Genomic DNA, 57,671 nt, shown 5'->3' with positions numbered 1-57,671 from the left:
CCTACTGCTGTTGCTGCTGGTCGTCGGCGGCGCTCGCGGAGGGGGTGACCGTGACGGTCACCGTGGGGGTCGGGGTCGGCTTCGGCTTGGCCGGCAGGACCGTGTCGCGCGGGTCCTTCTTCGGGGCCGTCACGACGACGCCGACGATGTCGAGCTTGGTGAAGCCGACGAACGGCGTGACGTACACGGTGCGGGTCAGGCCGCCGCCGGAGGGGTCGACGCGGGTGACCGTGCCGACCGGCACGCCGGGCACGAAGGGCTTGTCGCCCTGCGAGCCGAAGGTGACCAGCCGGTCGCCCTTCTTCACCTCGGCCTTGCCGTTGAGGAGTTCGACGCGCAGCGGGCGGTCGCCCTGGCCGGAGGCGAAGCCGAGTTCGTCGCTGCCCTCCATGCGGGTGCCGACGGTGAAGTCGGGGTCGTTGGCGAGCAGCACGGTGGAGGAGTCGGGGCCGACGGTGGTGACACGGCCGACCAGTCCGTCGCCGTTGAGCACCGTCATGTCCCGCTTGATGCCGTCGTGGGCGCCGACGTCGATGGTGATGGTCCAGGAGAAGCCCTGGGCCGCTCCTATGGCGATGACCTGCGCGCCCTTGATGCCGTACTGGCCCTCGGCGGAGATCTTCAGCATCTTGTCGAGCTGCTTGAGCCGGCTGCGGTTGCGGTCGTCGCTGCCGAGCTTCGCCTTGAGGACCGCGTTGTCCTTCTCCAGCTGCGCGAGCCGGTCGTGCCGGTCACCGGAGTCACGGACGGCCGAGACCGCGTTGCCGACCGGGTCGACGACCGTCGACACGCCGTTCTCGATGGGGCCGAAGACCGTGGCCGCGGCCTGGCGGGCGCCGTCGACCGGGGAGTTCTGCCCGCCGCGGATGTCCACCGTGATCAACGCGAACGCGATGGCTACCAGCAGCACCAACAGCAGCCGGCTCTCTCGTGTGTCCCTCACGTGCGGCGGCCGTGCCCTTCCCTGTAGGAATCCGGGTCGCCCCTGCCCGGACGGGCCGAGGGACGCGGTATGCGGGTTTTCATGGCTCTCATCCAAGCCTTGCGGCTGGTGCGGGCATATGTGACTCTCGCGAGCTTTGAGGGCTCTTGGGGGAGCTTATGCCTCTATATCAACGATCCGCCGCACGAGAGGAGATCATCTCGTACGGCGGAATCGAAGCGTTACGTCATCTGCGCGGAGCCGCGTCCAGAACCTGCTGGAGCGCCTCGAACTCCTCGACGCACTTGCCGGATCCGAGCGCCACGCTGTCCAGCGGGTCCTCGGCGATGTGGATGGGCATACCGGTCTCCCGGCGCAGCCGCTCGTCGAGGCCGCGCAGCAGCGCGCCGCCGCCGGTCAGCACGATCCCCCGGTCCATGATGTCGCCGGAGAGCTCGGGCGGGCACTTGTCGAGGGTGGTCTTCACGGCGTCCACGATGGCGTTGACGGGCTCCTCGATCGCCTTCCGCACTTCCGCCGCGGAGATGACGACCGTCTTGGGCAGCCCGGACACCAGGTCGCGGCCACGGATTTCGGTGTGCTCGTCGGAGTCGAGGTCGTACGCCGAACCGATCGTGATCTTGATCTGTTCCGCCGTCCGCTCACCGAGAAGGAGGCTGTACTCCTTCTTGATGTGCTGGATGATCGCGTTGTCCAGTTCGTCGCCCGCGACGCGGATGGACTGGGCGGTGACGATGCCGCCGAGCGAGATGACCGCGACCTCCGTGGTGCCGCCGCCGATGTCCACCACCATGTTGCCCGTGGCCTCGTGGACCGGCAGGCCGGAGCCGATGGCCGCGGCCATGGGCTCCTCGATGATGTGCACCTGGCGCGCGCCCGCCTGGGTCGACGCCTCGATGACCGCGCGGCGCTCGACGCCCGTGATGCCCGAGGGCACGCAGACGACGACCCGCGGCCGGGCGAGATACCGCCGCTTGTGGATCTTCAGGATGAAGTAGCGGAGCATTCGCTCGGTGATCTCGAAGTCGGCGATCACGCCGTCCTTCAGCGGCCGCACGGCAACGATGTTGCCGGGCGTGCGCCCGATCATCTTCTTCGCTTCGGCACCGACCGCGAGGATCCCACCGGTGTTGGTGTTGATCGCGACGACGGACGGCTCGTTGAGTACGATCCCGCGGCCCCTGACGTACACCAGCGTGTTGGCGGTCCCGAGGTCGACAGCCATGTCACGGCCGATGAACGACATTGAGTTCCCCATCAGGATTCTTCTGGCCTTCCCACAAGCTTTTGAGGGCTGTTCAGGTAGGCGAGGTGGGTGCGGTGACGTGAAGGCTTCCATCGTAGACGCGCCTTCACGAACACGGCGCGAGGGTCTTCGCCATTGTCAGCAGATGGCGTTCCGCCTCGCTTGTGGAGACGGTCCATCGGGGGCACTCGTTCCCTCGATCAGCCATGCGCATGCGAGATGGGCACGCCCGGAAGACACGCTTCCGGGCTTTCCCGTTCCGGCTTGCGGATCCGCTACCGCAGAGAGTACGAGGCTATGCCCGACCAGGGAAGAAGATCTTCACCTCGCGCTCGGCGGATTCTTCGGAGTCCGACGCGTGGATCAGGTTCTCGCGGACGATCACGCCGTAGTCGCCGCGGATCGAGCCGGGCGCGGCGGCGATCGGGTCGGTCGGGCCGGCCAGGGCGCGCACGCCCTCGATGACCCGCTCGCCCTCGACGATCAGGGCCACGACCGGGCCGGAGGCCATGAACTCCACCAGCGGCTCGTAGAAGGGCTTGCCCTTGTGCTCGCCGTAGTGCTGCTCCAGCGTCTCCTGGTCCAGGGTGCGCAGTTCCAGCGCGGTGATCTGCCAGCCGGCCTTGCGCTCGATGCGGCTGATGATCTCGCCGGTCAGGCCACGCCGGACGGCGTCGGGCTTGAGCAGGACGAGGGTGCGCTGGGTCACGAGAGGACTCCTCACTCGCTGGGGGTGTGCGGTGGGACGAGGTTACAGGGCGTGTCCGGTGCCCGTTCACCCAGCGTCAGTACGTTCGGGTGCGGCGCCGCCGACGCGTCCGCGCCGTCACTCAGCGTTCGCGTGTGCGCCGCCCGTCGTTCCGTCAGGCCGGGTCCGCGGCCGCGGCCTCCGCCTGGGCCGCGAATCTCGCCTTCGCCTCGTCGATCTTGCGGCCGTAGTGCACCGACGCCCACCACAGCGCCGCGAAGAGCGCGCCCATGAAGAACATCGTCGGCACGAACACGCCGGAGGCGATCAGCGCGAGCTGGAGGACCCAGCCGGCGGCCACTCCCCCGGGCCGGGTGACCATCCCGCACAGCGCCACGCACAGGAACATCGCGATCCCGCTGACGGTCCACACGGTGGTCATGGACAGATCGGGGTCCTTCATCGCCACCAGACCGGCGAAGCCGACGAGGAAGAACTCGCCGATCAGGGTCGAGGAGCACAGCGTACGCACGGCGGTTCAGCCCTTCCCGAGCAGCAGGCGGGCCTCGCCCACCGTGATGACGGAGCCGGTGACGAGCACCCCGGCCCCCGCGAACTCGCCCTCCTCCTCGGCGAGCGTGATCGCCGCCTCCAGGGCGTCCGGCAGCCGCGGCTCCACCTGGACCCGCTCCTCGCCGAACACCTCGACGGCGATCGCGGCGAGCTCGTCGGTGTCCATCGCGCGGTGGCTGGAGTTCTGCGTGACGACGACCTCCGCGAAGATCGGCTCGAACGCCTCCAGCAGCCCGCGCACGTTCTTGTCGCCGCTCGCGCCGACCACGCCGATCAGCCGGCTGAAGTCGAACGCCTCCCCGATCGCGTCGGCCGTCACCTGCGCGCCGGCCGGGTTGTGGGCCGCGTCCAGGACGATCGTCGGCGAGCGCCGTACGACCTCCAGGCGGCCCGGCGAGGACACGGTGGCGAACGCCTTGCGGACCGTGTCGAAGTCCAGCGGCTCGGGGCGCTGGGCGCCGACGCCGAAGAACGCCTCCACGGCCGCGAGCGCCACGGCGGCGTTGTGCGCCTGGTGGGCGCCGTGCAGCGGGAGGTAGACCTCCGGGTACTCGCCGCCGAGGCCGCGCAGGGTGAGCACCTGCCCGCCGACGGCGACCTGCCGGTCCACCACGCCGAACTCCAGGCCCTCGCGGGCCACGGTGGCGTTCACCTCGACGGCCTTCTTCAGCAGCACCTGCGCCGCGTCCACCGGCTGCTGGGCGAGGATCACGGTCGCGTCCTGCTTGACGATGCCGGCCTTCTCGCCGGCGATCTCCGCCGTGGTCTCCCCGAGCCGGTCGGTGTGGTCCAGGGAGATCGGCGTGACGACGGCGACGTCCCCGTCGATGACGTTGGTGGCGTCCCAGCTGCCGCCCATGCCGACCTCGACCACGGCGACGTCGACCGGCGCGTCCGCGAAGGCGGCGTACGCCATGCCGGTGAGCACCTCGAAGAACGACAGGCGGTACTCCTGCTGCGCGTCGACCATCTCGACGTACGGCTTGACGTCCTGGTAGGTCTCGATGAAGCGCTCCGCGGAGACCGGGCTGCCGTCCAGGCTGATCCGCTCGGTGATCGACTGCACGTGCGGGCTGGTGTAGCGGCCGGTGCGCAGTTCGAAGGCGCCGAGCAGGGCCTCGATCATGCGGGCGGTGGACGTCTTGCCGTTGGTGCCGGTGATGTGGATGGACGGGTACGACCGCTGCGGCTCGCCGAGCACGTCCATCAGCGCGGCGATCCGGCTGACGGAGGGCTCCAGCTTGGTCTCGCCCCAGCGTCCGGCGAGCTCCGCCTCGACCTCGCGCAGGGCCTTGTCGACCTCGGGGTCCTCGGGGCGCGCGGGCACGTCGGCGTCCGGCGGTGCGCCCTGGGTGCGCAGGGTGCGGCTGCCGGCCTCGATCACGGCGAGGTCGGGGTCGCGGTCGGTTTCCTCGGCGATGATCTCGTCGAACGGGTCGCTGTCACTCACGGGGCCATTCTAGGGCGGCGGCGGGGTGAGCCTGCGGCCGGCTGTGGGGGGTGGTGCGGGGGCGTCGTGGTTGGTCGCGCCGTTCCCCGCGCGCCTGAGAGGGCGGATGTGCTCGTGCGGCTGCGGGTGCGTCGTGGTTGGTCGCGCCGTTCCCCGCGCCCCTGAGAAACGCCGAAGGCCCCGGTGCTCGTCGTGCGCCGGGGCCTTCGTCAGGTGCGAGCCGTTACGCCTGCGGCAGGCGGTCCAGCTGGGCGGTGATGCGGGCGATGTCCTCGTCCGCCTTGGCCAGGCGGGTGCGGATCTTGTCCACCACGTTGTCCGGGGCCTTGGCGAGGAACGCCTCGTTGCCGAGCTTCGCGTTCGCCTGGGCCTTCTCCTTCTCCGCGGCGGCGAGGTCCTTCGCGAGGCGCTTGCGCTCCGCCGCCACGTCGATGGTGCCGGACAGGTCGAGGGCGACCGTGGCGCCCGCGACCGGCAGGGTCGCCGTCGCCGCGAAGCTGTCGCCCTCCGGCTGGAGGCGCAGCAGCTGGCGGATGGCGGCCTCGTGCGGGGCGAGCGCCGTGCCGTCGAGGGTCAGGCGCGCCGGGACCCGCTGGCCGGGCTGGAGGCCCTGGTCGGCGCGGAAGCGGCGGACCTCGGTGATGACGGACTGGAGGGTCTCGATCTCCTTCTCCGCCGCGATGTCGCGGAAGCCGCTGTCGGCCGGCCAGTCGGCGACGACGACCGACTCGCCGCCGGTCAGCGTCGTCCACAGGGTGTCCGTGACGAACGGGACCACCGGGTGGAGCAGCCGCAGGGTGACGTCGAGGACCTCGCCGAGGACGCGCTGGGAGACCTCGGCGCCCCGGCCGCCCGCCTGGAAGGTGGTCTTGGACAGCTCGACGTACCAGTCGAAGACCTCGTCCCACGCGAAGTGGTAGAGCGCGTCGGAGAGCTTCGCGAACTGGAAGTCGTCGTAGAACGCGTCGACTTCGGCGACCGTCTCGTTCAGCCGGGACAGGATCCAGCGGTCCGTCGCCGACATCTCGGAGGCGTCCGGCAGCGGACCCTGGACCGTCGCGCCGTTCATCAGCGCGAAGCGGGTCGCGTTCCAGATCTTGTTGGCGAAGTTGCGGGACGCCTGGACCCAGTCCTCGCCGATCGGCACGTCGGTGCCCGGGTTGGCGCCGCGGGCCAGGGTGAAGCGGACGGCGTCGGAGCCGTACTTGTCCATCCAGTCCAGCGGGTCGACGACGTTGCCGAAGGACTTCGACATCTTCTTGCCACGCTCGTCACGGACCAGGCCGGTCAGCGCGATGGTGCGGAAGGGGACCTCGCCGTCCATGGCGTAGAGGCCGAACATCATCATCCGGGCGACCCAGAAGAAGATGATGTCGTGGCCGGTGAGCAGGACGTCCGTCGGATAGAACTTCTTGAGGTCGGCGGTCTGTTCGGGCCAGCCCAGGGTGGAGAAGGGCCACAGGCCGGAGGAGAACCAGGTGTCGAGGACGTCGGTGTCCTGCGTCCAGCCCTCGCCGCTCGGCGGCTGCTCGTCGGGGCCGACGCAGACGACCTCGCCCTCGGGGCCGTACCAGACCGGGATGCGGTGACCCCACCACAGCTGGCGCGAGATGCACCAGTCGTGCATGTTGTCGACCCAGTCGAAGTACCGCTTCGACATGTCCTCGGGGTGGATCTTGACCCGGCCGTCGCGGACCGCGTCGCCGGCCGCCTGGGCGAGCGGGCCGACCTTGACCCACCACTGCATCGACAGGCGCGGCTCGATGGTGGTCTTGCAGCGCGAGCAGTGGCCGACGCTGTGGGCGTAGGGCCGCTTCTCGGCGACGATCCGGCCCTGGGAGCGCAGGGCCGCGACGATGGCGGAGCGCGCCTCGAAGCGGTCCAGGCCCTGGAAGGGGCCGTGCGTGGTGATGACGGCCCGCTCGTCCATGACCGTGATCGACTCCAGGCCGTGGCGCTGGCCGATCGCGAAGTCGTTGGGGTCGTGGGCGGGGGTGACCTTGACGGCACCCGTGCCGAACTCCGGGTCGACGTGCGTGTCCGCGACGACCGGGATGGAACGGTCGGTCAGCGGCAGCTTGATGAGCTTGCCGATGAGGTGGCGGTAGCGCTCGTCGTCGGGGTGGACGGCGACGGCCGTGTCGCCGAGCATCGTCTCCGCGCGCGTGGTCGCGACGACCAGGGTCTCGTCACCCTCGCCGTACTTGATGGAGACCAGCTCGCCGTCGTCCTCCTGGTACTCCACCTCGATGTCCGAGATGGCCGTCAGACAGCGGGGGCACCAGTTGATGATGCGCTCGGCGCGGTAGATCAGCTCGTCGTCGTAGAGCCTCTTGAAGATGGTCTGGACGGCCTTGGACAGGCCCTCGTCCATGGTGAAGCGCTCGCGGTCCCAGTCGACGCCGTCGCCGAGCCGGCGCATCTGGCCGAGGATCTTGCCGCCGTACTCCTCCTTCCACCGCCAGACCCGCTCGACGAACTCCTCGCGGCCCAGGTCGTGGCGGGACTTGCCCTCCTCGGCGAGCTGCTGCTCGACCTTGTTCTGGGTGGCGATGCCGGCGTGGTCCATGCCGGGCAGCCACAGCGACTCGTAGCCCTGCATGCGCTTGCGGCGGGTGAGGGCGTCCATGAGCGTGTGCTGGAAGGCGTGGCCCAGGTGGAGCGAACCGGTGACGTTCGGCGGGGGGATGACGATGGTGTACGCGGGCTTGTCGCTCTTGGCGTCCGCCGCGAAGTAACCACGCTCTACCCAGCGCTCGTACAGCGGCCCCTCTACATCGGCCGGCGCGTACTGGGTCGGCAGTTCGGTGTCGGGCGCTGATGGCTGCTGATGAGCGTTCTCGGTCACGGGGTCAGTTTAGAGGTGTCACCGGCCCGTCCCGAAACGCGTTTGTTGTGTAACGGTGCGCCCCCCGCTGCCATGAGCTCCCTGTGCCTGCGTCAGGATGTCAGGAACACATAAGCATCTGGAGGGGAACCCAGACCATGAGCTACAACCAGCCGGGCCCGTACGGCGGGCAGCCCCAGCAGCCGGGACCCTACGGCCAGCCCGGTCCGTACGGTCAGCCGCCGCAGGCGCCCCAGCCCGGCTACGGCTACCCCCAGACGCCTCCGGCCCCGCCGCAGCAGCCCGGCTACGGCTACCCGCAGGGCGCGCCCCAGCAGCCCGGCCCCTACGGCCAGCAGCCGCCGACGCCGCCGTACGGCCAGCCCGGTCCGTACGGCCAGCAGCCCTACGGCGTCCCGCAGCCGCCCGTGCCGGGCGGCGGCAAGAAGCGCACGGGCCTGATCATCGGCGCGGTGGCGGTCGTGGCCGCGGTCGCGGTCGGCGTGTACTTCGTCGTCGGCACCGGCAGCTCCAGCGGCGGGGGCGTCGCGGACGACGGGGCGCACAAGCTGACGACGCCGGCGACGGTGATCGACGGGACGTACAAGAAGTCCGACAGCGCCTCCGACTCCGAGGGCATGTCCGAGCAGGACCTCAAGGACACCGAGTCCTGGGGTGTGAAGGACCCGAAGGACGTCAGCGCGGGCTACACCTCGGGCACCGGTCTCACGCAGAAGAGCCTCGGCTTCTCGGGCGTGTACGGCACGATCGCCGACCCGGAGAAGGTCGTCGACGCGATGTTCGCGCAGATGAAGAAGGAGTCGCAGAAGGACACCAGTTCGGGTGCGGCGCTGGTCGGCAGCCCGCAGAAGGTGAACCCGGCCGGCTTCTCCGGCGGTGTCATGAAGTGCCAGTACATCCAGAGCACCGAGTCCGGCCAGAAGTCGAAGATGCCGTTCTGCATCTGGGGCGACCACAGCACCCTGGCGTACGTCCTGTCGTACGACCTCGCGGGTCTGGCGGCGGGCAAGACCACGTCGATCGACGACGCGGCGACGCTGACCGCGAAGCTCCGCAACGACGTGCGCGTGAAGGCCTGACCCCGGAACGCGGAAGTGCCCGGCGCCATCCTCGGCGTCGGGCACTTCTCTGCGTGCGGGTGGGAGCTGCGCGGGCCGCTGCCGAGGGCTACGCGGTCTTCTGCTCGCCCGGACCGCGGCCGCGGGCGTCGCGCGGGATCAGCGTGGGGTTCACGTTCGAGCGGACGACGTCCGCGGTGATGACGACGCGGGCCACGTCCTTGCGGGACGGGACCTCGTACATCACCGACATCAGGACCTCCTCCATGATGGCGCGCAGACCGCGCGCGCCGGTCTGCCGGAGGATGGCCTGGTCCGCGATCGCCTCCAGCGCCTCGCGCTCGAAGTCCAGCTCCACACCGTCGAGTTCGAACAGCCGCTGGTACTGCTTGACCAGCGCGTTGCGGGGCTCGACGAGGATCTGGAGCAGGGCCTCGCGGTCGAGGTTGTGGACGCTCGTGATGACGGGCAGCCGGCCGATGAACTCGGGGATCATGCCGAACTTGACCAGGTCCTCGGGCATGACGTCCTCGAACTGGTCCTTCGCCTCGAGTTCGCGCTTGGAGCGGATCGTCGCGCCGAAGCCGATGCCCTTGGCGCCGGCCCGCGACTCGATGATCTTCTCCAGGCCGGAGAACGCGCCGCCCACGATGAACAGGACGTTCGTCGTGTCGATCTGGATGAACTCCTGGTGCGGGTGCTTGCGGCCGCCCTGCGGCGGCACCGAGGCGGTGGTGCCCTCGAGGATCTTCAGCAGGGCCTGTTGCACGCCCTCGCCGCTCACATCGCGGGTGATCGACGGGTTTTCACTCTTCCGCGCGACCTTGTCGATCTCGTCGATGTAGATGATCCCGGTCTCGGCCTTCTTGACGTCGTAGTCGGCCGCCTGGATCAGCTTCAGCAGGATGTTCTCGACGTCCTCGCCGACGTAGCCCGCCTCGGTGAGCGCGGTGGCGTCCGCGATCGCGAAGGGCACGTTCAGCATGCGTGCCAGGGTCTGCGCGAGCAGCGTCTTGCCCGAGCCCGTCGGGCCGAGCAGCAGGATGTTGGACTTGGCCAACTCGATGGCGTCCTCGCGGCTTTGACCGCCGCCGTTCTCGCCGGCCTGGACCCGCTTGTAGTGGTTGTACACCGCGACGGAGAGGGCCTTCTTCGCCGCCTCCTGGCCGACCACGTAGCCTTCGAGGAACTCGTAGATCTCGCGGGGCTTGGGGAGTTCCTCCCAGCGCACCTCGCTCGTCTCCGCGAGTTCTTCCTCGATGATCTCGTTGCAGAGGTCGATGCACTCGTCGCAGATGTACACACCGGGCCCTGCGATGAGCTTCTTGACCTGCTTCTGGCTCTTGCCGCAGAACGAGCACTTGAGCAGATCGCCGCCGTCACCGATGCGTGCCACGGTGTGCTTCCCCTTCGCCTGGGAGACGACTGGACGAGATGAGTCCAGCGGCTCCTGGTGCTGCCTTATGTCCGACGGTACCTTGCCGGGACCCCCGTTCGGGCCCCCCTTGGCACGGTTCACTTTGTCGTGCACCGCTCCAAGGGGCGGCAGACGTCCTTCGCGCCCGGGTCAGCGGACGGCGGCGTTGTTCATCTTGCGCGTGGAGATGATCTGGTCCACCAGGCCGTAGGCCAGCGCGTCCTCGGCCGTGAGGATCTTGTCGCGCTCGATGTCCTCGCGGATCTTCTCGATCGGCGTGGTGGAGTGCTTGGCCAGCATCTCCTCCAGCTGCGAACGCATCCGCAGGATCTCGTTGGCGGCGATCTCCAGGTCGGAGACCTGACCGCGGCCGGTCTCGCTGTAGGGCTGGTGGATCAGCACCCGCGCGTTGGGCAGCGCCATGCGCTTGCCCGGCGTGCCGGCGGCCAGCAGGATCGCGGCGGCGGAGGCCGCCTGGCCCATGCAGACCGTCTGGATGTCGGGCTTGACGAACTGCATCGTGTCGTAGATGGCGGTCAGCGCGGTGAAGGAGCCACCGGGGCTGTTGATGTAGACCGAGATGTCCCGGTCGGGGTCCATCGACTCCAGGCACAGCAGCTGCGCCATGACGTCGTTGGCGGAGGCGTCGTCGATCTGGACGCCGAGGAAGATCACGCGCTCCTCGAAGAGCTTCGCGTACGGGTCGTACTCGCGGATGCCCTGGGAGGTGCGCTCCACGAAGCGCGGGATGACGTAGCGGGACTCGGCGCGGGGGCCGGTGTACTCGGCCTCCGTGCGGGCGTAGAGGCCGCTGCCGGGGAAGTCGTTCACGGTGTCTCCTGGAAAAGAGGCTCGGGGCGGTGGCTGGGGGCGGGCTGGGGCGCTACGGCCTCGACGGCGCCCGGCGCGGGCCTCGCCGGGCCCGGGAGCAGCCGGGCGCGCGAGGAGGCCGCAGCGGGTGCCGGCCGGGCCGTACGAGCGCGTACGGGGCCGGCAGGGCCCTTACGAGCCCGCTCCGGTGCCGCCGCCGCCCGGCATGCCCGCGGCCGTGGCGATGACGTCGTCGATGAGGCCGTAGTCCTTGGCCTCGAAGGCGTCGAACCAGCGGTCACGGTCCGAGTCGCGGGTGACCTGCTCGACCGTCTGGCCGGTGTGCTGCGACGTGAGCTCGGCCATGCGCTTCTTGGTGTGCAGCAGCCGCTCGGCGTGGATCTTGATGTCCGAGGCCGAACCGGCCAGGCCGGCCGAGGGCTGGTGGATCAGGATCTCGGCGTTCGGCAGCGCGAAGCGCTTGCCGGGCGTGCCCGCGCTGAGCAGGAACTGGCCCATGGAGGCGGCGAGGCCCATGGCGATGGTCACCACGTCGTTCTTGATGTACTGCATGGTGTCGTAGATCGCCATGCCGGCCGTGATCGAGCCGCCGGGGCTGTTGATGTAGAGGTAGATGTCCTTGTCCGGGTCGGCGGCAAGGAGCAGCAGCTGTGCGGTGATCTTGTTCGCGATGTCGTCGTCCACCGGCTGACCGAGGAAGATGATCCGCTCGTTGAGCAGCCGGTTGTAGACATGGTCGCCGAGGCCACCGCCGATGGAAGGTTCGCCGGCGGCGGAGGGCATCAGATTCGTCACGTATCCACCTGCTCGTCTTGCGACGGCGCCGGGCCGTCTCACGTGTTCCCGTCCGGGGGCTTCGGGGGACTCCTCTGCCCTCGTATTCATGGACCCTAACGCGCTGCTCCCTTCGGGGAATCCCGCGGACCGGGGTGTTCGCCGGGGGCGTAGCGCGGTGGCCCCTCCGGGGGGTCGGCGTGGAGGGCGGCGTGGGGGCGCCATGGAGCGGGCGGTGGCGCAGGCGCTCGTAAGGGGCGCGGGGAACGGCGCGAGCGCCCACGGCGGACCCGCGGGGGCATGACGCTCGGTGCCCCGGGCGCGGGCCGGTGGGGCTTGCTCGCGCAGTTCCCCGCGCCCCTGACGGGGCGCCCGTCGGACGGCCGAGAAGCGCCTGACGGGGCGCGCCCGGGAGACGGCCGAGAGGCCCCTGGCGGGCCCCTGCCCCCGGGACGGCCGAGAGGCCCCCTGACGGGCCCCCGCCCCCGGGACGGCCGAGAGGCCCCGGAGCGGGTGCTCCGGGGCCTCTCGGGGGTGGTGCGGGTGCCTGGCCGGGGCGTGGGGCCGATGTCTCGGTCCCAGGCGTCCGGCCGGGTGCCGGGGGCTCAGCCCTCGGCAGACTCCTCGGAGGCGGCGTCGCCGGCGCCCTCGACGGCCTCGACCGTCTCGGCGGCGGCCTCGGCCTCGTCCTCGTCGTCCAGGTCGACGACCTCGCCGTTGGTGTCCTTCACCGTGGCGGCCTCGACCACGACGGCCAGGGCCTTGCCGCGGGCGACCTCGCCGACGAGCAGCGGGACCTGGTTGTTCTGGACGACCGCCTGGGCGAACTGGTCGGGGGACATGCCGGAGGAGGCGGCGCGGCGCATGAGGTGCTCGGTGAGCTCCTCCTGGCTGACGTTGAGCTTCTCCTGCTTGACCAGCTCGTCGAGGACGAACTGGGTCTTGATGCCCTTGACCGCGGCCTCGTGGGTCTCGGTCTCGAACTCCTCGACCGTCTTGCCCTGGATCTCCAGGTACTTCTCGAGGGTCAGACCCATCTGCCCGAGCTGGTGGTGCTCGAGGTTGTGCTTACGGGTGTTGACCTCGTCCTCGAGGAGCTTCTCGGGGACCGGGACCTCGACCAGCTCGAGGAGCTTGTCCAGGACGCGCTCCTGGGCCTGCGTGGCCTGGTCGAACTGCTTCATGTTCGCGAGGCGCTTGCGGCTGTCGGCCTTGAGCTCGTCCAGGGTGTCGAACTCGGAGGCGAGCTGCGCGAACTCGTCGTCCAGCTCAGGCAGTTCGCGCGCGGCGACCTGGGTGACCTTGACCGTGACCTCGGCCTCCTGGCCGGCCGCGGAGCCGCCCTTGAGCTCGGAGGCGAAGGTGGCCTCGCCACCGGCCTCCAGGCCCTTCACGGCGTCGTCGATGCCGTCGAGGAGCTCGCCGGAGCCGATCGTGTAGGACACGCCGGAGGCGATGCCGTCCTCCAGGACCTCTCCGCCGACCTTGGCCTCCAGGTCGATCGTCACGACGTCGCCGTCCTCGGCAGCGCGCTCGACCGGGCTGGTCGAGGCGAAGCGCTCGCGGAGCTGCTCGACGGACTTGTCGATGTCCTCGTCGGTGACCTCGACGGCGTCCACCTCGACCTCGATGCCGGAGTAGTCCGGGATCTCGATGGCGGGGCGGATGTCGACCTCGGCGGTGAAGTTCAGCGTCTCGCCGTCCTTCAGCTCGGTGATGTCGACCTCGGGCTGGCCCAGGACGTTCAGCTCGGCCTCGTTGACGGCCTCGGTGTAGAACTTCGGAAGCGCGTCGTTGACCGCCTCCTCCAGGACGGCGCCACGGCCGAACCGCTGGTCGATGACGCGGGCCGGGATCTTGCCCTTGCGGAAGCCCTTCACCGTGACCTGCTGGTTGATCTTCTTGTACGCCGCGTCGAGGCTGTCCTTGAGCTCCTCGAAGGGCACCTCGACAGTGAGCCGAACCCGGGTCGGGTTCAGGGTCTCCACGGCGCTCTTCACGGTTCGGTCTCCTTGTGGCTGACTGCTTTGGGTTCTGCTGGAGCCAGAGGGGTCCGGCAGGATCGCCGCCCGGAGAATTCGTAGGCCGAGTAGGCCGAGAGGACGCGGGCGCGCAGCTTGCATAGTAACCGCAGCCGGTGGGCGCCCCAAAAGGGATCATCGAGGGGGTGACCTCGGTGGGTGGTCGGGGTGGCGGGATTTGAACCCACGGCCTTCCGCTCCCAAAGCGGACGCGCTACCAAGCTGCGCCACACCCCGTCTGGTGCGAGACGTAGGGTACATGCCCGCAGGCTGCGGGGCCGCCGTATTTCACGGGCGGCCGCACGGGTGTGTGCGTGTCTTCCCACGGCGGTCGCACGGAGGTGGGCGCACGGGTTCCACCGGCGGCCGCGCGGGGCGTGCGCGTCGCACGTCCGAGGCGCGTGGGCCCGTCCGTGTCCGCGTTCGGTGCGCGGCCCGGATCAAAGGGTGTGCGCGCGGGGCGTACGACCCGCTACGATGCGGTGTGTGCCGTGGTCGCGGACCTGCGGCGCGCACGTGCGGGCGTAGCTCAATGGTAGAGCCCTAGTCTTCCAAACTAGCTACGCGGGTTCGATTCCCGTCGCCCGCTCTGAACGGCCGAGGGCCGGTTCGGGACGGTGTCTGGTTCTTCCAGTACGCCTCCCGGGCCGGCCCTCGTCGTCGTTCGGGGCGTGGTGGAGTCCGGATCCGTCCGGTTCCGTCGATTCCGTCAGAAGCTGATCTGGTTGATCGTCTCCGCTATCGAGTTCAGGAACCGGTTGATCGACGGGGCCATGCCCGTCGAGGCGAGGAAGAAGCCGAAGAGGACCGCGACGATCGCGGGGCCCGCCTTGATGCTCCCTCCCCGGATCAACACCACCAGGATGATCGCCAACAGCAGCACCACGGACAGTGAAATGGCCACAACTGATCACACCCTCGTCGGTCCGCTCTCCCGGTCCGGAGGTGCAAGCCCCGCACACCCCCGCCAGAAACCATCGTGCCACCAACCCGGCCGCCGTATGCGGCCGGTGACGCATCGTCTGGTCGGCGGCCGCGCCAGGGAGCCGTACGGCCGGGTGTCGCACGGCAATTCGAGGGCCGTGCGCACGGCGCCGGCGGCGGAATTGGGCGGACCTGCATTCGCTGTCCACACATCTTCGTCGCAGGGAATTCCAGCGATCGACACAGCGGATCCATATGCCCCAATTAGTCAGGATGAATAGGGACATCAGGGGCGAACGGTGGGCCCGGACGTGCCGACCGTCACATGGACAAGGGTGGCAAGTTCCCTGAATAGGTGGGTAGTCGCGGCACAAAGCAGAATTGCCGCCGGGAGTTTTACGGAATCCCACAGACGACGCTAGGGTGCCTCAAATGTTCCACTCCGACTCGTCCTCCGGTCACCAGCGCACGCCACTCCCGCCGGCCCAGCGGCCGGCGGCCGGAGTGCCGAGTCCGCGCCACTCGCCGGAGAGACCCGCGCCGGAGAACAGGCCCACAAAGGGTGAATCGGGCAAAAAGCGCGACGCGTTCTTCGACAACGCGAAGTATCTGGCGATCGTGCTGGTCGCGATGGGGCACTCCTGGGAGCCGGTCAAGGCCCACAACCAGTTCCTCAAGGCGCTGTACGACGTCGTCTACACCCTGCACATGCCGGCGTTCATCATCATCTCCGGCTTCTTCTCGCGCAGTTTCGACGCCCGTCCGGACCGGCTCAGGCGACTGGTCACCGGGGTCGTCGTGCCGTACGTCCTCTTCGAGACGGCGTACTCGCTCTTCAAGCGGTACGTGGGCCACACCCCCGACCAGCCCATCAGTCTGCTCGACCCCTGGTACCTGACCTGGTTCCTGTGCGCGCTGTTCGTGTGGCGGCTGACCACGCCGATCTGGCGTCAGTTGCGCCATCCGCTGGCGGTCGCGCTCGTCGTCGCGATGGCCGCCTCGGTGAGTCCGGACATCGGCAACGACCTCGACATGCAGCGGGTGCTCCAGTTCCTGCCGTACTTCGTGCTGGGTCTGACGCTGCGGCCGGAGCACTTCCGGCTGGTACGGCGGTGGAGCGTGCGGATCGCGGCGGTGCCGGTGTTCGCGGTGGCGCTCGCCGTCGCCTACTGGGCCGCTCCGCAGATGAACACGGCGTGGTTCTACCACCGTGACGCCGCGCAGGAGCTGGCGGCGCCCTGGTGGGTCGGGCCGCTCATGGTGCTCGCGCTGTTCGCCTGTTCGCTGGTGCTGACGGCCTGCTTCTACTCCTGGGTGCCGGGGCGGCGGATGTGGTTCACCTCGCTCGGGGCGGGCACGCTGTACGGCTATCTGCTGCACGGGTTCCTGCTCAAGGGGGCCGATCTGCGGGGCTGGTTCGAGCAGCCGTGGCTGCATCGGCCGCTGGGCGTGGTGCTGGTGACGCTGTTCGCCGTGACGGCGGTCACGCTGCTGTGCACTCCGCCGGTGCAGCGGGTGTTCCGGTTCGCCATGGAGCCGCGGATGGAGTGGGCGTTCCGGCGTGACGCGGGGGACGCCGCGCGGCGGCGGGAAGGGACGAGCGGGAGCGCGGGCGGCGCGGCTCGGGGGGCCTCCCGGGAGCGCGTCAGCGCGTAGCCGGCTGCGCCGGGCTCGCGGGTGTGGGGGTGCGGGTCCACCGGGGCCTTTTCGCGCAGTTCCCCGCGCCCCTTCAGGGGTGGCCTCCCTTGGTGGCTGTCTGCGGGTGCGTGGGGGCTTGTCGCGCAGTTCCCCGCGCCCCCTGAAACGGGGTCAGCGGGGTGGGGGTGGGGTCGTGGAGTCTCGGCAGATCAGGAGGAGGGCCCGGTCGTCGTTGACGTCCTTGGCCACCGCCTCGATCAGGTGCCACGCCGCCCCGTGGAAGCCGCCGACGACATACCGGTCCGCCTCGCCCGTCAGCCGGTCGATGCCCTCGACGATGTCCCGGTCGGCGGTCTCCACCAGGCCGTCCGTGAACAGCATCAGCACGTCACCGGGGCGCAGCGACCCCTTCACCGGGTCGAACTGCGCACCGTCGTACACCCCGAGCAGCGGCCCCTCGGCGGCCTTCTCCTCCCAGCGGCCGCTGCCCGCGCTGAGCTGGAGGCCCGGCGGGTGCCCCGCGGAGAACAGCTCGTAGTCGCCGGAGTCGAGGTCCAGGACGAGATGGATCGAGGTCGCGAAGCCCTCGTCCCAGTCCTGGCGGAGCAGATAGCCGTTGGCGGCCGGCAGGAACGCGTGCGGCGGCAGCGAGCCGAGCAGACCGCCGAACGCGCCGGACAGCAGCAGCGCCCGTGACGCGGCGTCCATGCCCTTGCCGGACACGTCGGTGAGGACGACCTCCAGGGTGCGGCCGCCGTTCGTACGGGCCGCGACGACGAAGTCGCCGGAGAAGGACTGACCGCCCGCGGGCCGCAGCGCCATCTCCCGGTGCCAGCCGTCGGGCAGCTTGGGCAGCTTGCTCTGCACCCGGATGCGCTCGCGCAGGTCGAACAGCATGGTGCCGCCGCGCCGCCAGGGCACGCCGACCCGGCTGCGGAACTGGGCCGTCAGCAGCCCGAAGAAGCCGCAGGCCGCGACGACCAGCACGACGCCGGGGGTGACCCGCGAGGGCCCTTCGGTGTACGGCCCGAGGCGCACCGACTCCACGATGAGGGCGGTGGCCGCGGCGGCGTACAGGCCGAGCAGGCTGGCCGGGCGCAGCAGCAGGCCGCCCGCGACGATCGGCAGCACCAGCGCGGCCGGGGAGAACCACACCGAGTCGGCGAGGGTCATCGCGGCGAGCACGGGCACGGTGAGCAGCAGTCCGACGAGGGCGATCCAGTCGGAGCCGTCCCCGCGGAAGTAGTCCACGGCGCTTCTGCGCACGCCGACGCGGGCCCGGTGCCACTGCATCCTCAACCGGGCCGTGAACGTCTCGGCCTTCGCGCGCCGCTCTCGTCCTGCTGCCATTAGTTCGGGACCCTATCCATCGGACCATGCCCTTGGCACGGGAGGTCCCACTTGTCCCCCCTCCGAGGCCGACTTCACAGTGAACTCCTCGGTGGACCGGGCGGGGAACCGTCGCGCGGGGGCCGAATGAAGGGCCGGGGCGAAATTCGTTGGCTCGTCCCGCAATGCACTGGTACGCATGATTCATGACGACTGAAGGCGCGAGGGGCCCTGCCGACCTGCGGGTGCTGCACGAGGACGAATGGGATGTTTGGTACGACAACCTGATCCGCGCCTTCGGCGGGGTCCCGGAGCCGCCCGAGGAACGGGAGCTGTACCGGGAGCTCACCCCCGTGGAGCGGTCGATCGGCGCGTGGGACGGCGACGTGTGCGTGGGCACGGCGGGGGCGTTCGGCTTCCGGATGACCGTGCCGGGGGGCGCGCGGGTGCCGGCGGCCGGCGTGACGATGGTCAGCGTCGCGGCCACGCACCGGCGGCGCGGGCTGCTGACGTCGATGATGCGGCGGCAGCTGGACGACGTCCGCGCGTGGGGCGAGCCGCTGGCCGTGCTCACGGCGTCCGAGCCCGCGATCTACGGCCGCTTCGGGTACGCCTGCGCGACGTATCAGCTCTCCGCGGAGATCGACACCGGCCGGGTGCGGCTCGTGCTGCCGCCGGGGGCGGAGGACGTGACGCTGCGGTACGCCGCCGTCGCGGACGTGCTCGACGCGTGCGAGGCGGTGTACGCGCGGCTGGTGCCGCGGCGCGCGGGGATGCTGGAGCGGCTGCCCGGCTGGGAGCGGCTGGCGCTGCTGGACCCGGAGAGCGGGCGGGACGGCGCGTCGCCGCGGCAGTGCGTGATCGCCGAGCGGGACGGCGAGATCACCGGGTACGCCCTCTTCCGGGTGAAGCCCGAGTGGGAGGTCAGCGGGCACAACGGCGAGGTGCAGCTGAAGGAGCTGGCCGCGCTGGACCCGGCGACGGACGCGGCGCTGTGGCGCTTCCTGTTCGACATCGACCTGACGACCCGGCTGAGCGCGCGGTCGCGGCCGGTCGACGAGGCGTGGCGGTACCAGGTCTCGGACATCCGCCGCTGCCGGCCGCGCCTGCGGGACGGGCTGTACGTCCGTCTCGTCGACGTCGGCGCGGCGCTGGAGGCGCGCACCTATCAGACGGCGGTGGACGTGGTGTTGGAGGTCGAGGACGCCTTCTGCCCCTGGAACGAGGGGCGTTGGCGGCTCACCGGGGACGCGAAGGGCGCGTCGTGCGTCCGCACCGCGGACCGCGCCGATCTCGCGCTGTCCGTACGGGAGTTGGCGGCCGTCTATCTGGGCGGGGTGTCGCTGGGCTCGCTGGCGGCGGCCGGGCGGGTGCGCGAGCTGCGGGACGGGGCGGTGGCGGAGGCGGCGGTGGCGTTCGGCACGGCGGTGGCGCCGTGGCTGCCGCACGGGTTCTGAGCGGGTTCCCCGGCGGGCCGGAGCGTCAGATCGCCGGGGAGTTCTGCTGGCATCCGGGGCACCAGAAGAGGTTGCGGGCGGCGAGGGTGGCGGTACGGATCTCGCCGCCGCAGATGTGGCAGGGCCGGGCCGCCCGGCGGTAGACGTACACCTCGCCGCCGTGGTCGTCCACGCGGGGCGGGCGGCCCATGGCCTCGGGGGTGTGTTCGGGCCGTACGGTGTCGATCCGGTTGTTCCGTACGCCCTCGCGCATCAGCTCCACGAGGTCGGTCCAGAGCGCGTCCCACTCGGCGGGGGTGATGTCCCTGCCCGCGCGGTAGGGGTCGATGCGGTGCCGGAAGAGGACCTCGGCGCGGTAGACGTTGCCGACGCCCGCGATGACCTTCTGGTCCATCAGGAGGGCGGCGACGGTCGTACGGCTGCGGCGGACGCGGGCGTACGCGGCGGCCGGGTCGGCGTCCTCCCGCAGCGGGTCGGGGCCGAGTCGGTCGTGTATCGCCTGCTTCTCGCCGGGGGTGATCAGGGCGCAGGTCGTCGGGCCGCGCAGGTCGACGTAGCCGGTGGGCGCGGCGAGGCGGAGCCGGACGGTGTCGGTGGGCGGCGGCACGGGGGCCGGACCGAAGGCGACCTTGCCGAAGAGGCCGAGGTGGATGTGGACCCAGTCGGTGTCCCGGAAGCCGAGGAAGAGGTGCTTGCCGTGGGCGTCGGCGGCGCGCAGCTCGGTGCGGTCGAGGAGGGCGGCGGCGTCGGCGAACTTGCCCTGGGGGCTGCTGACGCGGACGGGGCCCTCCGGGAAGTGGGCGGCGTAGTCCTTGGCCAGGCGGTGGATGGTGTGGCCCTCTGGCACCGGTCCTCTGTCCTCTCCACGATTGCCTTGCCCACCCACCCACCCGACTCGGCGGTGGACAGGTGAACGCCCAAACCTCGGGGGCTCCGCCCCCGCACCCCGCGCCGAGGGGAGGCGATCCCCCGTCCCCGCTGCCGGGTGCGTCGTGGCTGGTCGCGCAGTTCCCCGCGCCCCTGGGGGTGTGGCCCGGCCGGTCCCGGGGACGCGGCCCCGCCCCGACAGGGGCACGGGTCGGTGGGCCCGCCCACCTCTCGCGACGCGGGACCGGCAACGACAGCGGCAGCGGCAGCGGCAGCGGCAGCGGCAGCGTGCTACTTCTGCGGGTGGTGCGCGGGGATCGGCGGGAGGTCGCCCGTCGTCTCGTAGGCCGACAGCATGTCGATCCGGCGGACATGGCGCTCGTCGCCCGAGAACGGGGTGTTCAGGAAGGTCTCGACGAACTTCGTCGCCTCCTCCTGCGTGTGCATCCGCGCGCCCACCGCCACGACGTTCGCGTTGTTGTGCTGGCGGCCCAGCGACGCGGTCTCCTCGCTCCAGGCGAGCGCCGCGCGCACACCCTTCACCTTGTTCGCCGCGATCTGCTCGCCGTTGCCCGAACCGCCGATCACGATGCCGAGGGCGTCCGGGTCCGCGGCCGTACGCTCCGCCGCGCGGAGGCAGAACGGCGGGTAGTCGTCCTGGGCGTCGTAGAGGTGCGGACCGCAGTCGACGGGCTCGTGGCCCGCCTCCTTCAGCCACTCGACGAGGTGGTTCTTCAGTTCGAAACCGGCATGGTCGGAGCCGAGATACACGCGCATGCTCCGAGTGTGACACGGGCGTTTCGGCGCGGCAGCGCCGGGTGGCGGCCGCGTCTCACAGCACCCTGAAGCTCTCCTTCACCTCGTCGTACGCCCGCACCGCCGCGGACTCGACGTCCGCGTGGTACCACGTGTTGATCTGATACGACTTGAAACCCGCGGTGAACCCCAGCAACCGGGCGTTCCACCGCACCCCGTTGAGCACGTACGTGTACTCCCACACCACCGCCGACCGGCCCTGGAAGGTGGTCCGTTCCAGCCGGGAGGTGTGGAACGTGGGGTTGTTGTTCTCGTAGCTCTGCTCCGACTTCTTCCACGTGGTCATCAAGTCGTCCTTGGCGACCGAGCCCTTCGCGACGACCTGCTCGGCCCCGTCCGGCGAGACGTAGTAGATCTGCGAGCCCCGGTCGTCCCGGCTCCACCCGTTCGGCGGCACCCACGCGAAGCCCGGCGCCTCCTCGCGCGATCCCGGCGGGAGGCTCTGCGGCCTCGATGTGCCCTCCACGGTCGGCGAACTCGTCGTCGTCGACGACGGCGACAGTGACGGCGACGACAGCGATGCCGACGCCGAGGAACCGGATCCGCCGGCTCCCGTCGGGTCCGGTGACCCGTTCGGGTGCAGCGCGAGCACCACGCCCGCGGCCACCGCGCACACGGCCAGCGCCGAGCCGACCGCCAGCCATGTCCTGCGGCGACGGGCGGAGCGGGCCGTCGGCGCGACCGGCGGCAGCCCGGCGCGGGTCTCCGCCTCCGCCCTGGCCCGCGAGATGCCGGGCGGGTAGGCGGAGGGCGGGTCGCTCCCCGTCGGCGTTCCCGCGCCGGCCGTCGTGACCGGCGGACCCTCGGGCCGGGCCGGCGAACCGACCTGCCACCCGATCTGCGAGCCGACCTGCGAACCGGCTTCCGACCGCACCCCGGAGGCCGCCTCCGAGGACGAGCCGAGGACCTCCGGAATCACGCCGACGGCCTCCGGTGTCACGTCGGGCGCCTCCGCGGCGGGCGGCTCCGGCGCCCTCTCGGCCGCCGGTTCCACGGGCTCCACGACCGGCTCCGACACCGGCTCCGACACCGGCTCCGACACCGGCACCGGCACCGGCTCCAGGACCGGTTCCGGCGGCGGTGCGTATCCGGGCGGTACGGCGTCCTGCACGTCCGGCGGCTCCACCTCGGCCGAGGCGTCCGCCCGGTCCGCACCCGGAACCGACTCCGAGTCCGAATCCGACTCCGGCTCCGGCTCCGGGAGGCGTGGGTCGCGCAGGAGTGGGGACCTGACGGCTTCGGTCAGGGTCATGGTGGGACGTTCCCTCACCGGCTCCGCATCCGCATCAGAATCCGGCTCCGGCTCTACTTCCGGCTCGGACAAGAGCTCAGGTTCCGGCACCGGCCCCCGTGCCGCCGTCACCGGCAGCGTCGGGGTCGGTTCCGGGAACGCCACCGGGCGCAGGGCCGCCTCCACGTCCGCCAGGGCGGGGCGGACCGTGGGGTCCTTCTCCAGGAGGGCCGCCAGGACGTCGCGCAGCGGGCCCGCGGCGGCGGGCAGCGCCGGTTCCTCGTAGAGGACGGCGTGCAGCGTCGCCAGGGTGGTGTCGCGGGAGAACGGGGACCGGCCGCCGAGCGCGGCGCACAGGGTCGCGCCGAGGGACCAGACGTCGGACGGCGGGCCCTGGGGGCGTCCGGCGATGCGCTCGGGGGCCATGTAGTCCGGTGAGCCGACGAGCATCCCGACCATCGTGAGCGCCTTGGCGTCCTGGATCGCCGCGATGCCGAAGTCCGTGAGGACGACCCGGCCGGCCGGGCCGGACTCCACCAGTACGTTGCCCGGCTTGATGTCCCGGTGCAGCACTCCGCCCGCGTGCACCTGGCGCAGCGCGGCCACCAGGCCCGCGCCGATGCGCGCCGTCTCCCGCGGACCCAACGGCCCTTCTTGCACGAGGAGTTGTTCGAGCGAGCGGCCCACGACCAACTCCATGACGATCCACAGGCGTTCGCCCTCGTCCACGACGTCGTAGACCCGCACCACGTGGGGATGGTCGATCCGGGCCGTCGCCCTGGCCTCGCGCAGGGTGCGTTCGCGGCGGGTGCGCGAGTCCTCGGGGTCGAGGCCGTCTATGCGCATCTCCTTGATCGCGACCGGCCGGTCCAGTATTTCGTCGACGGCCCGCCACACGCGCCCCATTCCCCCCTGGCCGATGCTCTCGGCCAACCGGTAGCGCCCCGTCACCAATAACCCTGGAAAGCCGCCGTTCCCCGTGTTCCCCGGCAATCCTCCGCACCCCCCTCGACGACCGCCCGTTCAGAAACACAATGGTCACACTTAGTGCCGTACCAGCATAGTGCGGAGAAATCTTGTGGTACCTCTTCAAGTACTGCGATTTCAGGCGCAGTCCAGGGGGAAGCAAGGGGGACGAACATGAGTTCTCGTCGTACGACGGCCATCGCGGGATCGCTGATCGCGGCATCTTTTTCCGTCGTGATGATCCTGCCGTGCACGGCCACCGCCGACGATCAGGGAACGCCGAGCACCAAAGGGGGAAAGGCCGTCGACCAGGCGCCGGACGGCGTCGAACTGACCACGCTGCTGCCTTCCAAGATCTCGGTGGACAACAGTTCGGGAAAGACGTCGATCACCGCGACCGTGAAGAACGAGGGGACCAAGAACAGCGGGAACGTCCGGCTTCTGGTGGTCGGTTTCGACGGCCTCAAGGTCAATGACGTGAAGGGCTGTTCGGCGATCGCGGAAAAGGATCTGCCCAGCGGTTCGAACAGCGGGTTCAGTTGCCCGGTCGGCGATCTCGCGGCCGGCAAGTCGACGTCGTACGCCGTCTCCGCGACGTACGACCTGGGCAAGAAGGGCAAGATCTGCCTGCCCGTGCAGACGGCCGACGGCAAGAAGACGTACTGGCAGCAGGGGCCGGTGCCGTTCGGGACGGCGAATCCGTCGCCCAACGCGCCCGCCACCCCGCTGCTGCTCGACACGGACAACAAGCCGGTGGGGCCGGGCGGCGACCAACTGCCCCAGTCGGGTGCGGGCCAGGCCGTGCTGACGTACGGCGCGGGCGGCGCGGCGCTGATGGCGGCCGGTGCGGCCGGGCTGTGGTGGTCGACGCTGCGGCGGCCCCGGCGGCGGCCCGCGGGAAGCTGACCGCACCCCGGCCGCCCGGAACGGGAAACGGGTGAGGCCCGGCGGAACGCGGTGCGCTCCGCCGGGCCTCACCCGTGACGTCGTGCGCGCGCTCAGCGCTTGTCGGCGAACTTCCAGGCGGTCGGCAGCAGGCCCATCGCCAGCGCCGCCTTCAGGGCGTCGCCGATCAGGAAGGGCGTGAGGCCGGCCGCGATCGCGGCGGAGGCGGACATGCCGGTGGCGAAGGCCAGGTACGGCACGCCGATCGCGTAGATGATCGCCTCGCCGAGCAGCATCGTCCCCGCGGTGCGCAGCATCGAGCGGTCGGCCCCGCGGCGGGCCAGCGCGCCCACCACGGCGGAGGCGAGCACCATGCCGAGGACGTAGCCGAAGGAGACCGCGCCGGATCCGGCGGAGCCGTCCGCGAACCACGGCACGCCCGCCACGCCCGCGAGGGCGTACAGGGCGAGGGCGAGGAAGCCCCGGCCGGCGCCGAGCGAGGTGCCCACGAGCAGCGCGGCGAAGGTCTGGCCGGTCACCGGCACCGGGGAGCCGGGCACGGGGACGGAGATCTGCGCGGCGAGACCGGTGAGCGCGGCACCACCGACGACGAGCGCCACGTCCCGGACACGGGAGGCCGGGAGCAGGTCGGCGAGGACCTGGCCGGGTCGGGCGAGAGTGGCGGTGGCGGTGCTCATGGGGACTCCGCTGGGGTGAGGACGCGTTCAGGACACGGTGACGCTATCCCAGCGCTGTGCGGTCGATCACCGTCAGCGATCGACAAAGGGGGTGACGGGCGCTTGGTGGGCTCCGTACAAACGGTGGCGGCTACACCTGACACGGGGTGATACGGGTCACTGAGGTGGAGTGGCCTGATGGACGCCGGGGCGTGCGACGGGGACTGTGGGGAATCACCAACGGCTGTCCGCTGTGTGGTGTCGGCCGTCTCGCCCGTCGGTCAGCGTCTGGGCAGCGCGGGGCCCGTTTGCTAGCTTCGGCCGCATGGTTGCCCAGGCCCGGAACTTCTCGTCGCGTCGCTATGTCGACCTGCGACGCCAGGGCACTGCCACCTGTCGCCACTCGGTGTAGAGGACCTGTCCGCCCTGCCCGAGGATGACCCATGCCCCGTACCGCGGCTCCCCCTGCCCTGCCCCGCCTCCCCCGCGCCGCCGATCCGGACCGGCGGCGCACCAGCGCGAGCGTCGTGCTCAGGTCCGTGCTGGAGCACGGACCGGTGGCGCGCAGCACCATCGCCCGGCTGACCGGTCTCTCCCCGGCGTCGGTGACCGACTACTGCGCCCGGTTCACCGGGCTCGGCCTGATCCGGGAGGCCGCCGTGCCCCGGCGCTCGGGCGGGGTGGGCCGCCCGCACCAGCCGGTCGACCTGGACGAGACGCGGTTCGTGGTGGGCGGGGTCCATGTGGCCGTGCCGTACACCACCGTCGCGCTGCTCGACCTGCGCGGGCGGGTGCTGGCCGAACGGCGTCTGGAGCACCGGCACGCCGATCCCGGGCCGGTGCTCGCCCGCGCCTGTGACGCGCTGGCGGGGCTGCTCGCGGGGGCCGGCGGCCGGCGTCCGCTCGGGGTAGGGGTCGCCGCGGGCGGCTGGGTGGACCGCGACTCGGGCACCGTCGTCGAGCATCCGCTGCTGGGCTGGCGGGACGTGCCGGTGCGGGAGCTGGTCCGGGCGGGCACCGGGCTGCCGGTGCATGTGGACGGGCACGCGCGCGCCCTGGTCAACGCGGAGCGGCTGTTCGGGCGGGCCCGGGGCAGCAGCAGTGTGCTGCACCTGTTCGTCGGCAACGTCGTCGACGCGGCGTTCGCCACCCACGACGAGGTGCACCACGGGCCCCGCTCCCAGGCCGGGGCGATCGCCCATCTGCCGGTGCCGGGTTCGACGGAACCGTGCGCGTGCGGGCGTCTCGGCTGCCTCCAGGCCGAGTTGAGCGAGCGCACGCTGTGCCGCAGGGCGTGTGAGGCGGGTGTGGCGGGCGGGAGCGACCCCGCGGCCCTGCTCGCCGCGGCGCGGTCGGGGGACCTGGTGGCGGCGCGGCTGCTCGTGGAGCGGGCGCGGGCGACCGGGCGGGCGGCGGCGCTCCTGCTCGACGTGCTGAACCCGGAGACGGTCGTGGTGACCGAACTCGGCGTGATCAACCGGCCGGAGTGCCTCGCGGCGCTCAGGGAGGCCGTCGGACCGGACCGGGCGGCGGCCGTCGTGCCGACGAGTTTCCCGGATTCGGTGCTGGCCGTCGCGGGCGGTTCGGTGGTTCTCGACGTGCTCTACCGGGACCCGTTGAGTGCGTCACCTGAGGCTATTTAATTCAGAAACTCGGAATGTTGACAGGGGGTGCGCATGGCCGGGAGCATTCTTTTCATGACCTGTCGCACCCTGTGTTGCTGACGCTCTGACGCACCCGGAGCGCGCCTTCGGCGCCTCCGGGACGCCTCTCCTCGCGCGTCCGGCGCATTCGTCTTCGGCCCGCCCTCCGGCGCATTCGCCCTCGGCCCGCCTCCGACGCGTGTGACTCCGCAGGTGCCTCGGCACGGGTCAATTCCCGCTCCCCGGGCTCGTCTCGGAATTTTCCGGCGTCTCGCCGTCCTGCACGCATTCGGCTTTCTTTCCCCTGTGTCCGATTTCCCGCTTCCCGTTTCCGATTTCCGCGCCCCAGGGAGTTCCGTCATGCCTTCTCCGCCCGTTCCCGGTGTCGACCGCCGGCTCTTTCTGACCTCGCTGCTCGGTGTCGGCGCCGCCGCGGCAGGCCTGAGCGGCTGCGCGAACAGCAGTGCCGCCGCCGACGTGAGCGGCGCCTCGGCCGCCCCGCTCGCCCACAAGGTGCCGGCCGGCACCAGCCTGAAGATCGCCTCCTATCTGGGCACCCAGCAGTTGCAGTTCAAGCTGGCGAAGCTGCCCGCGCTGCCCTTCACGGTGTCGAGTTGGGTGAACATCGGGGCGGGGCCCGATGTCATCAACGCCTTCCGCGCCAAGTCGCTCGACCTCGCGGCCAATGCGGGGATCCCGCCGATACAGGCGCACTACCAGGGCTTCGACGCGAAGATCGTGGCGATCGACCTGACCCGCAAGCCCAGTTACCTCTTCGCCACCAAGCCCGGCAGCGACATCCGGGACGTGGCCGGGTTCAAGGGGAAGAAGCTCGCGTTCTCCCAGGGGCAGGCGCAGGGCGTGGTGCTGCTGCGGGCGCTGAAGAAGGCGGGCCTGGCCTACGACGACGTGAAGCTGGTGCCGCTGACCAGCAACCAGTTCCTCACCGCGCTCCAGTCCGGCCAGGTGGACATCGCGCCGCTCGCCATCAGCCAGGCGCCCGCCTATCTCCAGCAGTACGGGTCGAAGGGCGCGCACACCATCGACACCGACGTCGTCGACCTGCTGAGCCTGCTGTGGGCGCCGGCTTCGGTGCTGAACGACCGGGCGAAGGCCGCCGCGATCGCCGCGTACATCCCGCAGTGGGCCCAGGGCCAGGTGTGGCAGTACGAGCATCCGGACGTCTGGAACGAGGAGTTCTACGTCAAGACGCAGAACCTGACCCTCCCGCAGGCGCAGTCGATCACGAAGCTCGCCAACAAGCCGCTGTTCCCGCCGAGCTGGGACGAGGCGATCAAGTGGGAGCAGGAGACCGCCGATCTGCTGGCGGAGGGCGGCTTCGTGAAGAAGACCGACGTCAGCAGCCTGTTCGACCACCGCTTCGAGTCGATCGCGGCGCGGGCGGTACCGGCGGAGTACCGGAGGTGACGGCGGTGAGCACGACCTCGACCACCACCCCGGTCGCGGGCGCCGCCCCGGACCCGGCGCCGGGCGCGGCGGACCCGGCCCCCACGCGGGAGCGCCCGGTCCGCCGGCGCCGGCGCCTCTCCCCCGGCCGCCGGCTGCCCGCGGCGCGGCTCGCCGGGCCCGTCCTGCTGGTCGCCGTCTGGGCGGTCGCCTCGGCCGCGGGCCGGCTCGACCCGGCCGCGATCCCGGCCCCCTGGACGGTCTTTCGGACCGGCGTGCACCTGTGGACCGACGGCACCCTGCCGTCCGACGTGCTGACCTCGCTGGAGCGGGCCGCCTACGGCTTCGCCATCGGCCTGACCGCCGGGGTGGTGCTGGCCGTCGCGTCCGGACTCACCCGCACGGGGGAGGCGCTGATCGACGGAACGGTGCAGCTCAACCGGGCCGTCCCGACCCTCGGGCTGATCCCGCTGTTCATCCTGTGGCTGGGCATCGGCGAGACCTTCAAGATCGCCATCATAGCGATCGTCGTCTACGTCCCGATCTATCTGAACACCCATGCCGCGCTGTCCGGCATCGACCAGCGCTATGTCGAACTCGCCGAGGTCCAGGGCCTGTCGAGGTGGGCGTTCATCCGGCGGATCGTGATCCCCGGCGCGCTGCCCGGCTTCTTCGTCGGCCTGCGCCTCGGGGTGACCGGGTCCTGGCTGGGGCTGGTGGTGCTCGAACAGATCAACGCCACCAGCGGCCTCGGCTACATGATGTTCCAGGCCCAGAACTACGGCCGTACCGACATCATCCTGGTCGGCCTGGTGGTCTACGGCATCTTCGGCCTCCTCTCCGACAGCGCTGTCCGTCTCATCGAACGGAGGGTGCTGTCGTGGCGCCGCACACTGAGCAGCTGAGCCGTCCCGCCGCCGTCCGGCTGAGCGGTCTGACCCGGTCGTTCGAGGGGCGTACGGTCCTCGACGGCATCGATCTCGACCTGCCCGCCGGGCAGTTCACCGCCCTGCTCGGGCACAGCGGCTCCGGCAAGTCCACCCTGCTGCGGGCGATCGCCGGCCTCGACCACGAGGTGGCGGGCAGCGGAGGACTGACCGCCCCGGAGCGGGTGTCGGTGGTCTTCCAGGACTCGCGGCTGCTGCCGTGGATGCGGGTGCTGGACAACGTGCTGCTGGGGCTGCCCGGCAAGGACGCCGCCGACCGGGGCCGGGCCGCGCTCGCGGAGGTCGGGCTCGCGGGGCGCGAGCGGGCCTGGCCCGGGGAGCTGTCCGGCGGCGAGGCGCAGCGCGCGGCGCTCGCCCGGTCCCTGGTGCGCGAGCCCGAACTGCTGCTCGCCGACGAGCCGTTCGGGGCGCTGGACGCGCTCACCCGGATCCGGATGCACGCCCTGCTGCGGGAGCTGTGGGAGCGTCACCGGCCGTCGGTGCTGCTGGTCACGCACGACGTGGACGAGGCGATCGTGCTCGCCGACCGGGTCCTCGTCCTCGACCGGGGCCGGATCGGCCTGGACCTGACCATCGACCGTCCGCACCCGCGCTCGTACCGCGAACCGCTGCTCGGCGAGTACCGCGAACGGCTGCTCGCCGCCCTCGGCGTCACGGAGGACCACGCATGACCCGCCGGCTGCACCTGAACGCGTTCCTGATGAACACCGGCCACCACGAGGCGTCGTGGCGGCTGCCGGAGAGCGACCCGTACGCGCATGTCCGGCTCGACCACTACGTGGGGCTGGCGCGGACCGCCGAACGGGGCACGTTCGACTCGCTGTTCCTCGCGGACGGCCCGCAGCTGTGGAGCCGGGTGGCGCAGCGGCCGGCCGGGGCGCTGGAGCCGCTGACGCTGCTCACCGCGCTGGCGACGGCGACCGAGCACATCGGTCTGATCGCCACGGCGTCGACGTCGTACAACTCGCCCTACAACCTGGCCCGGAAGTTCGCCTCGCTGGACATCGTCAGCGGCGGGCGGGCCGGCTGGAACATCGTGACGACCGCGGGTGCGGAGGCGGCCCGCAACTTCGGGCTGGAGCACGAGCCCGCGCACGCCGAACGGTACGCCCGCGCCGCGGAGTTCGTGGAGGTGGCGCTGAAGCTCTGGGACAGCTGGGAGGACGACACCGTCGTCGCCGACAAGGAGCGGGGGGTCTGGGGCGACGACGACAAGATCCACCCGCCGCGCCACCAGGGCAGGTACTTCAGTGTCGAGGGCGCCCTCAACGTGCCGCGCACACCGCAGGGTTACCCGCTGCTGGTGCAGGCCGGCTCCTCGGCGGACGGCAAGGCGTTCGCCGCCCGGCACGCGGAGGCGGTGTTCACCGCGCAGCAGACCTTCGAGGACGCGCGGGCCTTCTACGCCGACCTCAAGTCCCGCACCCGGCGCGCCGGTCGCGACCCGGAGCACCTGAAGGTGCTGCCGGGCATCGTCCCGGTGATCGGCTCGACCGAGGCCGAGGCGCGCGAGCTGGAACAGGTCCTGGAGGACCACATCGTGTACGACCACGGTGTGGCCCGGCTGGAGTCGCTGCTCCAGCTGCCGGTCGGGACGCTCGCGCTGGACGGGCCGCTGCCCGCCGACCTGCCGCCGGAGAGCGCGGTCGAGGGCGCCAAGAGCCGCTACACGCTCGTGGTGGAGCTGGCCCGGCGCGAGCGGCTGACCGTGCGGCAGCTGATCGGGCGGCTCGGCGGCGGGCGCGGGCACCTCACCTTCACGGGGACGCCCGAGCAGGTCGCCGACGCGATCGAGACCTGGTTCACGCGGGGCGCCGCCGACGGCTTCAACATCATGCCGCCGGTCCTGCCGTCCGGCCTGGACACCTTCGTCGACCACGTGGTCCCCGTCCTGCGCGAGCGCGGTCTGCTCCGCACGGAGTACGGCGAGCGCCGCACCCTGCGCGAGCGGTACGGCCTCCCCCGGCCCGCCAACCAGCACGTCGTCCCCGCGGCGGCGCGCCCGCCCGCCCCGGCGTCACCGGCCACCACCGACCCAACACCCACACCCACACCCGCATCCGCACCCACACCCACATCCGCATCCGCATCCGCATCCGCATCCGCACTCGCCTGATTTCCGAAAGGACCCCGTCATGGCAGACATCGAGATCACCAAGGTCACCGGCCGGATCGGCGCCCGCGTCCTTGGCGTCGACCTCGCGAAGCCCCTCGACGAAGCGGCCGTCGCCGCGTTGCGCGAGGCGCTGAACACCCACAAGGCGCTGGTCTTCGACGACGTGGACCTCGACGACGAGGGCCAGCAGGCGTTCGCCCGCCACTTCGGCGACCTCACCACCGCGCACCCGACGGTCTCGTCGATCGACGGCGTGCCCCACGTGCTCCCGGTCGACTCCGAGCGCGGCCGCGCCAACCACTGGCACACCGACGTCACCTTCGTGCTCAACCCGCCGCAGGCCAGCACCCTGCGCAGCCTCACGATCCCGCCGTACGGCGGCGAGACCCTGATCGCGAACGCGGCGGCCGCCTACCGCGACCTGCCCGAGCCGCTGCGGCGGCTCGCGGACACGCTGTGGGCGGAGCACACCAACGACTACGACTACGCCGTGCCGGACGAGGACGTCGACGACGAACAGGCCGCCCAGCGCGCCCAGTTCACCTCGATCACGTTCCGCACGGCGCACCCCGTGGTCCGGGTGCACCCACTGACCGGTGAACGCGGGCTGTTCATCGGCGGGTTCGCGCAGCGGATCGTGGGGCTGTCCGTCGGCGAGTCGCGCAAGCTGCTCGACCTGTTCCAGTCGTACGTGACCCGTCCGGAGAACGTGCTGCGCCACCGCTGGTCGGAGAACCAGCTGGTGCTCTTCGACAACCGCATCACCCAGCACTACGCGATCGACAACTACGACGGCCTGCCGCGGCGGCTGCACCGGGTGACCGTCGCCGGTGACATCCCGGTCGGCGTCGAGGGCAAGGAGAGCTGGTCGATCGAGGGCGACGCGGCGCACTACACGTCGGTGGCCGCGTAACCACGCGCGGCATACGGGGAAGGGCCGGCCGGGGAGGTTCCCGGCCGGCCCTTCGCCGCGTGACGGACCTCTCAGAGGTTGCTGAAGTCCGGACCCTTGGTGCGGGTGCGCTTGATCTCGTAGAAGCCGGGGACGGAGGCGACCGCGACGGAGCCGTCCCACAGGCGGGCCGCGGCCTCGCCCTTGGGGGCGGGGGTGACGACCGGGCCGAAGAACGCTATCTGCTCGCCGTCGGGGCCGGGCAGCGCGATGACCGGGGTGCCGACCTCCTGGCCGACCTTGTCGATGCCCTCCTTGTGGGAGGCGCGCAGCTCGGCGTCGAACTCGAAGTCCTCCTGGTCGGCGTAGTCGATCAGGTCGGCGGGCAGCCCGACGTCCGCGAGGGCGCCGGCGACGGCCTCCAGGGTGGGGCCCTCGCCGTTGTTGTGGATGCGGGTGCCGAGCGCGGTGTAGAGCGGGCCGAGCACCTCGGCGCCGTGCTTCTGCCAGGCGGCGGTCACCACGCGCACCGGCTTCCACGCCTTGGTGGCGAGCATCTCGCGGTAGTTCTCGGGCAGGTCGTCGAGCTTGTCCTCGTTGAGCACGGCGAGGCTCATGATGTGCCAGCGGACCTCGATGTCGCGGACCTTCTCCACCTCCAGCACCCAGCGGGACGTCATCCACGCCCAGGGGCACAGCGGGTCGAACCAGAAGTCGACCGGGGTCCTGGTGGACGTGGTCGCGGTGTCGGACATGGCTCTCCTTCGCACATGCGGTCTTTCCCTGGGCAACACCGATCGCAACCCGCCCCATTCCCGAGTGCCCGGCGTCAGGTGCGCATGGCAGGATCGGTCCTGATCCGCCGCCTCAAGCCATGTCCCGTAGGACCCGATTTGCCCTGAAGGAGTACCGCCCGTGCCCGGTGAGAATCTGTCCCGCGACGAGGCCCGGGAGCGGGCCGCCCTGCTGTCGGTCGACGGCTACGAGGTGTCCCTGGACGTGCGTTCCGCGGTGGACGACGCCGTCGGGGGCCTCGGCGAGGGGCCCCGCACCTTCCGCTCCGTCACCACGATCCGCTTCCGCTGCGCCGAGCCCGGCGCGTCCAGCTTCGCCGACCTGATCGCGCCGAGCGTGACCTCCGTCACCCTCAACGGCCGCGATCTCGACCCCGGCCAGGTCTTCGACGGCGCCCGGATCGCCCTGGACGACCTGGCCGCGGAGAACGAGCTGGTCGTGGACGCGCAGTGCGCGTACTCGCGCACCGGCGAGGGCCTGCACCGCTTCGTCGACCCCGAGGACGGCGAGGTCTACCTCTACACGCAGTACGAGCCGGCCGACTCCCGCCGGGTCTTCGCCAACTTCGAGCAGCCCGACCTCAAGGCCCCCTTCCGCTTCGAGGTGCGGGCGCCCGAGGCCTGGACGGTGTGGAGCAACGGCGCCGGCGAGCGGGCCGACGGGGTGTGGCGGTTCGCGGAGACCAAGCCGATCTCGACGTACATCACGTGCGTGGTGGCGGGTCCGTACCACTACGTGACCGACCACTACGAGCGGGTCCTCGACGACGGCAGCAAGCTCTCGATCCCGCTCGGTGCGCTGTGCCGCAAGGGCCTCGCCCCGCACTTCGACGCCGACGACGTCTTCCTCGTCACCAAGCAGGGCCTGGACTTCTTCCACGAGCACTTCGACTACCCGTACCCGTTCGGGAAGTACGACCAGGCGTTCGTGCCGGAGTACAACCTCGGCGCGATGGAGAACCCGGGCCTGGTGACCTTCCGCGAGGAGTACATCTTCCGCGGCAAGGTGACGCAGACCTCGTACGAGGCGCGCGCCAACGTGATCCTGCACGAGATGGCGCACATGTGGTTCGGCGACCTCGTCACCATGGTGTGGTGGGACGACCTGTGGCTGAAGGAGTCCTTCGCGGACTTCATGGGCACGTTCGCCAACGTCGGCGCGACCCGCTTCAAGGACGCCTGGATCACCTTCGCCAACCGCCGCAAGGCGTGGGCCTACCGCGCGGACCAGCTGCCGTCCACGCACCCGATCACCGCCGACATCCGCGACCTCCAGGACGCCAAGCTCAACTTCGACGGGATCACGTACGCCAAGGGCGCCTCCGTCCTCAAGCAGCTCGTCGCCTACGTCGGCCAGGACGCGTTCCTGGAGGGCGCGCGCCGCTACTTCAAGCGCAACGCCTACGGCAACACCCGCCTCGGCGACCTGCTGTCGGTGCTGGAGGAGACCAGCGGCCGCGACATGAGCGCGTGGGCCCGCTCCTGGCTCCAGACCGCGGGCGTCAACTCCCTCACCCCGCAGGTGCTGCTGGACGCCGAGGGCCGCGTCGGCGAGCTGGCCGTGCTCCAGGAGGCCGCCGAATCCCACCCCGAACTGCGCCCGCACCGGGTCGCGGTGGGCCTGTACCGGGTCACCGACGGAGAGCTGGTCCGCTACGCCCGCGCCGAGGTGGACGTCGACGGCCCGCGCACGGTGGTGGCCGAACTGGCCGGTGCCGAGGCCCCGGAGCTGGTCCTCGTCAACGACGACGACCTCACCTACTGCAAGATCCGCTTCGACGACGCCTCCCTGGCCGCGCTCCGCGAGCACCTCGGCGCGATGCCCGACCCGCTGGCCCGCGCGCTGTGCTGGTCGGCACTGTGGAACATGACCCGGGACGCGCTGCTGCCGGCCCGTGACTTCGTGGACCTCGTGCTGCGGTTCGCGGGCCGGGAGACCGACATCGGCGTGCTCCAGATGCTGCACGCGTGGGCCCGTACCGCCCTGGTCCAGTACCTGGCGCCGGACCACCGGGAGGACGCGGGCGCGCGGCTCGCCGAGGGTGCGCTGCGCGAGCTGCGGGCCGCCGCGCCGGGCGGCGAGCCGCAGCTGGCGTGGGCCAGGTTCTTCGCGTCGGTGGCGTCCGGCACGGAGGAGCTGGGCCTGCTCGGGGCGCTGCTCGACGGCACGGAGACGATCGACGGGCTGAGCGTGGACCAGGAGCTGCGCTGGGCGTTCCTGGAGCCGCTGGCCGTGCACGGGGTCGCGGACGAGACGGCCCTCTCGGCCGAACTGGCCCGCGACGACACCGCGTCCGGCAAGCGGCACCAGGTGCGCTGCCTGGCCGCCCGGCCGTCCGCCGCGGTCAAGGCGCAGGCCTGGGCGCAGGTCGTCGAGTCGGACGCGCTGTCCAACGCGCTGGTGGAGGCGACCATCGCGGGCTTCGACCAGGCGTCGCAGCGGGAGCTGCTCGCGCCGTACGCGGCGAAGTACTTCGAGGCCATCGAGCGGGTGTGGGCCGAGCGGTCGATCCAGATCGGCATGGACGTGGTCAGCGGGCTGTTCCCGTCGCTCCAGGACTCCGCCGGGACCCTGGCGGCGGCGGACGCGTGGCTCGCGGCGCACGCGCAGGCGGCTCCGGCCCTGCGGCGACTGGTGCTGGAGGCGCGGGACGACCTGGGACGGGCACTGGCGGCACAGGCCTGCGACGCGGGGGCGCCTGCGGCGGGCTAGACGGTACGGGGGTGCGCCCCCGGGCGGCGGTTCGGGGGCACGCCCCCGGGCCATGGTTCGGGTCGCACGCCCGGGCGGGGGTTCGGGGGCACACCCGTAGCGGCGGTTCGGGGGCACCCCCCGGGCGAGCTTTGGCCTTTGGTTTGGCCTGCCGTCACCGTTACGGAATTCAGTCAATAACAGCCGTAACCCCTGGTCCCCACCCGGAGGGACCAGGGGTTTTCGCTGCCTCATCGGCACCCGAACACGCGTCCTTTAGTGCCACCTTGTCCGGATTTGCCGACAGGCGTGTAACAGCGGTTAGCCCGCCCGGCGGATGCGGAATGCCCATCACATGAATCCCGATGCCCCACTCTCCCCCCACCCGCCCCGCCACCTCGCCGACGTGCGCCGCCGCATCCTGACCACGGCACAGCTGCGCGCCCACGGCGTGTCGACCGCCGAGGCGAACGAGCGGTGCCGGTCCGGCGGCGCGTGGCAGCGGATCCTTCCGGGTGTGTTCCTGCTGCACCCCGGCCCGCCGACCGGGGAGGAACGGCTGCACGCGGTGCTGACGTACGCCTCCCGGGCGACCGGGCCCGCCCGGCCGATGCCCTGGGTGCCCGCCCAGCCGACCCCGCAGGCGCCGCACCGGCCGGTGTACGCGGAGGCGGCGATCACCGGTCTCGCGGCGCTGGCCCTGCACGGCTTCACGGAGGCGCCGCCGCTGCTGTCGCTGGAGCGGATCGACGTGCTCGTACCGAAGCCGCGGCGGCTGCGTTCGACGGGGTGCGCCCGGGTGCTGCGCACCGCCGGGCTGCCGTCCGGGCAGCTGGTCGACGGGGTCCCGGTGGCCCCGGTGCCGCGCGCGCTGGCGGACGCGGTGGCCGCGCTCGACGACGGGGAGGCCGTACGCCGGCTGCTGACCGAGGCGGTCGCCTGCGGGCACTGCGAACCAGGTCCCGTGGTGCGCGAGTTGGAGCGGGCGCGGCTGCTCGGGCGGACGCATGTCGTCGAGGCGGTGGACTCCCTGGTGGCGGAGGGACGGGCGATCGCGGAGGAGCGGCTGTACCGGATGGTGTGGGAGCACGGGCTGCCCGATCCGCTGTGGAACGTCGACCTGCGGCTGCCGGGCGGTCCCCCGCTGGGCGGGCTCGACGCGTACTGGCCGGAGCAGGCGGTCGCGGTCGAGCTGGACATGCGGGCGGGGCGGCCGCGGTACGAGGAGTACGCCGCGTACGCCCGCAAGCGGGAACATCTGGAGCGGCTCGGGATCACGGTGGTGCTGGTCACGCCGGGGCTGCTGCGGAGCGCTCCGCAGCAGCAGGCGGCGGTCCTGCGGACGGCCCTGATGGCGGCGGGGGACCGGGAGCCGGCGGCGTATGTGGTGGTGCGGCCCCGCTAGCCGCCTGGCCGGCGGCTCGCTGTCGTGGGTTCGGCCGCGGCGCCGTCGTGGTTGCCCGCGCAGTTCCCCGCGCCCCTGAAGGGGCGCCCTCGGTGGACGCGCCCTGAAGGGGCGCGGGGAACTGCGCGACCAGCCACGACGGCGCGCCGCCTTCCGCACCCGCACCGCCGCGACGGAGGTCAGAGGGTCTCCGGGAGTGGAGGCAGGGTGGCCTCCGCGTGGACCCGGGTGATCAGGGCGGCGTAGGCCGCGATCATTCTCGTACGGCTGAAGCGCTCACGGCCGCGGGCCAGCGCCGGGCCGAACGCATCGCGGCCGGCGATCGCGCCGGTCCAGGCCAGGGCGATCGACTCCGCGTCCGGCGGGGTCAGGATGCCGTGGCCCTCGACGATGTCCGCGGTGTCGCCGACGTCGGTCGACACGGGTACGGCACCGCACATCATGCCCTCGATCAGGCACAGCGGCGCGGCCTCGCCCCAGGCCGAGGTCAGGGCGACGACGTCCGAGGCGGCGTAGACGACCTCCATGTCCCGGCGCACCCCGAGCGGGTGCAGCCGGGGGGCGAGCCGGGTGAGGTCGGCGCCGAAGGCCGCGGAGACGTCCGCGACCAGGCCGGGGTTGGCCGCCGACATGCCCGCCCCGCACATCAGCACGTGTCCGTGGGGCTCGCGGGCGAGCCAGACACGCGCGGCGCGCAGGAACAGCGGCACGTCCTTCATGGCGTCGTACCGGGCGGCGAAGACCACGACCGGGGCGGTGGGCGGGATGCCGAGCGCGCCGCGCAGCACGATCCGCCGGGCCGGGCCGGGGCAGAAGCGCAGCAGGTCCACGCCGTTGGGGATGACGTGCAGCAGGCTCTCCGGGATGCCGGCCTCCTGGTAGGCGACCCGGGTGGACTCGGCGCAGCAGACGCAGGCCACGACCGTGCCGTCGGCGATGGCCGCCTTCAGTTCGTCCAGGGCGGCGCCCTGGTGCTCGGGGTCCGAGCGGTGCAGGCACACGATGACGGGCCGCCTCGGCAGGCCCGCCTGGTTGAGCAGCGCGAGCGGCTGCTCCTTGAGGGAGAGCACGACGTCGGCACCGGCCATGGCGCGGGCCGTGTCGGCGAGTTCGGAGCCGGTGAAGGTGCCGGCCGCGCCGGATCCCGGGCCGAAGCTGCGGCCCAGGGTGGTGACGTCGACCCCGGCCGCGGTGAGCGCCCGGTAGCAGGCGTCGTCCTCCATCCGCTGGCGGGTGGCCTCACGGTGCACCTCGCCATGGACGCTCAGCACCCGTTGCCGGTGCAGTCCGCCCTCCTGGAGCCCCGTCACGACGTCGCTATGGACGATCCGGGCCCCGCCGGAGAAGAATCCCTCGTAGACCGAGAGCACGCTCAGTTCACGCGTCCCGCGCACACCACCACCGCCTTGCACAACTCGAACCACCCCCGGTGAACAGCGGGTTAGCCGATATGAGGCGGCACGGATGTTTCGCCCGGATGAACCCGGCGTCTCGGGTCCGGGTCGGCCGGATGACGGCTGGACCTTCCGCTTCCGCGAGGGCACAGCAGCCACACCCATCGTGATCAGCCGACCTTCCGTCCGACGACGCCCGGCTCCCCTTGCCACTTCCGGTCCACCCGGAACGTCTCCCCGGCCGGGAGGGGTTCTCCCCCGTCCGGGAGGGGTTCTCCCCCGTCCGGGAGGGGTTCTCCCCCGTCCGGGAGGGGTTCTCCCCCGTCCGGGAAGGTCTCTCCCCGCCCGGGAAGGGTCAGCCCTTCTTCAGGACCAGTTCCGTGTTGCGGTCCTTCGGGTCGCCGCCCAGGGTGGTGTGGGCGCCGGGGGCGTTGAAGGCCAGTTCCCGGTAGAGGGCCGCGAGTCCGGTCTGGCTGAGGTCCGAGAAGTCCGTGCGGTGCGGTGCCGCGGCCTCCACCAGCGTCGTGAAGACGGAGAGCGTGCCGTCCTTGTTGTCCACCAGCTCGATCACCCGCGCGAGGTGCGGGTAGTCGATGTGCGAGGCGGTGGAGATCTCCCAGAAGGAGCGGCCACCGGACTTGGCGTGCGCGGTGATGTCGTTGCGGTGGATGTGCCCGTTCACCCAGGCGACGACGTTGGCGTGGCTCCCGAGCAGGGAGACGACCTCGGCACCGCTGTGCCGCCGCTCGCCCGGATGCGCCGGGTCGGGCTGGGTGTTGGTCATGGTCTTGCTGGTGTGGTGGCTGAAGACGACCGCGAAGGAGTCCTTGTTGTCCTTGAGCGTCTTGTCCAGCCACTTCAGCTGGGCGGTGCCGATGGAGCCCTGGTAGTGGCCGCCCGGGTCCGTGGTGTCGAGGCTGATGCCGACGACGTCGTCGGAGATGCGGAAGACGTAGTACTGGGTGCCCGCGTCGAGGTTGGCCGAGGAGTACCCGTGGCCGACCGGGCCGAGACCGCGGTGGGCCGGGTCCAGGTGCGCCTTGAGGTAGTCGGTCCGGGTGTACGGCCGGCGCTTCTCGTCCGGCGTCACCGAACGCATCTCCCGGGTGTGGGACTTGAGCAGGTCCCGGAACGCGAGGCCCTTGGGGTCCGAGCCCTTGGTGATCGCGGTCTGGAGCTTCAGGGACTGCGCCGCGGACATGGTCATCAGCTTCTTGCCGCCGACGGCCTGCTCGGCGAGCCAGGAGTCGCCGTGGCCGTAGCAGCCCAGCGGCAGCATGTCGTGGTTGCCGACGGTGGAGTACCAGGGCAGGTTGAGGCCGGGGCTGCGCACGTCGCGGATCGCCGCGGCGAGGAAGCCGGCCAGGTGCGGGAAGCCGAGCTTCTTGTCGCCGTCGCGCTGGGTGGAGTCGGGCTGCCAGTACAGGGAGAGCCCGCTGTTCTGGACGCCCTCGTAGTGCCGCGGATCACCGGTGTTGGGGGTGATGGTGCCGCCGCTCATGACGGTCATGAACCACTCCAGCTCGGACAGCGCGTTGTTGTCCGTGTTGTCGCCGGTGGTCATGACGAAGTGCAGCGGGGAGCCGGTGACCGGGGCGCCGCGCAGCGCGTTGACCCGCTCCACGAGCGAGACCGCGCCGGGCACGGTGAGTGCCTCCTGCGGCCGCCAGGCGTGCGGGTCGGCGGAGCGGACGTACTCCAGGCGCAGCGGGTGCTGGGTGTCCATCAGGTGCATGTCGGTGAACTGCACGAAGGACGCGAGCGCGGTACGGCGGCCGGCGCGGCCGGACTTGGGCGTGGCCAGGTCGCTGCGCACCACGCGGGTCCAGCCCGCGCCGTCGCCGAGCCGGCGGTAGCCGGAGCCGCTGACCGCCTTGGCGACGCTCGCGAGGGTGGTGCCCTTGGTGTACGGGGCCAGGGGTGCGGCCGGGGCCTGGCGGCTGGAGGCGTTCACCGCCTCGGTGGCGGCACCGGAGGCGGCCTGGCTGTCGGTGGGCCGCAGGGCGTAACCGACGCCCGCGGATGCGGTGACCGCCGCGGTGGCGGCGAGGACGGCGCGGCGGTTGATCCCCGCAGCGGAGGTGGCGACAGAGCGTATGCGCGACATGGCGCGATCTCCCCGAGTGCGAACGCGTCGGCAGTGGTCGCGGGCGATCGCTGTCGCGAACGACCCGCTCGCTCTGGATGGTTGGCAGCGGGGATGACCTGCGCGTGAACGCGGCGGCAACGCGCAGCGCCGATCACCGTACGTCGATCTCGGCCCACCCGACGTGTCCACGCACGCTCGTCGTACGGCCGAAAGGCGGCTACTCCGTGTTCATCTTCCGGGGAACACAAGGAGTCCCGGGGCGGGTTCGCGCCCTGCTCCGCGGCCGGGCGGACACGCGAGGAGGCGGCACCTTCAGGACTCCGCCACGAGCCTCCCCGTCACCGGCCGTTCCCGCCACATGCGCAGGGCGGTGTCCACCAGGCCGATCCGGTCCAGCGCGGACACCTTGTCCAGGTCGTGCCAGGCGGCCATGTCCGTGGAACCGCCGACTTCGTCGCGGAGTTCGCCGCCCGCGACCCGGCCCTCGTAGACGAGGCGGACGCGGTGCAGGTCGACGGGGCCGCGCAGGCGGCGCCGGGGCAACGTGGCCCGCTGGGAGTCCACGCCGAGCAGGTTGGTGACCTCGATGCGGTACCCGGTCTCCTCGGTCACCTCCCGCAGCACCGTGTCGTACGGGTCCTCCCCGTGCTCCATGCCGCCGCCGGGCAGCGTCCACTGCGGGGCCCCCTCGCGCGGGACCCAGCGGGCCAGCAGGACGCGCTCGTCGCGCACGCAGACGGCGTAGGCCGCCACCCTCACCTTCGTTCGCACACACGGACGTTAACCCGCCGGACCGACAACCGTGGGGAACTGTCGCCGCTCCGCCGCCACTTGCGTGTTTTGACCGGTTCATACCCCAAGGGGATCGCGGGTTTTCCCCATACATCGATCTCAGTTGCGTCAACGGGGCCCAAAAAGCCCTTGGTTGGGCAAAGCTGTGCGCTCGTTCTCATGTTCCTTTTACCTTCCAAGGGATGCCGATGACCCTCACCCCGCAGCGCGACCCGATACCGGGGGCGAGACGCCTGGCCCGCCTGGCTCTCGCGACGGCGGCCGTGGCCGCCCTGACCGCGGCCGGCGTGGCGCCCACCGCCTTCGCCGCGGACGCCAAGCCCGCGACCGCCGCCGACACCGACGTCAAGTCCGCGCAGGCGAAGCTCGGTTCGGACGACGCCGACCTGCTCGCCGAGGCCAAGGCCGACGGCACGAAGAACGTCACCATGATGGTCGCCACCGCCCCGGGCGCGACCGAGCAGGTCGCCGATCAGCTGGACGCCGTCAAGGGCGGCTCGGTGGGCCGCACCTACGACTCCCTCGGCTATGTCCGCGCCACCGTCCCGACCGCCAAGGCGGACGCGGCGATCGCCGCCGCCGCGAAGCTGTCCTCCGTGCACGCGATCGACCTGCGCCAGGAGATCGCCCTCGACGACCCGTCGCCCACCGCGGGCACCTCGGCGGGCACGACCGCCAAGTCCCCGACGGGCACGTCCGCCAAGTCCTCGGCGTCCGCGGCCTCCTACAGCGGGCCGAACAAGAACACCCCGGCCGAGAACCCCTACAACCCGTCCTACGAGACGGGCGCCGTCGACTTCGTGAAGCAGCACCCGAAGGCGGACGGCCGCGGGGTCACCATCGGCATCCTCGACTCCGGCGTGGACCTCGGCCACCCGGCCCTGCAGAAGACCACCACCGGCGAGCGCAAGATCGTCGACTGGGTCACCTCGACCGACCCGATCGTCGACGGCGACGCCACCTGGCGCCCGATGGTCACCGCGGTCAGCGGCCCCTCCTTCAGCTACGGCGGCCGGACCTGGACGGCTCCGACGGGGTCGTACGAGATCAGCACCTTCAAGGAGTCGGCGACCGCCGGCGGTGACGAGAAGGGCGACCTCAACCGCGACGGCGACACCACCGACAGCTGGGGCGTGCTCTACGACGCCGCCGCCGGCACCGTCACCGTCGACCTGGACAACGACGGCGACTTCACCGACGACACCGCGATGAAGCCGTACAAGGACGGTTACCAGGTCGGGTACTTCGGCACCGACGACCCGTCCACGGACGTCGCCGAGCGGGTGCCGTTCGTCGTGCAGATCCGCAAGGACGTGCCGATGGACCCCTACGGCGGGTCCTGGGTCGGCAAGACGGCCGACTTCGTCAACATCGGCGTGATCGAGTCCGAGCACGGCACCCACGTCGCCGGCATCACCGCCGCCAACGGCCTGTTCGGCGGCAAGATGAACGGCGCCGCCCCGGGCGCGAAGATCGTCTCCTCGCGGGCCTGCACGTGGACCGGCGGCTGCACGAACGTCGCGCTCACCGAGGGCATGATCGACCTCGTCGTCAACCGCGGCGTCGACATCGTCAACATGTCCATCGGCGGCCTGCCCGCGCTCAACGACGGCAACAACGCGCGCGCCGAGCTGTACACACGGCTCATCGACACCTACGGCGTGCAGCTGGTGATCTCCGCGGGCAACGAGGGCCCCGGCGCCAACACCATCGGCGACCCCGGCCTGGCCGACAAGGTGATCTCGGTCGGCGCGGCCATCTCGAAGCAGACCTGGGCCGCCGACTACGGCTCCGCGGTGACGAAGCCGTACCAGCTGATGCCGTTCTCCTCCCGCGGCCCGCGCGAGGACGGCGGGTTCACCCCGACGCTGGTCGCGCCCGGCGCGGCGATCAACTCCACCCAGACCTGGCTGCCCGGCGCCCCGGTGACCGAGGCGGGCTACACCCTGCCGGCCGGCTACTCCATGCTCCAGGGCACCTCGATGGCCTCCCCGCAGGCCACCGGCGCGAGCGCGCTGCTGCTGAGCGCCGCCAAGGAGAAGCACCTCACCCTCTCCCCGGCCGACCTGCGCACCGCGCTGACCTCGACGGCCGACCACATCCCGGGCGCGCAGGCGTACGAGGAGGGCGCGGGCCTGATCGACGTCGTCGACGCGTGGAAGGCGATCCGCGACGGCGCCACCGCGCACGACTACACCGTCAAGGCACCGGTCGACACCGCGCTCGACCAGGCGCTGAAGACCCCCGGCTACGGCACCGGCCTCTACGACCGTGAGGGCGGCCTGACGGCGGGCGCGAAGAAGACGTACGACGTCACGATCACCCGCACCTCCGGTCCGGCCACGCCCGTGCGGCACGAGCTGTACTTCGAGAACAACGCGGGCGGCACCTTCAGGATCGTCGGCGACGACGTGGTGAAGCTGCCGCTGAACCAGCCGGTCACCGTGAAGGTGCAGGCGGCGCCGCGCTCCGCGGGCCTCAAGAGCGCGATCCTCGAGGTCGACGACCCGCGCACCGAGGGCGTCGACAAGCAGATCCTCACCACCGTCGTGGTGTCGTCCCCGGTCCACTACACGTGGTCGGCGTCGGACACCGTGCAGCGCAACAGCACGCAGTCGTACTTCGTGACCGTGCCCGCGGGCGCGAAGGCGCTGGAGGTGGCGATCGGCGGCCTGAAGACGGGCAGCCAGACCCGCTTCATCTCGATCCACCCCTACGGCGTCGCGGTCGACAACACCGGCACCCCGTACTGCTACCCCAACTACCTGGACGGCAACGGCTGCAAGCCCGACGTGCGGTCCTACGCCGACCCGCAGGCCGGGGTCTGGGAGATCGAGGTCGAGTCGCGGCGCACGTCCCCCCTGCTCGACAACCCCTACAAGCTGGACGTCGCCGTCCTCGGCGCGGCCTTCGACCCCGAGACCGTGACCGTGCCCGAGGCGAAGGTCGGCACCCCGGCCACCGCCTCCTGGAAGGTGACCAACACCTTCGCCGCGGTCGACGGGCATCTGGCCGGCGGCCCGCTCGGCTCGTCGAAGACGGACCGGCCGACCATCAAGGAGGGCGAGACGCAGACCACGACGGTCGTCGTGCCCGAGGGCGCCGCCTCGCTCGACGTCGCCATCGGCAACGTCTCCGACGCCTCCGCCGACCTCGACCTCACGGTGAAGAACGCGGCCGGCACGGTCGTCGGGCAGTCCGCCGACGGCGACTCCGAGGAGGCGGTCTCGATCGCCAAGCCCGCCGCGGGGACCTACACGATCGAGGTCGCGGGCTACTCGGTGCCGTCCGGCGCCACCGCCTACGACTACCGGGACGTGTTCTTCTCCAGCGCGCTCGGCACCGTCACCGTCGACGAGTCGACGCCGGTGAAGCTCGCCACGGGCGCGACGGCCACGGTGACCGGCCAGGTCACGGCGGCCGCCGAGGCACCCGCGGGACGCGAGTTCTTCGGGCAGGTCCAGCTGCTGGACGCGCACGGCACGGTCGCGGGCGTGGGCAGCGTGAAGATCGAGCACGTCACGCCGTGACGCGCTGATCCGGTACGGCGGCGGGGCGGGGGTCCGATACGGGCGCCCGCCCCGTCGCCGTTCAGGAGCAGCCGCCGTCCGCCCCCTGTGTGCCGTCCGGGGCGGTGAGGAGTTCGGCCCAGCGCGCGGCGATCCGCCGGGTGCCGGTCACCCACAGGTCCGGCACGTTCGCGTGCTCCGCGATGCCGACCAGTACGTGCAGGCCCACCCTCGGGCGGGGCTGGTTCGTGCCGTCGGCGAGGAAGGTGACCACGGCCGGGGTCTTCGCGGGCCGGTAGGAGCGGGTCACGCGCAGCGTCACGCGGAACTGGTCGACGGAGCCGGGTACGTGTTCGACGGTCCGGATGTCGCCCTCGACGACCAGGCGGGCCCCGCACACCGAGAAGGACGGCACGGCGCCCTTGCCGTCCGCCTGCCTGGCGGCGCTGTCGCTGCTCGCTCCGCCCGTGACCCCGTTCCCGGCCTGGGTGAACAGCCAGGCCATGCCCGCGAGGAAACAGGCCGCGGCGGCCGTCGCGAGGGCGCCGAACGCGAACCTCCGGGCCCGGTGGGGGGTGTGCCTCGGCAGCGGAGGGCGCGGCGCGGGACGGGCGGCGGCAGGCGCCGGGGACGGCTCCCGCTCCGGCACCGGCTTCGGCTCCGGCTCCGGCTCCGGCTCCGGCTCCGCGGTCAACTCATCGGCCAGGATGCCCAGTTGCTGCCGGAGCAGCAGCAGGTCGGCGGCCGCTTCCTCGTACTCGGCCGAGAAGACGGCATCGGCCCGCAGGCCGTCCGGGACGGGCTCACCGGTGATCGCGACCATGAGCGGGTCGACGGCGGCCACCTCGGATCCCGGCTCGCGCTCGCGATCGCGCTCGTGCTCACGATCGGGCTGGCGATCGCGCTCGTACTCGTGCTCGTGTCCGGCGGTCATCTCACACCACCTCGTCCTCGTGCAGGCGGGCGCGCAGGGCCCGTACCGCCGTGTGCAGGCGGCTCTTGACCGTGCCCTCCGGGACGCCGAGCTCCTCCGCGATCGAGCGGACCGGCAGGTCGGCGTAGAAGCGCAGGACGAGCACCTGCCGCTGGTTGTCCGGCAGTCCGTCCAGGCCCCGGGCGACGGCCAGGGACAGCAGGCGGTTGTCCTCGCCGGAGGGCTGGTGCTCGGGCTGGCGCAGCGCGGCCAGCCGTTCCCCGAGCCGCTCCTGGCGGCGCTTGGCGCGATGCCAGTCCAGGGCGAGGCGCGAGGCGACGACCGCCGACCACGCCGAGACGTCACGCGGCGCCTCCTCGCCCTTGGCCGCCCGTTCCAGGAGCCGCAGCCGCACCTGCTGCACCCCGTCCGGCAGATCCGCCTGCGGCACCCCGCCGAGCGCGAGCACCGCCCGCACCCGGCGTTCCTGCGCCGCGTCCAGCGGATCGTCGGCCGGCGGTGTCCCCCCGGCGTGCGCCGCCTGTTCGCGACGAGCCCTTCCGCGCAGCACAAGCCACCCCCTCCCACGTCCCCACTACGACGCCGTGGCGGTCGGAAACGTTCGGCGGATCGCGTGGGTTCCCGAAGAATTCCCGCGCGGCGGCCGCCGGCGGCCGGAACCGGACCTCCGAGCCGGGCGGCGGCGTACGTCCGGGCGGAGGCGTACGTCACACCCGCGCGCGGGGCAGCACAGCTTGCGGCCCCGCACCGCCGTGGGACGAATTCCTCCAGCTCAGAGGGGGCGCGGGCCGAATTTCCCCAGGTCGGGGGGTGGGTGGGGCGTCCCACGCCTCGGGCATGGCGGTCAAAGAATTGGACAGGCTGCCCGGGGTCGGACGCATGATGGAAAAGCCTGGAAAAGCCCCGGCCATGCAGCACACGGGCTCGATGCCGTCACACGGCACGGAGCCGCCAAGAGACAGGGAGACGCCGTGAGGGTCGGAATCGTCGGAGCCACCGGTCAGGTCGGCACGGTCATGCGCAGGATCCTCGTGGAGCGGGACTTCCCGGTCACCGAGCTGCGGCTGTTCGCCTCGGCCCGCTCGGCCGGGTCGGTGCTGGACGGCGTGACGGTGGAGGACGCGGCCACCGCGGACTACACCGGCCTGGACATCGTGCTGTTCTCCGCGGGCGGCGCGACCTCCAAGGCGCTGGCCGAGAAGGTCGCCTCCCAGGGCGCCGTCGTCATCGACAACTCCTCCGCCTGGCGCAAGGACCCCGAGGTCCCGCTGGTGGTGTCCGAGGTGAACCCGCACGCGATCGCGGACCGCCCCAAGGGCATCATCGCCAACCCGAACTGCACCACGATGGCCGCGATGCCGGTGCTCAAGCCGCTGCACGCGGAGGCCGGCCTGGAGGCCCTGGTCGTCGCGACCTACCAGGCCGTCTCCGGCTCGGGTCTCGCGGGCGTGGCCGAGCTGCACGGCCAGGCGCAGAAGGTCGTCGCCGACGCCGACAGGCTCACCCACGACGGCGAGGCCGTCGACTTCCCGGAGCCCGGCGTCTACAAGCGCCCCATCGCCTTCAACGTGCTGCCCCTCGCGGGCAACCTCGTCGACGACGGTCTGAACGAGACCGACGAGGAGCAGAAGCTCCGCAACGAGTCCCGCAAGATCCTGGAGATCCCGGAGCTGAAGGTCTCCGGCACCTGCGTGCGCGTGCCGGTGTTCTCCGGCCACTCGCTCCAGGTCAACGCCCGTTTCGCCCGCCCGATCAGCGTGGCGCGCGCGACCGAGCTGCTCGCCGACGCGCCCGGCGTCGTCCTCACCGACATCCCGACCCCGCTCCAGGCCGCGGGCAAGGACCCCTCCTACGTCGGCCGCATCCGCGCCGACGAGACGGTGGAGCACGGGCTCGCGCTGTTCGTCTCCAACGACAACCTGCGCAAGGGCGCCGCGCTGAACGCCGTGCAGATCGCGGAACTGGTGGCGGCCGAACTCCGGGGCTAGCCCCCACCCCCTCGCCTGCGGCGGGCTCGAGTGTTCGTCCGCGGGCGCGTGGGGGCTGGTCGCGCAGTTCCCCGCGCCCCTTTCAGGGCGCGCCCACCGAGGCGCCCCTTCAGGGGCGCGGGGAACTGCGCGAGAAGCCCCCACCGACCCGCAGGTGGGCATCTGCGAGCCCGGCGCAGCCGGTGACGTGGAAGGATGGCGCAACCCACACATAACGAGGAGATGACCGCGTGCCTGGCACAAACCTGACTCGCGAAGAGGCGCAGCACAGGGCGAAGCTGCTCACCGTTGACTCGTACGAGATCGACCTCGACCTCTCCGGCGCGCAAGAGGGCGGGACCTACCGGTCCGTGACCACGGTGCGCTTCGACGCCGTCGAGAACGGCGAGTCCTTCATCGACCTGGTGGCCCCGGCGGTCCACGAGGTGACGCTGAACGGGGACCCGCTCGATCCCGCCGAGGTCTTCAAGGACTCGCGGATCGCCCTGCCCGGCCTCCTCCAGGGCCGCAACGTGCTGCGCGTGGTCGCCGACGCCGCCTACACCAACACCGGTGAGGGCCTGCACCGGTTCGTCGACCCGGTCGACGAACAGGCCTACCTCTACACCCAGTTCGAGGTGCCCGACGCCCGCCGGGTGTTCGCCTCCTTCGAGCAGCCGGATCTGAAGGCCACCTTCCAGTTCACCGTGAAGGCGCCGTCGGGCTGGACGGTCGTCTCCAACTCGCCCTCCCCCGAGCCGGTGGACGACGTCTGGACCTTCGAGCCGACGCCGCGGATCTCGTCGTACATCACCGCGCTGATCGTCGGCCCGTACCACTCCGTGCACAGCGTGTACGAGAAGGACGGCCAGAGCGTGCCGCTCGGCATCTACTGCCGTCCCTCGCTCGCCGAACACCTCGACTCGGACGCCATCTTCGAGGTGACCCGGCAGGGCTTCGACTGGTTCCAGGAGAAGTTCGACTACGCCTACCCGTTCGCGAAGTACGACCAGCTGTTCGTGCCGGAGTTCAACGCGGGCGCGATGGAGAACGCGGGCGCGGTCACCATCCGCGACCAGTACGTCTTCCGCTCGAAGGTCACCGACGCCGCGTACGAGCTGCGCGCGGAGACCATCCTGCACGAGCTGGCCCACATGTGGTTCGGCGACCTGGTCACCATGGAGTGGTGGAACGACCTGTGGCTGAACGAGTCGTTCGCCACCTACACCTCCATCGCCTGCCAGGCATACGCGCCCGGCTCGCGCTGGCCGCACTCGTGGACCACGTTCGCCAACTCCATGAAGACGTGGGCGTACCGGCAGGACCAGCTCCCGTCGACCCACCCGATCATGGCCGAGATCAACGATCTCGACGACGTGCTGGTCAACTTCGACGGCATCACCTACGCCAAGGGCGCCAGCGTCCTCAAGCAGCTCGTCGCCTACGTCGGCATGGACGAGTTCTTCGCGGGCGTGCAGGCGTACTTCAAGGCCCACGCCTTCGGCAACACGCGCCTGTCCGACCTGCTGGGCGCGCTGGAGGAGACCTCCGGGCGCGACCTGAAGACATGGTCGAGGAAGTGGCTGGAGACGGCCGGCATCAACATCCTGCGCCCGGAGATCGTGACCGGCGCCGACGGCGTCATCACCTCCTTCGGCATCCGCCAGGAGGCCCCCGCGCTGCCCGCCGGTGCCAAGGGCGAGCCGACGCTGCGCCCGCACCGCGTCGCGGTCGGCCTCTACGACCTCGACGCCGCGGGCAAGCTGGTGCGCGGCGACCGGATCGAGCTGGACGTCGACGGCGAGCTGACGGACGTGCCGCAGCTGGCCGGCCGGGTCCGCCCCGCCGTGATCCTGCTCAACGACGACGACCTGTCGTACGCCAAGGTCCGCCTGGACGAGGAGTCCCTCGCGTTCGTCACCGAGCACCTCGGCGACTTCGCGGCCTCCCTGCCGCGCGCCCTGTGCTGGGCGTCGGCCTGGGACATGACCCGCGACGCGGAGCTCGCGACCCGCGACTACCTGTCGCTGGTGCTGTCCGGCATCGGCAAGGAGTCCGACATCGGTGTCGTGCAGTCCCTGCACCGCCAGGTGAAGCTGGCGATCGACCTGTACGCCGACCCGACGGCCCGGGACGCGCTGCTCACCCGCTGGACCGACGCGACGCTGGCCCATCTGCGGACGGCCGAGCCGGGCGGCGACCACCAGCTGGCGTGGGCGCGCGCGTTCGCGGCCACGGCCCGTACGCCGGAGCAGCTGGACCTGCTGGAGACGCTCCTCGACGGTTCGCACACGATCGAGGGCCTGGCCGTCGACACCGAGCTGCGCTGGGCGTTCGTCGAACGGCTCGCGGCCGTCGGACGGTTCGACGAGGCGGAGATCGCGGGCGAGTACGAGCGCGACCGCACGGCCGCGGGCGAGCGGCACGCGGCCACCGCGCGCGCCGCGCGGCCGACGGCGGAGGCCAAGGCCGAGGCCTGGGCCTCGGTCATCGACTCCGACAAGCTGCCGAACGCCGTGCAGGAGGCGGTCATCGGCGGCTTCGTCCAGACCGACCAGCGCGAGCTGCTCGCGCCGTACGCGGAGAAGTACTTCGAGGTCGTGAAGGACATCTGGGACGCGCGCTCGCACGAGATCGCGCAGCAGATCGCGGTCGGGCTCTACCCGGCGGTGCAGGTCTCGCGGGAGACGCTGGACCGGACGGACGCCTGGCTCGCCGACGCCCAGCCGAACGCGGCCCTGCGCCGGCTGGTCTCCGAGTCCCGCTCGGGCGTGGAGCGCGCGCTGAAGGCCCAGGCGGCGGACGCGGCGGCTTCCGCGTAGGCGGTAGCTGTCAGTTGCAGCTGTCAGTTGTAGCTATTAGCTGTAGCTATTAGCTGTAGTTGTAGTTGTTTTCGCAGTGGCTGTGGTCGTAGTTGCGGTTCAACTGCCGCACGAGGGCGTCCGGTTCCGCACCGGGCGCCCTCGCGTGTATCCAGGGCGGGGATTCGCGGGGCCCGCCTGGCCGGCGATCGTCGCGCCCAGCGCCACCGCCATGCCCACCAGCTGCACCGGGCCGAGCGCCTGGCCGAACGCCACCCAGCCGGTGACGGCCGCGGTCAGCGGGGAGAGCGGGCCGAGGAGCGTCACCTGGGTGGCGGTGAGACGGCCGACCCCGCGGAACCACAGCCAGTAGCCCACCGAGGTGTTGGCCAGCGCGAGGTAGAGATACCCGGCGACGGCCCGCCCGTCCAGCGCGGGCGGGGCGCCCTCGACCAGCAGGGCGACGGGCGCGATCAGCAGGCCGCCGGCGGTCAGCTGCCAGCCGGTGAGCGCGAGCGGCGACACTCCCTCGGGGCGGCCCCACTTCTTGGTGAGCACCGTCCCCGCCGACATGGAGGCGGCGGACGCCAGCGCGGCGAGCACGCCCAGGGCGTCGGGCGCGCCCGCCGCCCGCAGCACGACCAGGCTCACTCCGCACGCGGCGGCCACGGCCGCGAGCAGCGTGCGCAGAGTGGGCCGCTGCCCGAGCAGCAGCGCCGAGAGGCCCACCACGAACAGCGGCCCCACCGAACCGACGACCGCGGCCATCCCGCCGGGGAGCCGGTACGCGGCGAGGAACAGCAGCGGGAAGAACGCGCCGATGTTGAGCGCGCCGAGCACCGCCGCCTTCGCCCACCAGACGCCCCGGGGCCGCACCCGGGTGAGCGCGAGCAGCAGCAGTCCGGCGGGCAGGGCGCGCACGAGCCCGGTGAACAGGGGGCGGTCGGGCGGCAGGAACGCGGTGGTGACGGCGTAGGTGGTGCCCCAGGACACCGGGGCGAGCGCGGTGACGGCGACGAGCGCCAGGGACACGCCGGACGCGGTGGGTGCGGTGGGAGCGCTGGACTCGCCGGTCGCGGTGGGCGTGGTGGGTGCGGTGCGGTGGGTGTCGGTGGTCATGGCGAACCCTCCGGGAGCAAGTAGCTTGACGATAATTAGCTTAGCTCTAAGCTACTTACCGTCAAGCCACTTGCTTGCGGCCGACCGATCACCGGCGGATACTCGCCGCATGAGCGCACAGCCCCCGGACCCCGTCGACGCGATCATCGGCCAGTGGGCCGAGGTACGGCCCGATCTCGACACCGCCGCGATGGAGGTCTTCGGCCGGATCTTCCGGCTCTCGCGCGCGATGAGCGACCGGATGGAGAAGGCGTACGCCCGCTACGGCATCGGGCGCGGCGAGTTCGACGTGCTGGCCACCCTGCGCCGCTCGGGCGAGCCCTACACCCTCTCGCCGCGCCGGCTGTCGGCCACGCTCATGCTCACCACCGGCGGGATGACCGGCCGCCTGGACAAGCTGGAGCGGGCCGGGCTGCTGCGCCGCTCCCCCGACCCGCACGACCGCCGGGGCCTGCGCGTCACCCTCACGGAGGACGGCCTGCGGTTGATCGACGAGGCGGTCGGCGCGGGCCTCGCGGAGCAGACGGACGCCCTGTCCGCCCTCACCGGCGACGAGGCGACCCGGCTCTCCGGCCTCCTGCGCACCCTCCTGGCCGGCACCGAGCCCCGTTCCTGAGCCGCGCCGCGCGCAGGTCGTGGCGTGGCTCGGACCCACCGTGCAGCGCTACCTCACGGCGCCCAGCCCGTGAGGCGGGGGCGCCGACGCGCGAAGGGCGCCGTCCCACCGCGGATGCGGCGGTACGGCGCCCTCGGCGCGACGTCGGGTGCGGTCAGGCGTTGGCGCCGGCCTTCGCCTTGGTCTTGACCGCGCCGGGCTTCTCCACCCGGATCTTGGACTTGTCCAGGACCATCACCAGGCCGGTGATGACCCCGAAGATGACGAGCGGGAGGAACACGTAGAGGCCGAGCGTCTCGATCACGCTGAGGCCGGAACCGGGGTCGTCGCCGTCGTCGCGGGTGAGCGCGAGCGCGGGGGACGACATGAGCAGCATCATCAGCGTCGTACCGGCTGCCAGGGCGCCGACGCGCAGGGCGTTCTTCTTGTCCACGGTGCAAAAGTAGCGAACGCCCGAACCGGCCGCGCGCCCGGGGTGCCGTACGGGCACCCCGGGGCCTCGCACGCCGTCAGCCCTCCGTCGCCTCCTCCCGCTTCGCCGCCTCCGCCATTCCCTCCCGTACGGCCTCGAAGAGCGCGTGGGCGCGGGGCGAGGAGGCGATCTCCTCCAGGGTCAGTGGGCGGCCCTCCGGGTCGGCGACGGGCAGGCGCCAGTTCGGGTACTGGTCCCAGGTGCCGGGCAGGTTCTGCGGGCGGCGGTCGCCGACGGCGTCGGGCAGCCACACGCCGACCATGCGGGCCGGGGTGCGCAGCAGGAAGCGGTGCACGGCCTGGATCTCGGCCTCCTCGGCGGCGGCGGAGTGCCCGCCGGAGGTGCCCGGGAGCAGGCCCAGCCGGGTGAGCAGGGCCAGCCACTCGCCGGTGTCGGCGGCGGCCTCGGCCCGCTCCTCGGCGAGCGGGCGGGTCAGCAGGCCCAGCCGGTCGCGCAGTTCGACGTGGTCCCCGGTCAGGCGGGCCGCGGTGGGCGGGAGGTCGTGGGTGGTGGCGGTGGCCAGGCAGTCCGCCCGCCAGCCCGCCGGGGGCAGCGGGCGTCCGTCGCCGTCCCAGTCGCGTTCGAACCAGAGCACGGAGGTGCCGAGCACGCCCCGCTCCTGGAGCGCCTCGCGCACGCCGGGCTCGACCGTGCCGAGGTCCTCGCCGATGACGACCGCGCCGGCCCGGGATGCCTCCAGGGCGAGGACGGCGAGCATGGCCTCGGCGTCGTAGCGGACGTAGGTGCCCTCGGTGGGGGGCTGCCCCTGGGGGACCCACCAGAGCCGGAACAGGCCCATGACGTGGTCGATGCGCAGGGCGCCGGCGTAGCGGAACAGGGCGCGCAGCAGGCGGCGGTAGGGCGCGTACCCGGACGCGGCGAGGCGGTCGGGGCGCCAGGGTGGCAGGCCCCAGTCCTGGCCGCGGGCGTTGAAGGCGTCGGGCGGGGCGCCGACGGACATGCCGGCCGCGAAGTGGTCCTGCTGCGCCCAGGCGTCGGCGCCGCCCGGGTGCACGCCGACGGCGAGGTCGTGCACGACGCCGATCGGCATCCCGGCGGCGCGGGCGGCGGACTGCGCCTCGGTGAGCTGGGCGTCGGTGAGCCAGGCGAGCAGGCAGTGGAAGTCGACGCGGTCGGCGAGTTCGGCGCGGGCGCGGGCGGTCCCGGCGGACCGGGGGTCGCGCAGGGCGTCGGGCCAGCGGCTCCAGTCGGGGCCGTGCACCTCGGCGAGGGCGTACCAGGTGGCGTGGTCCTCCAGGGCCTGGCCCTCCCGGGCGAGGAAGTCGGCGTAGGCGGCGCGCCGGCCGGGCCCGAGCGGGACCGCGGCGACGAGTTCCAGGGCCTCGCGCTTGAGCTCCCAGACGGCGTCCCGGTCGATGAGGGCGCCCTTGTCGAGCACGGTGGCGCGCAGCCGCTCGGCCCGCTCCCGCAGCGAGCGCAGGGCCTCGGTGTCCTCGACGTAGGCGTACTCGGGCACGTCCTCGACGCGCAGGTGCACGGGGTCGGGGAAGCGGCGCGAGGAGGGCCGGTACGGGGAGGGATCGGTGGGCGGTCCGGGTACGGCCGCGTGCAACGGGTTGACCTGCACGAATCCGGCGCCGAGGGTGCGCGCGGCCCAGCCGGCCAGCTCGGCGAGGTCGCCGAGGTCGCCCATGCCCCAGGAGCGCGTGGACAGCAGCGAGTACACCTGCACGAGCAGGCCGTACGCGCGTCCCTCGGGTGTGGGCAGCCGGGTGGGGGCGACGACGAGATGGGCGGTGCCGGTGCGGCCGTCCGGCGCGGTGGCGGTGATCCGGTGCACGCCGGGCGCGAGCACGCCGAACGCCTCGCGGACGGCGTCGCCCGAGGCGTCCACGGCCGCCTCCAGGGCGCCGCCCTGCTCGGGCTCGATCGTGAGCCGGGTGCCGCCGGGCAGCGCGTCGAGCGCGGCGGGCGGGGCGCCCCGGTGGGCGACGACGGTCGGCGGCAGCAGGCGTACGGCGACTTCCCGCTCGCGGGCGGCGAGGGCGGCGCGCACGGTGTCCGGGGTCGCGGCGTCCACGCCGAGCGCGGCGAGCGCGGCGGTGACCGCACGGGCCGAGGCCGCGACGGTGCGCCCCGGGGAGGGGCTGTAGGAGGTGGCGACGCCGTGCAGCCCGGCGAGCCGCGCCAGCTCGCCGTCGAGCCGCGCGGGCTCCTCACCCGGCACCTCGACGAGCCGTACGGGCTCCTCACCGAGCCGTACGGGCTCCTCGCCCGGCACGGCCGCCGCGAGCGGCGCGGGCACCTCTCCTGGCAGCGCGGGCTCCTCGCCGAGCCGCGGGGGCTCCTCGCCCGGCACGTCGTCCGGCCGGAGTGCACTCATCTACGCCCCCGGCGGGATCACGTCGGCCAGGGGCGCGCCGGCCGCCGGCGCCGCGGAGTCGGCGAGCGGCGGCTCGCTGGTCAGCGGCGTGAGCTCGGCGAGCGGCGGCTCACTGGTCAGCGGCGCGAACTCGATCGGCGCCGGCTCACTGGTCAGGGGTTCGGCGGATTCCTCCGCCCGGGGTTTCGAGGGGGCCGGGATCGGAAGGTGTGCGGCCACAGGGCCTCCTTGGTCGAGTACGGCGTCCGGCGGATCACCGCAGCCCTACCCAGCGGACGCGGGGGCAGACATACACAGACGAACAACGTGCTACCGGTCACATCCCGTTGCCCCATTCCGTTTCCCCGCGTCCAAGATCGCGAACCACCCGGGCCACCGTGATCGATAGAGGGGGTGTGAGACTGTTCCGCCCCATGGGGGGCCACCGGGAGAAGGACGATCCGGACCGGGACGCGGCGCTGCTGCGGTCCGTCGCGGACGGGGACGCGGCGGCGCTCGCCGAGCTGTACGACCGGCACGCGGGGTGGCTGCACGCCCGGCTCACCCGGCGCTGCGCCGATGCCGAGATCGTGCGCGAGGTGCTCCAGGACACGTTCATGACGGTCTGGCGCTCGGCGTCCCGGCACCGTGGCGGGGAGGCCGGCGGCTGGCTGTGGACCATCGCGGCACGGCGCCTGGTCGACGCGCGCCGCTCGACGGAACGGGCCGAGCGGGCGCGGACCGCGCCGCCGGACGGACCGCTGTCGGCGTACGGACCGTCCGCCGCCCCGTCGGCCGAGGAGCGGGTGCTCGCCGGTCTCGAGTACGGCGACGTGGGTACGGCGCTCGCGCGCATCTCCCCGGAGCTGCGCGAGGTGCTGCGCGCGACCGTCGTCGACGGGCTGACCACCCGCGAGGCGGCCCGGCTGCTCGGCATACCCGAGGGCACGGTCAAGTCCCGCGCCCTGCGCGCCCGCGCCGAACTGCGCGCGGCGCTGGCCCAGTTGAACCCGTCCCCGGTGGGAGGACCGGCATGACCGACAACGCCCACGTCTGGCACGTCTCGGCGGCCGCCGCGGCGCGGTACGCCGACGGCTCGCTGCCGGACCACGCCGCCTGGTCCGTGGAGAAGCACCTGGAGCACTGCGGGGGCTGCGCGACGCGCGTGTCCTCGGCGGTGACCGCGACGGCGGCGGCCGGCCGGGCGCTGACGGACGTCCGGCAGTCGCTGCTCACGGCGATCGCCGGAACGGCCCGGGCCACGACTACGGCTCCCGCGGCTGATCGAGTCCCGGCCGCGGCTACGGCGCCCTTGGCCGATCGAGTCCAGGCCGCGGCTACCGCGCCCTTGGCCGATCGAGTCCAGGCCACGACGACACCTCCCGTGGCCGATCGAGTCCCGGCCACGACAACGGCTCCCGCGCCCGGTCGCACCCCGGCTCCCCGCCCGCCGCGACTGCTGCCGCAACTGAACCGGCTGCTGAAGCCGCTGCCGAGGCCGCTGCTGAGGCCCCTCCGGCTGCTCCGCCCCGGGCACCCCGCGCTGCGCGGCGCCTGGCTGACCGCCTTGCTGCTGGTGGGCGTCGGGGCCGTCGCCCTGGACCGCGCGGACGGCTTCGCGGGGGCCCGCACCCTGTTGCTGGCCCTCGCCCCGCTCGTGCCGGTGGCCGGGGTCGCCCTGTCCTACGGGCCGCACGCCGACCCCCTGTACGAGATCGCCGCGGCCACCCCGTCCGGGGGGCTGCGCTCGCTGCTCGCCCGGACCGCGGCGGTGCTCGCGGTGAGCCTGCCGCTGCTGACCGGCGCGGGCCTGCTGCTGCCGGCCTCCGGCGCGCCGGGCGCCGCCGCGTGGCTGCTGCCGGGGCTGGCGCTGACGCTGGCCGCGCTGGCCCTGGCCGGCTATGTCGGCTGCCGGACGGCGACCGCGCTGACCGGCGGCGGCTGGCTGGCCGCCGTCCTCGCGCCGGTAGCGGCCGCGCCCGGCGGTTCGCTCACCACCCGGCTGGCCGGGCAGCTCGCGCGCTGCCTGGACGGCGCGCCCGCGCAGGGCGCCTGGGCCGCGGCGGCGGCGGCGTGCGCCGCGCTGCTGGCAGCCCGCCGTACCGCCTACGACCACCTGGAGCGGAAGTGACGACGATCCGACTGACCGGACTGACGGTCCGGCACCGCAAGGCCGTCGCCCTCGACGGCGTCGACCTCGCGCTGGGCACCGGTGTGCACGGGCTGCTGGGGCCGAACGGGGCGGGCAAGACCTCGCTGATCCGGGTCCTGGCGACGGTCGCGGAGCCTGCCGCGGGGCGGGTGGAGATCCTCGGCGAGGATGTCGCCGGACACCGGGGGCGGGTCGCGGTACGGCGCCGGCTCGGCTATCTGCCGCAGGAGTTCGGCCACTACCCGCGGTTCACCGTGCGGGACTTCGTGGCGTACGTCGCCTGGCTGAAGGAGCTGCCCGCGGCCCGCACCCCGGCCGCCGTCGAGCGGGCCGTGGCCCGGGTGGGCCTCGCCGACCGGATCGACGCGCGGATCGGCACCCTGTCCGGCGGGATGGTGCGCCGCGTCGGCCTCGCGCAGGCCATCGTCAACGAGCCGGATCTCCTGCTGCTCGACGAGCCGACGGCCGGTCTCGACCCGGAGCAGCGGGTGGAGTTCCGCGGCCTGCTGCGCGAACTGGGCGCCCACGCCACGGTGATCGTGTCGACCCACCTGGTCGAGGACGTGGCGGCGGCCTGCACCGAGGTCACCCTCCTCGACGCGGGCCGGGTCGCCCACCACGGCACCCCCGGCGGCCTCGCCGCCCTCGGCGCGGACCCGGACGCCCCGGGCGAGAACCCCGTGGAACGGGGCTACGCGGCGGCGCTGCGCGCGCACCGGGCCGCGCCCGCCGCCGGACGGGAGGCCGTGCGATGACCACCTTGACCGATCCGCCGCACCCGAAGTCGGGCACGAAGCCGCGTGCGCCGCGGGCGGGCGGACCCGCCGGACATCCGGTGCGGGCCGAGGGGCTGCGCGGTCTCGGGCCGTGGGCCGGGGCCGCCGTGCTGGTGGCCGTGGCCGTGGGGATGGGGACGGGCCTGGACCGGTGGCAGGGGGACTGGGCGGAGACCGGGCGGCGGCTGCACG

Annotated in this window: 46 protein-coding genes and 2 tRNA genes (1 of these 48 only partly in view); 21 read left to right on the top strand and 27 right to left on the bottom strand. The window is 72.1% G+C overall.

All coding sequences use genetic code 11. The annotated features are described in order from the left end of the window. Window position 1: 1 nt before the first annotated feature. From mreC to WN71_RS02760, 6 genes are all read right to left on the bottom strand, one after another. Complete coding sequence (gene mreC, locus WN71_RS02785) at window positions 2-943, bottom strand: rod shape-determining protein MreC (RefSeq protein WP_046586762.1); 942 nt, start codon at window positions 941-943, stop codon at window positions 2-4. Between the two features lie 226 nt (window positions 944-1,169). Then, the gene (locus WN71_RS02780) at window positions 1,170-2,189 is read right to left on the bottom strand and encodes a rod shape-determining protein (protein ID WP_030779466.1); all 1,020 of its coding nucleotides are present in this window, start codon (window positions 2,187-2,189) and stop codon (window positions 1,170-1,172) included. Between the two features lie 295 nt (window positions 2,190-2,484). Further along, window positions 2,485-2,898 (bottom strand): nucleoside-diphosphate kinase, encoded by a 414-nt coding sequence (ndk, locus tag WN71_RS02775; protein WP_046586767.1) that lies wholly within the window; start codon window positions 2,896-2,898, stop codon window positions 2,485-2,487. Between the two features lie 154 nt (window positions 2,899-3,052). Continuing rightward, window positions 3,053-3,409: a DUF4233 domain-containing protein gene (locus WN71_RS02770; protein ID WP_046586769.1), complete on the bottom strand. Its 357-nt coding sequence runs from the start codon at window positions 3,407-3,409 to the stop codon at window positions 3,053-3,055. A 6-nt stretch (window positions 3,410-3,415) separates the two neighbouring features. After that, window positions 3,416-4,900 carry a bifunctional tetrahydrofolate synthase/dihydrofolate synthase gene (gene folC, locus WN71_RS02765; protein ID WP_046586771.1) on the bottom strand — a complete coding sequence of 495 codons (1,485 nt, stop codon included), beginning with the start codon at window positions 4,898-4,900 and terminating at the stop codon, window positions 3,416-3,418. A gap of 223 nt (window positions 4,901-5,123) precedes the next feature. Further along, window positions 5,124-7,748 (bottom strand): valine--tRNA ligase, encoded by a 2,625-nt coding sequence (locus WN71_RS02760; protein ID WP_046586773.1) that lies wholly within the window; start codon window positions 7,746-7,748, stop codon window positions 5,124-5,126. A gap of 137 nt (window positions 7,749-7,885) precedes the next feature. Here WN71_RS02760 and WN71_RS02755 point away from each other — a divergent pair, with 137 nt between their 5' ends. Then, window positions 7,886-8,827: a membrane protein gene (locus WN71_RS02755; protein WP_046586775.1), complete on the top strand. Its 942-nt coding sequence runs from the start codon at window positions 7,886-7,888 to the stop codon at window positions 8,825-8,827. A gap of 88 nt (window positions 8,828-8,915) precedes the next feature. Here the strand turns inward: WN71_RS02755 and clpX are convergent, their stop codons facing one another. The 5 genes from clpX to WN71_RS02730 form a co-directional block, all read right to left on the bottom strand. Continuing rightward, window positions 8,916-10,202, bottom strand: coding sequence for an ATP-dependent Clp protease ATP-binding subunit ClpX (gene clpX, locus WN71_RS02750; protein WP_046586777.1), 1,287 nt, complete (start codon window positions 10,200-10,202; stop codon window positions 8,916-8,918). A 171-nt stretch (window positions 10,203-10,373) separates the two neighbouring features. Next, the gene (locus WN71_RS02745) at window positions 10,374-11,054 is read right to left on the bottom strand and encodes an ATP-dependent Clp protease proteolytic subunit (protein WP_046586779.1); all 681 of its coding nucleotides are present in this window, start codon (window positions 11,052-11,054) and stop codon (window positions 10,374-10,376) included. A 171-nt stretch (window positions 11,055-11,225) separates the two neighbouring features. Next, window positions 11,226-11,837: an ATP-dependent Clp protease proteolytic subunit gene (locus WN71_RS02740; protein ID WP_046586982.1), complete on the bottom strand. Its 612-nt coding sequence runs from the start codon at window positions 11,835-11,837 to the stop codon at window positions 11,226-11,228. Between the two features lie 596 nt (window positions 11,838-12,433). After that, complete coding sequence (gene tig / locus WN71_RS02735) at window positions 12,434-13,828, bottom strand: trigger factor (protein ID WP_046586782.1); 1,395 nt, start codon at window positions 13,826-13,828, stop codon at window positions 12,434-12,436. A gap of 181 nt (window positions 13,829-14,009) precedes the next feature. Beyond that, window positions 14,010-14,086: transfer RNA gene (locus WN71_RS02730), tRNA-Pro, on the bottom strand. Between the two features lie 281 nt (window positions 14,087-14,367). On the opposite strand from WN71_RS02730, the gene WN71_RS02725 reads away from it, so the two are divergent. After that, window positions 14,368-14,438, top strand: a tRNA-Gly gene (locus WN71_RS02725). Between the two features lie 120 nt (window positions 14,439-14,558). On the opposite strand, the gene WN71_RS02720 is transcribed toward WN71_RS02725, so the two are convergent. Next, a complete protein-coding gene (locus WN71_RS02720; protein ID WP_046586784.1) occupies window positions 14,559-14,753 on the bottom strand; it encodes a hypothetical protein in 195 nt (64 codons plus the stop codon). A gap of 452 nt (window positions 14,754-15,205) precedes the next feature. Here WN71_RS02720 and WN71_RS02715 point away from each other — a divergent pair, with 452 nt between their 5' ends. Then, window positions 15,206-16,429, top strand: a complete 1,224-nt coding sequence (locus WN71_RS02715; RefSeq protein ID WP_046586786.1) for an acyltransferase family protein — start codon at window positions 15,206-15,208, stop codon at window positions 16,427-16,429. 153 nt (window positions 16,430-16,582) lie between these two features. Here the strand turns inward: WN71_RS02715 and WN71_RS02710 are convergent, their stop codons facing one another. Continuing rightward, window positions 16,583-17,761, bottom strand: coding sequence for a PP2C family protein-serine/threonine phosphatase (locus WN71_RS02710; protein ID WP_046586788.1), 1,179 nt, complete (start codon window positions 17,759-17,761; stop codon window positions 16,583-16,585). A 185-nt stretch (window positions 17,762-17,946) separates the two neighbouring features. Between WN71_RS02710 and WN71_RS02705 the strand changes: the two genes are divergently transcribed. Next, window positions 17,947-19,197: a GNAT family N-acetyltransferase gene (locus WN71_RS02705; RefSeq protein ID WP_107469547.1), complete on the top strand. Its 1,251-nt coding sequence runs from the start codon at window positions 17,947-17,949 to the stop codon at window positions 19,195-19,197. 25 nt (window positions 19,198-19,222) lie between these two features. On the opposite strand, the gene WN71_RS02700 is transcribed toward WN71_RS02705, so the two are convergent. From WN71_RS02700 to WN71_RS02690, 3 genes are all read right to left on the bottom strand, one after another. Beyond that, window positions 19,223-20,044 (bottom strand): Fpg/Nei family DNA glycosylase, encoded by an 822-nt coding sequence (locus tag WN71_RS02700; protein ID WP_046586792.1) that lies wholly within the window; start codon window positions 20,042-20,044, stop codon window positions 19,223-19,225. 311 nt (window positions 20,045-20,355) lie between these two features. Beyond that, window positions 20,356-20,841, bottom strand: a complete 486-nt coding sequence (locus tag WN71_RS02695; RefSeq protein WP_046586794.1) for a ribose-5-phosphate isomerase — start codon at window positions 20,839-20,841, stop codon at window positions 20,356-20,358. 55 nt (window positions 20,842-20,896) lie between these two features. Further along, the gene (locus WN71_RS02690; RefSeq protein WP_046586797.1) at window positions 20,897-23,017 is read right to left on the bottom strand and encodes a serine/threonine-protein kinase; all 2,121 of its coding nucleotides are present in this window, start codon (window positions 23,015-23,017) and stop codon (window positions 20,897-20,899) included. A 234-nt stretch (window positions 23,018-23,251) separates the two neighbouring features. On the opposite strand from WN71_RS02690, the gene WN71_RS02685 reads away from it, so the two are divergent. Further along, window positions 23,252-23,983 (top strand): hypothetical protein, encoded by a 732-nt coding sequence (locus WN71_RS02685; RefSeq protein WP_046586799.1) that lies wholly within the window; start codon window positions 23,252-23,254, stop codon window positions 23,981-23,983. Window positions 23,984-24,075: 92 nt separating this feature from the next. On the opposite strand, the gene WN71_RS02680 is transcribed toward WN71_RS02685, so the two are convergent. Then, window positions 24,076-24,660, bottom strand: a complete 585-nt coding sequence (locus tag WN71_RS02680) for a biotin transporter BioY (RefSeq protein ID WP_046586801.1) — start codon at window positions 24,658-24,660, stop codon at window positions 24,076-24,078. Between the two features lie 422 nt (window positions 24,661-25,082). On the opposite strand from WN71_RS02680, the gene WN71_RS02675 reads away from it, so the two are divergent. The 6 genes from WN71_RS02675 (at window position 25,083) to WN71_RS02650 (ending at window position 31,665) form a co-directional block, all read left to right on the top strand. Then, the gene (locus WN71_RS02675) at window positions 25,083-26,282 is read left to right on the top strand and encodes an ROK family protein (RefSeq protein ID WP_046586803.1); all 1,200 of its coding nucleotides are present in this window, start codon (window positions 25,083-25,085) and stop codon (window positions 26,280-26,282) included. Between the two features lie 360 nt (window positions 26,283-26,642). Continuing rightward, window positions 26,643-27,710 (top strand): ABC transporter substrate-binding protein, encoded by a 1,068-nt coding sequence (locus tag WN71_RS02670; protein ID WP_046586805.1) that lies wholly within the window; start codon window positions 26,643-26,645, stop codon window positions 27,708-27,710. Beyond that, complete coding sequence (locus WN71_RS02665) at window positions 27,707-28,594, top strand: ABC transporter permease (RefSeq protein ID WP_046586807.1); 888 nt, start codon at window positions 27,707-27,709, stop codon at window positions 28,592-28,594. The genes WN71_RS02670 and WN71_RS02665 overlap by 4 nt, the downstream gene beginning before the upstream one ends. After that, on the top strand, window positions 28,570-29,307 hold the full coding sequence (locus WN71_RS02660; protein ID WP_046586810.1) for an ABC transporter ATP-binding protein: 738 nt from the start codon (window positions 28,570-28,572) through the stop codon (window positions 29,305-29,307). Before WN71_RS02665 ends, WN71_RS02660 begins: the two co-directional genes overlap by 25 nt. Next, window positions 29,304-30,752, top strand: coding sequence for an LLM class flavin-dependent oxidoreductase (locus WN71_RS02655; RefSeq protein WP_079177603.1), 1,449 nt, complete (start codon window positions 29,304-29,306; stop codon window positions 30,750-30,752). Before WN71_RS02660 ends, WN71_RS02655 begins: the two co-directional genes overlap by 4 nt. Before the next feature lie 19 nt (window positions 30,753-30,771). Further along, window positions 30,772-31,665 carry a TauD/TfdA dioxygenase family protein gene (locus tag WN71_RS02650; protein WP_046586812.1) on the top strand — a complete coding sequence of 298 codons (894 nt, stop codon included), beginning with the start codon at window positions 30,772-30,774 and terminating at the stop codon, window positions 31,663-31,665. A 71-nt stretch (window positions 31,666-31,736) separates the two neighbouring features. Here WN71_RS02650 and WN71_RS02645 read toward each other — a convergent pair whose 3' ends face one another. Next, window positions 31,737-32,399: a mycothiol-dependent nitroreductase Rv2466c family protein gene (locus tag WN71_RS02645; RefSeq protein ID WP_046586815.1), complete on the bottom strand. Its 663-nt coding sequence runs from the start codon at window positions 32,397-32,399 to the stop codon at window positions 31,737-31,739. Window positions 32,400-32,559: 160 nt separating this feature from the next. Between WN71_RS02645 and pepN (WN71_RS02640) the strand changes: the two genes are divergently transcribed. Then, window positions 32,560-35,151 (top strand): aminopeptidase N, encoded by a 2,592-nt coding sequence (pepN, locus tag WN71_RS02640; RefSeq protein WP_046586817.1) that lies wholly within the window; start codon window positions 32,560-32,562, stop codon window positions 35,149-35,151. Between the two features lie 334 nt (window positions 35,152-35,485). Next, window positions 35,486-36,535 carry a hypothetical protein gene (locus WN71_RS02635; protein WP_107469546.1) on the top strand — a complete coding sequence of 350 codons (1,050 nt, stop codon included), beginning with the start codon at window positions 35,486-35,488 and terminating at the stop codon, window positions 36,533-36,535. Window positions 36,536-36,714: 179 nt separating this feature from the next. On the opposite strand, the gene WN71_RS02630 is transcribed toward WN71_RS02635, so the two are convergent. The 3 genes from WN71_RS02630 to WN71_RS02620 form a co-directional block, all read right to left on the bottom strand. Further along, window positions 36,715-37,905, bottom strand: coding sequence for a glycosyltransferase (locus WN71_RS02630; RefSeq protein WP_046586820.1), 1,191 nt, complete (start codon window positions 37,903-37,905; stop codon window positions 36,715-36,717). A gap of 379 nt (window positions 37,906-38,284) precedes the next feature. Continuing rightward, complete coding sequence (locus tag WN71_RS02625; protein WP_046586822.1) at window positions 38,285-40,036, bottom strand: TIGR03767 family metallophosphoesterase; 1,752 nt, start codon at window positions 40,034-40,036, stop codon at window positions 38,285-38,287. A gap of 294 nt (window positions 40,037-40,330) precedes the next feature. After that, on the bottom strand, window positions 40,331-40,789 hold the full coding sequence (locus WN71_RS02620) for an NUDIX hydrolase (protein WP_046586824.1): 459 nt from the start codon (window positions 40,787-40,789) through the stop codon (window positions 40,331-40,333). Window positions 40,790-40,998: 209 nt separating this feature from the next. Here WN71_RS02620 and WN71_RS02615 point away from each other — a divergent pair, with 209 nt between their 5' ends. Further along, on the top strand, window positions 40,999-44,340 hold the full coding sequence (locus tag WN71_RS02615) for a S8 family serine peptidase (RefSeq protein WP_046586827.1): 3,342 nt from the start codon (window positions 40,999-41,001) through the stop codon (window positions 44,338-44,340). A gap of 61 nt (window positions 44,341-44,401) precedes the next feature. On the opposite strand, the gene WN71_RS02610 is transcribed toward WN71_RS02615, so the two are convergent. Together WN71_RS02610 and WN71_RS02605 are read right to left on the bottom strand one after the other, a co-directional pair. Further along, entirely contained in the window at window positions 44,402-45,253 is an 852-nt protein-coding gene (locus WN71_RS02610) for a hypothetical protein (protein ID WP_052743070.1), read from the bottom strand. A 1-nt stretch (window position 45,254) separates the two neighbouring features. Beyond that, a complete protein-coding gene (locus WN71_RS02605) occupies window positions 45,255-45,803 on the bottom strand; it encodes a sigma-70 family RNA polymerase sigma factor (protein ID WP_046586828.1) in 549 nt (182 codons plus the stop codon). Window positions 45,804-46,224: 421 nt separating this feature from the next. On the opposite strand from WN71_RS02605, the gene WN71_RS02600 reads away from it, so the two are divergent. Together WN71_RS02600 and pepN (WN71_RS02595) are read left to right on the top strand one after the other, a co-directional pair. After that, window positions 46,225-47,241, top strand: coding sequence for an aspartate-semialdehyde dehydrogenase (locus tag WN71_RS02600; RefSeq protein ID WP_046586830.1), 1,017 nt, complete (start codon window positions 46,225-46,227; stop codon window positions 47,239-47,241). A gap of 230 nt (window positions 47,242-47,471) precedes the next feature. Continuing rightward, entirely contained in the window at window positions 47,472-50,042 is a 2,571-nt protein-coding gene (pepN, locus tag WN71_RS02595) for an aminopeptidase N (RefSeq protein WP_046586832.1), read from the top strand. A gap of 99 nt (window positions 50,043-50,141) precedes the next feature. Here pepN (WN71_RS02595) and WN71_RS02590 read toward each other — a convergent pair whose 3' ends face one another. After that, window positions 50,142-51,140: an EamA family transporter gene (locus WN71_RS02590; protein ID WP_079177602.1), complete on the bottom strand. Its 999-nt coding sequence runs from the start codon at window positions 51,138-51,140 to the stop codon at window positions 50,142-50,144. Between the two features lie 109 nt (window positions 51,141-51,249). Here WN71_RS02590 and WN71_RS02585 point away from each other — a divergent pair, with 109 nt between their 5' ends. After that, the gene (locus tag WN71_RS02585) at window positions 51,250-51,756 is read left to right on the top strand and encodes a MarR family winged helix-turn-helix transcriptional regulator (protein ID WP_046586835.1); all 507 of its coding nucleotides are present in this window, start codon (window positions 51,250-51,252) and stop codon (window positions 51,754-51,756) included. Window positions 51,757-51,910: 154 nt separating this feature from the next. On the opposite strand, the gene WN71_RS02580 is transcribed toward WN71_RS02585, so the two are convergent. The 3 genes from WN71_RS02580 to WN71_RS02570 all read right to left on the bottom strand — a co-directional run bounded on the left by WN71_RS02580 (window position 51,911) and on the right by WN71_RS02570 (window position 54,791). Next, the gene (locus WN71_RS02580; RefSeq protein WP_046586837.1) at window positions 51,911-52,189 is read right to left on the bottom strand and encodes a hypothetical protein; all 279 of its coding nucleotides are present in this window, start codon (window positions 52,187-52,189) and stop codon (window positions 51,911-51,913) included. Between the two features lie 76 nt (window positions 52,190-52,265). Further along, window positions 52,266-54,572 (bottom strand): 4-alpha-glucanotransferase, encoded by a 2,307-nt coding sequence (malQ, locus tag WN71_RS02575; RefSeq protein WP_240529542.1) that lies wholly within the window; start codon window positions 54,570-54,572, stop codon window positions 52,266-52,268. Continuing rightward, window positions 54,573-54,791, bottom strand: a complete 219-nt coding sequence (locus tag WN71_RS02570; protein WP_046586839.1) for a hypothetical protein — start codon at window positions 54,789-54,791, stop codon at window positions 54,573-54,575. It abuts the gene before it with no gap. A gap of 194 nt (window positions 54,792-54,985) precedes the next feature. Here WN71_RS02570 and WN71_RS02565 point away from each other — a divergent pair, with 194 nt between their 5' ends. The 4 genes in view from WN71_RS02565 to WN71_RS02550 are tightly spaced (each overlapping or abutting the next) and all read left to right on the top strand, a layout consistent with a single transcriptional unit that may run on beyond the window. Further along, the gene (locus WN71_RS02565) at window positions 54,986-55,588 is read left to right on the top strand and encodes an RNA polymerase sigma factor (protein WP_046586841.1); all 603 of its coding nucleotides are present in this window, start codon (window positions 54,986-54,988) and stop codon (window positions 55,586-55,588) included. After that, on the top strand, window positions 55,585-56,682 hold the full coding sequence (locus tag WN71_RS02560; protein WP_046586843.1) for a zf-HC2 domain-containing protein: 1,098 nt from the start codon (window positions 55,585-55,587) through the stop codon (window positions 56,680-56,682). The genes WN71_RS02565 and WN71_RS02560 overlap by 4 nt, the downstream gene beginning before the upstream one ends. Next, the gene (locus tag WN71_RS02555; RefSeq protein WP_240529541.1) at window positions 56,679-57,458 is read left to right on the top strand and encodes an ABC transporter ATP-binding protein; all 780 of its coding nucleotides are present in this window, start codon (window positions 56,679-56,681) and stop codon (window positions 57,456-57,458) included. Before WN71_RS02560 ends, WN71_RS02555 begins: the two co-directional genes overlap by 4 nt. Continuing rightward, window positions 57,455-57,671, top strand: partial view of a hypothetical protein gene (locus WN71_RS02550; RefSeq protein WP_240529540.1) — the 5' end (the start) only. It continues 1,151 nt past the right edge of the window; 217 of the gene's 1,368 nt are visible here — the first part of the coding sequence; its start codon is at window positions 57,455-57,457; the stop codon falls past the right edge of the window. The genes WN71_RS02555 and WN71_RS02550 overlap by 4 nt, the downstream gene beginning before the upstream one ends.

Source organism: Streptomyces mangrovisoli (assembly GCF_000974985.2).
GTDB lineage: Bacteria > Actinomycetota > Actinomycetes > Streptomycetales > Streptomycetaceae > Streptomyces > Streptomyces mangrovisoli.
Note: the sequence above shows the minus strand (reverse complement) of the source record. Positions and strands in the feature narration are given on the sequence as shown.

Bases quoted from the DNA above. Each gene is read 5' to 3' on its own strand.
- WN71_RS02780 (WP_030779466.1), bottom strand. From the start codon at position 2,189: ATGTCGTTCATCGGCCGTGACATGGCTGTCGACCTCGGGACCGCCAAC.
- WN71_RS02755 (WP_046586775.1), top strand. From the start codon at position 7,886: ATGAGCTACAACCAGCCGGGCCCGTACGGCGGGCAGCCCCAGCAGCCG.
- WN71_RS02740 (WP_046586982.1), bottom strand. From the start codon at position 11,837: ATGCCCTCCGCCGCCGGCGAACCTTCCATCGGCGGTGGCCTCGGCGAC.
- WN71_RS02715 (WP_046586786.1), top strand. From the start codon at position 15,206: ATGTTCCACTCCGACTCGTCCTCCGGTCACCAGCGCACGCCACTCCCG.
- WN71_RS02710 (WP_046586788.1), bottom strand. From the start codon at position 17,761: ATGGCAGCAGGACGAGAGCGGCGCGCGAAGGCCGAGACGTTCACGGCC.
- WN71_RS02705 (WP_107469547.1), top strand. From the start codon at position 17,947: ATGACGACTGAAGGCGCGAGGGGCCCTGCCGACCTGCGGGTGCTGCAC.
- WN71_RS02695 (WP_046586794.1), bottom strand. From the start codon at position 20,841: ATGCGCGTGTATCTCGGCTCCGACCATGCCGGTTTCGAACTGAAGAAC.
- WN71_RS02690 (WP_046586797.1), bottom strand. From the start codon at position 23,017: ATGGGGCGCGTGTGGCGGGCCGTCGACGAAATACTGGACCGGCCGGTC.
- WN71_RS02685 (WP_046586799.1), top strand. From the start codon at position 23,252: ATGAGTTCTCGTCGTACGACGGCCATCGCGGGATCGCTGATCGCGGCA.
- WN71_RS02680 (WP_046586801.1), bottom strand. From the start codon at position 24,660: ATGAGCACCGCCACCGCCACTCTCGCCCGACCCGGCCAGGTCCTCGCC.
- WN71_RS02675 (WP_046586803.1), top strand. From the start codon at position 25,083: ATGCCCCGTACCGCGGCTCCCCCTGCCCTGCCCCGCCTCCCCCGCGCC.
- WN71_RS02670 (WP_046586805.1), top strand. From the start codon at position 26,643: ATGCCTTCTCCGCCCGTTCCCGGTGTCGACCGCCGGCTCTTTCTGACC.
- WN71_RS02655 (WP_079177603.1), top strand. From the start codon at position 29,304: ATGACCCGCCGGCTGCACCTGAACGCGTTCCTGATGAACACCGGCCAC.
- WN71_RS02650 (WP_046586812.1), top strand. From the start codon at position 30,772: ATGGCAGACATCGAGATCACCAAGGTCACCGGCCGGATCGGCGCCCGC.
- WN71_RS02645 (WP_046586815.1), bottom strand. From the start codon at position 32,399: ATGTCCGACACCGCGACCACGTCCACCAGGACCCCGGTCGACTTCTGG.
- WN71_RS02635 (WP_107469546.1), top strand. From the start codon at position 35,486: ATGAATCCCGATGCCCCACTCTCCCCCCACCCGCCCCGCCACCTCGCC.
- WN71_RS02625 (WP_046586822.1), bottom strand. From the start codon at position 40,036: ATGTCGCGCATACGCTCTGTCGCCACCTCCGCTGCGGGGATCAACCGC.
- WN71_RS02615 (WP_046586827.1), top strand. From the start codon at position 40,999: ATGACCCTCACCCCGCAGCGCGACCCGATACCGGGGGCGAGACGCCTG.
- WN71_RS02610 (WP_052743070.1), bottom strand. From the start codon at position 45,253: ATGACCGCCGGACACGAGCACGAGTACGAGCGCGATCGCCAGCCCGAT.
- WN71_RS02590 (WP_079177602.1), bottom strand. From the start codon at position 51,140: ATGACCACCGACACCCACCGCACCGCACCCACCACGCCCACCGCGACC.
- WN71_RS02585 (WP_046586835.1), top strand. From the start codon at position 51,250: ATGAGCGCACAGCCCCCGGACCCCGTCGACGCGATCATCGGCCAGTGG.
- malQ (WP_240529542.1), bottom strand. From the start codon at position 54,572: ATGAGTGCACTCCGGCCGGACGACGTGCCGGGCGAGGAGCCCCCGCGG.
- WN71_RS02565 (WP_046586841.1), top strand. From the start codon at position 54,986: ATGGGGGGCCACCGGGAGAAGGACGATCCGGACCGGGACGCGGCGCTG.
- WN71_RS02560 (WP_046586843.1), top strand. From the start codon at position 55,585: ATGACCGACAACGCCCACGTCTGGCACGTCTCGGCGGCCGCCGCGGCG.